We start from the raw sequence: 57,671 nt of genomic DNA, 5'->3' as shown, positions 1-57,671 counted from the left end.
TAAACATTAATAATTCCAATATCATCTGGTCTTTCTTTTAATTTAATACTTAAGTCACCTTCACCAATCTTACGTAATCCCTCTCGTAAATCTTTTAATGGAGCTAACGAGTTACGTACGATAAAGAATTGAGCAATAGTCGCGATTGCTAATGAAATAATAATAAATAGTAAACCCTGTATCAAAAAATTCTTCTTTGTACTAGGAACGATAGAAGCATCTAAATCAGCCGCAACAATTGCAACAATATTGTTTTCTCCATCTTTAATTGGTTCTAATATTGTCACCCACGAACCTAATTCATCTTCATATACTTCTGTCATTTGGGCCTTTTTCGTGTCCATCACTTTATCATATGCATCCATCCAATGAGTCGGTTGTTCATAATAATCTCCCGGCTTTACAGGCACTGCATTTGTTAGCTCTGTAGTCAAACCAACGAGTTGTAATTCTCGTTTTTCATTCGGCTTTGCTCCTGTAACATACGTTTGTCCCACACTTTTTAAACCTTTTGTCACTTCATCTAATTGCTCTGTTAACTTTTCTTTTTTCACTCTTTCGGTTGTAGGATCTTTCGCCATATCTTTAACTAATTCTGTATCCAAGTCATGTACTACTATCTCTCCTGTTTCAATAGACTGCCTTTCAAATAAAGACATCATACTATTTTGAAACAAATTGAAACTTAACGCGCCCATACTTCCAACAAGCGTCAAAATAACTAATACAGTTAATAAGACGTTCTTTTGAAGAAACGATAACTTATGCCAATACTTTTTCATCAATATTCACCTTCCTTAATTATTTAAAACAAAAAAACAAAATATATCAATATTTTGTTTGAAATGATTCTCAATATGTTCGAGAATAAAAAAAGACCAATGTAAAAAGCATTGGTCAAGACCAACCCTATCCGTCCGGTAACTGGCTAGCATAGCCTTTCGACCTTAGCCCCTATAGTTTTGCGCCCTCATGTTTCCATCAGTTTGCCTTTCTCGCTGAACGAGTTGAACGATATGGGAGTTCTATGAGAATTAAATTATTCTCTTTCCAAGGTTACAACATTTAAATTAAAATGTCTACTTATTTAGAGATATAAATATAAAATTCCAATGTATTATTTTTTCGAAATAATTTAACAAAATACGTGAATGTTACTTTTTTTATGTTATATAATAAAAAACGTATATAAATCAAAGATCCCTTCGGATATTTCACTAATTTTCATTTAAATTAAATTATTCGAATATATCTTAACTTATGAATTTCGGAGGTAATTTATCATGTTTTGGCTACAATTTCTTACCTTATTACTCTGCATTTTTATTGGTGCACGCCTAGGCGGAGTTGGCTTAGGAGTAATGGGTGGAGTTGGTATGGCAATACTCGTTTTTGTCTTCCACTTACAACCAACCGCTCCTCCTATCGATGTAATGCTTATGATTTTAGCAGTAATTACTGCCGCTGGTGCTTTGCAAGCCGCTGGAGGAATGGAATATCTTGTTCATCTAGCTGAGAAAGCTTTACGAAAAAATCCAAAGCGCATTACATTTTTCGCTCCAATTGTTACTTATTTGTTCACACTATGTGCTGGCACTGGTCACGTTGCCTATTCTGTACTTCCTGTTATCGCAGAAGTCTCTCGTGAATCAGGAATTAGACCAGAACGACCAATGTCAATTGCCGTAATCGCTTCTCAACAAGCAATTACAGCTAGTCCCATTTCAGCTGCCACAGTTGCCCTTTTAGCAATGTTAGCTGACTATAAAATTACTTTATTAGATATTTTAAAAGTAAGTATCCCTTCTACTTTCATCGCTTGTATGGTAGCTGCATTCGTTGCTAGTAAGATGGGGAAAGAACTAAATGAAGACCCTGAATACTTAAAACGATTAAAAGAAGGTATGATTCCTAAGCTTGAAGAGAAAAAAGAATTTGTAGGTGTAAAAGGCGCTAAATTATCAGTTATTCTTTTCCTAGTAGGAACTTTCCTTGTCGTACTTCTTGGTTCATTTGAAGCACTTCGTCCAGGATGGATGGTTGACGGGAAGCTAGTTCGTCTTTCCATGCCAAACACAATTGAAATGGTTATGTTAACCATCGCAGCTCTTATTATTATTTTCTGTAAACCAAATGTAGAAAGCATTGTGTCTGGTAACGTCTTTAAAGCTGGAGCAACAGCGGTTGTTGCTATTTTCGGTATCGCTTGGATGGGAGATACTTTCTTTAACGGAAACTTAAATATGATTCAAGGATCAATTCAGCACTTAGTTACAAGTGCACCATGGCTATTTGCTATTGCATTATTCATTCTATCTATTTTACTGTACAGCCAAGCAGCAACAGTTCGTGCCTTAATGCCACTTGGACTGTCTCTTGGTATTCCGCCAGCATTACTGATTGCTATGTTCCCTGCAGTAAACGGATACTTCTTCATTCCAAACTATGGAACAATCGTTGCTGCCATTAACTTCGACCGCACTGGTACAACAGGTATCGGTAAATACGTTTTAAATCATAGCTTCATGATTCCCGGCTTAATCGCAACCTTTACTTCTATCGGAATTGGAATGCTCTTAATTTCAATTATGTTTTAAATAAAAAGCACAAACCTATAATTTAAAAGGGTTTGTGCTTTTTTAATTAAACGTTTGTTTAATTTTTTCAATCAATAACTTCTACAACATACCCTTTCTTTTTTAAACCACTCAATATTTCTTCAATATGATTTCTATCTTTCGTTTCTAATGATAAGTGCAATTGCACATATCCTGGAAATACCTTTGTACCAATCCGTTCTAAATGTATATTTAATACATTCGCTTCAAAATTTGTTACAATCTGGAGCAAATGATGCAAATAGCCTGGCTTATCTTTAATCATTGTCGCGATGTGAATGAAGCGTCCTGCTTCAACCATTCCATGCTCAATAATACGCGAAATAAAGTTTACATCGACATTTCCACCACTTAGTACGGATACGACCTTTTTTTCTTTTATTGGGATTTTGCGATAAAGCAAAGAAGCTAATGAGCTCGCACCAGACCCTTCAACCAACAATTTGTTCCGTTCAAGAAGCATTAACATCGTTCGTGCAATTTCCATCTCATCTACACAAAACACATCATCCACATAACGTTGTACAAGTTCAAAAGTCAAATCACCTGGCCTTTTAACCGCGATTCCATCCGCCATAGTTGGCGTCGACTCTACTGTTATTACCTTCTTTTCCTCAAGTGACTGTTTCATTCCCGGACAAGCAAGTGTCTGCACCCCGTATATTTTCACTGATGGCTTTTGTTCTTTAATTGCCATCGCAACTCCTGCAATTAGTCCTCCACCTCCAATAGGACAAATAACAGCCTCTACATCTTCCAGCTGTTGTAATATTTCCAGACCGACTGTACCTTGACCAGCAATTACTGCTTCATCATCAAATGGATGTACAAATTTCGCTCCTGTCTTCTCTTTTAAATCTAGTGCATAAGCTAAGGCATCATCAAATACATCACCTTGTAATTCTACATGTGCACCGTACTTTTTTGTCGCAAGCACCTTACTTAACGGAGCACCTTTTGGCATCACAATCGTACAAGGAATACTAAGCATATTACTAGAATAAGCGACTCCTTGCGCATGATTTCCAGCAGATGCCGCAACAACACCATTTTCTAAATCACCTTTCTCAAGAGAAACCATTTTATTATAAGAACCACGTACTTTAAAAGAGCCTGTCTTTTGTAAATTCTCCAGCTTTAAATACACTTCATTCTGTGATAACTCACTAAATGTACTTGAATAATCTAATGGGGTCATATGTACAATGCCCTTCATTTTCTCATAAGCAGCTATAATATCCTGAAATACAATCATGCCTTCGCCTCCGAAACAATATATGTTTATACATACTAGTTTAGGCGGCATATTTTGTTTTATACGACAAAAGACCACGTAGTATTTTCATACTACGTGGTCTTTTATCTACAAACACTTATTTACTTCCCCAGCTAATCGCTTCGTACTTTCATACGCAGAATCCGCTAGACTAATTGCAGAAATAACTGAAACGCCATCAGCACCCGCTTCTATAACGGCAGCAGTATTTTCAATTGTAATCCCACCGATACCAACAATCGGCACTGTAATTCCTTGTTCTCTAAAATGAGCTAATCCTTTCGTTCCTTGAACCGCTTTCGTATCTTTTTTCGTACTTGTTGGAAAAATAGGCCCAACTCCTAAATAATCTGCTCCGTTTTCAATCGCCCATTTTGCTTCTTCAATTGTATGTGTAGATACACCGATAATTTTATCTCCCATCTTTTCACGAACAGATGTAATCCCTTCATCATCTTGTCCCACATGAACACCATCTGCATCTAATTCAATGGCCAATTCTACATCATCATTTACAATGAAAGGAACACCATATCCCTTGCAAAGCGCCTGCAATTTCTTTGCAAAACGCACTCTATCCTCTCCAGTTAAAGCCCCTTCTCCCTTTTCACGAAATTGAAAAAGTGTCACTCCACCGTCTAACGCTTCTTTCAATATAGCTAACGGATCCTTCTTGCAATTATTGCTTCCCATAATAAAATACACTTGCAATAGGTTAGACATTTTCTTGGTTTCAATGCGCATCATGTGTTTCATCCCCCTTGCTCTAACTCCTCAATTTCCCCATACTTCTCAATATCACCTGAAGTTGTATTCGCTAATTGATTTAAAAATTCAATTTGGAAACTACCAGGCCCTTTTCCTAATGTTGTAGCAGCTGCCAGTTCCGCAGCTACCCCATAAAATGTTAATGCGGCTACCGCTGCTTTTACATAATCTTTTTCAACTGCTACAAATGCTCCTATTACCGAAGTTAGTAAACAACCTGTTCCCGTCACCTTTGTTAAAATGGAGTGACCGTTTCGAATAAGAATCGTTCGCTCTCCATCTGTAACGACATCTTCTTTTCCAGTAATGACCGCAACTGTATTCAATTCCTCTGCTGCCTGTTTTGCAATATTTACAACATTGCCATTTCCAGTACCAGCGTCTACCCCTTTAATTTCCCATCTCTCATTAATAACGTTAGCTACTTCAGCTGCATTCCCACGAATTATCGCTAGCTCTATTTCAGCTGGAATATGTCTCGCAACTTCTGTTCGATATGATGTTGCTCCTGCGCCAACAGGATCAAACAATACTGGTACATCATTCGTATTAGCCGACTTACCAGCAAGTAACATCGCTTCTACTTCCTCGGGACGAAGTGTTCCCATATTTAATACTAACGCTCCCGCAATGCTAGCCATTTCTGCTACTTCTTCTTTTGCATACGCCATTACAGGCGATGCCCCTAGTGCTAACAAACCGTTCGCTGTAAAGTTTGTTACAACAACATTTGTAATATTATGAACGAGCGGATTAGATTCCCTCACTAAATCCACTACTTTACTAATTTCTTTCCTATTCATCCTTTTCATCTCCTAACTATAATGATGGGAGATACACAAAAAGGCACTTTGCGCGTATGCAAAGTGCCTGAACATGTGCTTTTACACTCTCCCTACGCTGGCATTATCCAACAGGTTCAAATGGTCAATGACGGATTAGTCATACTCTCAGTTTGCATCCACAAACTCCCATGTGTTTCTTATTCATCTACTTCAAAGTCTACTCTTATTCTAGTAAAATAACAAGTTCTTTACTTTTCCGTATAAAGTGAAACTTTAATCAGTAGGAGTTTTGTTCATTCCACTAAAACAGCTCAAACCTCGAGCGAAACTGAATCTCAAGAAAATGTATGCTATATTTAACTTATGGAAATTTGAAAGGATGTTTTTAATATGTCAAAAAGCGTTGTAATCGCTGAAAAACCTTCCGTTGCGCGAGATATTGCTCGTGTACTGAAGTGTGATAAAAAAGGAAACGGCTATCTTGAAGGTAGTAAATATATTGTAACTTGGGCTTTAGGTCATCTCGTTACATTAGCAGATCCAGAAAGCTATGATGTGAAATATAAAAAATGGAATTTAGAAGACTTACCGATGCTACCGGAGCGTTTGAAATTAACGGTTATTAAACAAACTGGTAAACAGTTTAATGCTGTGAAAAGCCAGCTACTTAGAAAAGATGTAAATGAAATTATTGTAGCGACAGATGCTGGACGTGAAGGCGAATTAGTCGCACGTTGGATTATCGATAAAGTTAAAATACAGAAGCCTATTAAGCGTTTATGGATTTCATCTGTTACTGATAAAGCAATTAAAGATGGCTTCGCAAATTTAAAACCAGGTAAAGCATATGACAATTTATATGCTTCAGCAGTTGCGCGTTCAGAAGCTGACTGGTACATCGGTCTTAACGCGACTCGAGCTTTAACAACTCGCTTTAATGCTCAACTAAATTGCGGTCGTGTACAAACGCCTACTGTCGCTATGATCGCTAGTCGTGAAGATGAAATAAAAAACTTCAAAGCTCAAACTTACTACGGTATCGAAGCGCAAACAACTGATAAGTTAAAACTAACTTGGCAAGATGCAAACGGTAATAGCCGTAGTTTTAATAAAGAAAAAATTGATGGTATTGTAAAAAATCTAGATAAACAAAATGCCACTGTTGTGGAAATTGATAAAAAACAGAAGAAGTCATTCTCTCCTGGCCTTTACGATTTAACTGAATTACAACGTGATGCAAATAAAAAGTTTGGTTACTCTGCTAAAGAAACATTAAACATTATGCAGAAATTATATGAACAACATAAAGTGTTGACGTATCCTCGTACAGATTCACGCTACATTTCATCTGATATCGTTGGAACACTTCCAGAACGTCTAAAAGCGTGCGGTGTCGGGGAATATCGTCCGTTAGCACATAAAGTACTACAAAAGCCAATTAAGCCTAATAAATCATTTGTTGATGATAGTAAAGTAAGCGATCATCACGCAATTATTCCAACAGAAGGATACGTTAATTTCTCATCCTTTACAGATAAAGAGCGTAAAATTTATGATTTAGTTGTGAAACGTTTCTTAGCTGTTTTATTCCCAGCATTCGAATACGAGCAACTAACGTTACGCACAAAAGTTGGTAATGAAACGTTCATTGCACGCGGAAAAACGGTTTTACACTCTGGTTGGAAAGAAGTATACGAAAATCGCTTTGAAGACGATGATGTAACTGATGACGTAAAAGAGCAGCTTCTACCTCACATTGAAAAAGGTGATACATTAGCTGTAAAGTTAATTATGCAAACATCAGGTCAAACAAAGCCACCTGCACGATTTAATGAAGCGACTTTACTTTCAGCAATGGAGAATCCTACAAAATATATGGATACGCAAAATAAACAACTTGCTGATACGTTAAAATCGACTGGTGGATTAGGCACTGTAGCGACACGTGCAGATATTATCGACAAACTCTTCAATTCATTTTTACTTGAAAAGCGTGGTAAAGATATTCACATTACATCAAAAGGCCGTCAGTTACTTGATTTAGTACCAGAAGAGTTAAAATCTCCTACACTAACTGGTGAATGGGAACAAAAACTTGAGGCTATCGCAAAAGGTAAACTGAAAAAAGAAGTCTTCATTTCTGAAATGAAGAACTATACGAAAGAAATTGTTTCTGAAATTAAATCGAGCGATAAAAAATATAAACATGACAACATTTCAACAAAGTCTTGTCCAGACTGTGGTAAACCGATGCTAGAAGTAAACGGCAAAAAAGGAAAAATGCTCGTATGCCAAGACCGTGAATGTGGTCATCGTAAAAATGTATCTCGCACAACAAACGCTCGTTGTCCACAATGTAAGAAGAAACTAGAACTACGTGGTGAAGGTGAAGGTCAAATCTTTGCATGTAAATGTGGCTATCGCGAAAAATTATCGACATTCCAGGAGAGACGTAAAAAAGAATCTGGAAACAAAGCTGATAAGCGTGACGTTCAAAAATATTTGAAACAACAGAACAAAGAAGAAGAACCATTAAATAACCCGTTCGCAGAAGCATTAAAGAAATTAAAATTTGATTAAACAAAAAAGGTTCCTACCTCTATCGGTAGGAACCTTTTTTTAGTGAATAATTTTACTTCCTTTTGCATTCTCAACGAATTTTTCGCTTGATTTATTAATTGGCGTTTTCAGTAATAATGCAGCAACAATCATAACTACTACGAAAACACTTAGTACAAGTAAATCTCTTGTTACGATATCCCAAAGCATTCCACCCACTGTTTCACGAATTGCACTAATTGCGTATGTGAATGGTAAGAACGGATAAAGTGCTTGGAAGAACGCCGGTGTCATTTGAATTGGGAATGTTCCGCCCGATCCTGCTACTTGCAGTACAAGTAAAATGATCGCCATCGATTTCCCAACGTTTCCGAAAATAGAAACGAGTGAGTATACGATACAAACGAAGACTCCACCAATAAATAAACTAAATAACACAAACCAGAATTTATCGACTACGTACGTACCGAGTAAGAATATATCTCCCATTGATACGATAAACGCTTGTGAAAGACCTATCGTTAAGAATGTTAATAAACGTCCGAAGTAAACTTCATGGCTCTTATAATTTGCGCCCTCTTCATGTACTTCTACTGTTAATAATGAAACCATTAATAATGCGCCTACCCATAATGCAAGCACTGTATAGAATGGTGACATCGCTGAACCGTAGTTCGGCATCGCAAATAATTTATTCTCTTTTAAATTTACTGGATTCGCAAAGTAATCACTTTGCTTTTCAACATCGTTTTTCAATAAGCGTATGATGTCTTTTATATCCTCTTCAGATTCAAAATCACGAATTTTATTTGCTAATTCTTTAACCTTTTTCTCAGTTTCCGGCATGTCAGCTTTAATGTCTGCTAATTTCTTTCTACCGTCTACTAAGCCTTTTGATGAATCTTCTAGTAATTTTTTAACATCTGGAAGCTTTTTGTCTGCTTCGCTTAAAATTTGAGTTGTGTTTTTAGACATACGTTTCGTACGCTCAATTGCTGTGTTAAAGTTTGGAACGATTTCTGAATCATATGTTGCTAAGAAATCTCCTAATTGAGCTGAAGCATTTTTAGTTGCTTCATTAATACTTTCTACAACCTCTTTTGTAGGCTTCTGTCCATTGTTAATTAATGTAGTTGCCTTATTTGTTGCATCTATACCTTTTTGAACAGCATTTTGTGCTTTATTCAATTTTGCAATTCCATTATTAAGGTTTTTGTCACTATTTACATCTGCTAATACCTTATTTGTGCTTTCTAGAACCGGAATCGCATCACCAATTAGATTCTTAGTAGCTTGTAATTGACCATTTAAATCGTTTAAATATACTTTTGTGCTATCTAATCCATTAACACCTCTATTATTTACGTCTGCTATAATACCTTCAAAAGTATTTTTTGCCTTATCATATTCATTTTTCACAGTATCGTATGCTCCATTTGCATCAGCTTTCGCTTGATCAACTGTGCTAACTGCTTTTTTATAATCTGCTACAAATGTTTCATTATAATCTTTTTCCGCTTGATCAATTAATCCATTTGCTGCATCTAATTTTTGATTTGCTGCATCTGTTACATCTTTCTTTACTTCTTGTCCTGTACCAATAACATTTACAATATCTTTAATACCGTTGTTTGCATTTTCCATACCGCTTTTCAGCTTAGTTAAGCGATCCACTCGCCCTTGGAAAAAGCTTTGACCAAAATCAGTCGTAGCCGATTTTTGAAGTTCAGTAAATACATTAATAAGGTATGCAACACTATCTGTACGACCTTGAAGATTTTCAGAAACCGCATTAAGATCTTGCTTTGCCTTTTCTGGATCAAACTGACCATTTTGCAATCCGTTTACAACACTTTTCCCGTATGTTGTTCCTGCACGTGCCGAGTTTAAAACATTATTCACTGTTTGATTAATATTTCTTGCAATATTTTTATAACCTTCATCATTCAACTTTGAAAGATCCGGACGCGCTGGAAACTCAGGTAATCCCTTCATACCAGAAAGGTCTATCCCTGGATTCATTAAAAAGTTCGTAAACGTATTTGCTTTGTCCATTACATCTTTAGCCGTTGTTAAATGATTTCGTATCGTCCCAGGAGCATTTTGCAATGTTTGATCGTTGTTTGCAAAGAACTTATCTAAATTCCCTAACGCTTCTTGCCCATCATTAATAACACTTTCTACAACTGGCAGCTCTTTTTGCGCTACTTTCACAACATCCTCTGCTCGAGTCGCATCATCTAACGCCTTATCCATCAGTGTATTCATTTCTGGGAACTGCGCTTCTAACTTAAAGACAAGATCTTTTACTTTCTCGATACTTGGTAAGTTTGTTTCTAAATCGATTCCAAGGTCATTGAAGATTTTAAAAATCTCACCATTCGCTGTTTTAACAAAGTTTTTACTAATTTCTTCTGTAATACCTGATGCACCTTTTGCTGTAATTTTCGGTGCAATCGCATTTACCTTTTCATTTACATAGTAATCAAGTTCTGGTTTCTGTGGATTTTCATCCAGAACAGTTGCAATTTTTTCAGAGAAGTCTTTCGGAATCGTAATGCTTGCATAATAATCTCCACGCTCAACTCCGTAAATTGCCTGTTTTTCGTCTACAAATTTCCAACCAAGGTTTTTGTTTTTCTTAAGAGAATCTACAATCTCTTTCCCGATATTGATATCTTTCCCTCTTAAATTAGAGCCTGCATCTTGGTTAGAAACTGCAATGGGAACCTCTTTTGTATTTCCATATGGATCCCAAGAAGCTTTAATGTTAAACCATGCATATAACGATGGTAAAATCATTAACCCTAAAACAATAACAATTGCAGCCCAATGTTTAGCTACATTCCGTAAATCTGTCTTATAAATACGCCAAATTTGTTTCATAGAAGTTATCACCTAATTATATATTTTTCCTTCTTTAGAAAATGATACATACATTTTGCAATTATATCACTTTCTACATCGTGGATTAAACGAAAACACACTATTTTTCCCATTAAATATTTCACTTACTTCATTATATAACGAAGTAAAAAAAGTATGCATACAAAATGACCAAATTAGTTTTACATTCAATAATAACAAATATATAGGAAATGTCATAAAAAATACAAGTATTTTCTCTTGGAAATACTTGTATTCCTAAAAAAAATCCTCACAGCTTTTCATCATCTGTGAGGATTTCTTCTATTATATATCTAATTGAACCTCTACACCGAAATGATCTGAAATTACATTTCGATTTGTACCATTAAAAATAACTTTTGAAGAACGAACTCTTTTACTTTGGTTACACACTATTAAATCGATTCGCAAATTATGTTTATTTTCATCCCAACCAGCAATCTCGCCTTGGACAGTTGTTCCTTCATCCTTCTCTATCGCTAGTTCGTATGTGTCGTACAAACCTTTTTGCATCAAATATTCATAACCCTCACCCTGCAAACGAGCATTATTATTAAAATCCCCCATTAAGAAGGAAAGTTCATTGCTATCTACACGCTCCATCAAACGATCGACTTGACCTTGGAATGATTCTTCTTCATCATTCCACCAACCTAGATGACAAGAATAAAACGTTATATCCTTACCATTATAAGCAATTGTTGCACTTACAATTTTGCGTGTTTTCCAATACGTTGTATCCTTATTTTCTGATACAAAAAACATATCTTCTTTTATAACATTATGTTTCGTTAGAATCGCTAATCCTTCTTCATACACATCATAACCAATATGAGAGAAATCCCAAGTAATATTGTAATCTTTTACATTTAACACTTTTAACTCTTCTAATAGTAAAAGTCCAAAATTATCTTTTTTCTTGTTACCGCATACATTTTCAGCTTGTATCGACTGACTGACTTCTTGCAATGCGATGACATCGTATTCTTCTTCTTGAATGACTTTAGCAAGATATTTTATCTTTTCCATTTGATTCTCTTCTTGCCAAGAGTGACAGTTTAAAGTTAGCAATTTCATATTATTACGCACCTAACATATCTTGAATGTCTGACTTTAATACGTCAGCTTTCGGACCATATACTGCTTGTACACCTTTATCTTTTACGATTAGCCCTAAAGCACCATTTTGTTTCCACTGCGCTTCTGGTGCAACAACATCTAAATCTTTTACTGTTACACGTAAACGCGTCATACAAGCATCTACGTCAGCAATATTTTCTTTTCCACCTAATAAATCAATAACTTTTGTTGCTAATGAACCATCTTGTACATTTCCTGTTCCTTCTGATGACTCATCTTCATTATCAATATAGTTACCTGCACGTCCTGGTGTTGGTAAATTGAACTTTTTAATTAAGAAATTGAATAATGTAAAGTTAAGACCGAAGAATACTAATGAAACGATAACGAAATTGATTAAATCTCTTGTTAGTCCTGCATTAACCATCATCGGTGTACGAGTAATTAACTCAATAAATCCAAATGCGTGAACACGTAAGTTGATTAAATCTGCTAATGCAAATGCAAGTCCTGTTGTAATAGCATATACAACATATAGTACTGGTGCAATAAACATGAACATGAATTCAATTGGTTCTGTTACACCTGTTAAAAATACTGCTAATGCTGCTGATAAGAACATTGGTTTATATTTTGCACGTTTTTCTTTATCAACATTACGGAACATCGCAAAAGCAATCCCCATTAACGCTGCTGTTGAGCCGATAACTTGTCCAGCTTTGAAACGAGCTGGTACAACGTTATTTAATAAATCGTTATACGCTTTCGTATCTCCACTTGCTAATAAATTATTTAAGTCTGTAATCCATGCAAGCCATAATGGATCTTGTCCTGCTACAATTTGCCCAACTTTTGAGCCAGTTAACATCGTATATGTTCCGCCTAGCTCTGTGTAATTCATCGGAATCGTTAACATATGATGTAATCCGAATGGTAATAATAAACGTTCTAACGTTCCATATACAAATGGCGCAACAACTGGCGCACTATCTTTAGATGCTGCAATCCAGCGACCAAATTCATTTAATCCACTTTGGATAAATGGCCATAAAAGTGATAATACAATCGCAGTGACTGTAGACCAAACAATTACAACGAATGGTACGAATCGTTTTCCATTAAAAAATGCTAATGCCTGTGGCAGTTTATTATAGTTATAGTATTTGTTATATAAAGTAGCTCCTAAGAAACCTGTGATAATACCTACGAAAACTCCCATGTTTAATGCTGGTGCACCAAGTACAGAAGTAAAGTAATCTTTTACAACTAAATCTCCTGCTAATACTGAAGAAACTGTCGCTTTTGAATCCGCTAACATTTGAGCGTTTACGCCAAATATTGCTCCTGTAATTCGATTTGTTAAGACGAATGCTAATAGTGCTGCAAATGCACCACCTGCGCGATCCTTCGCCCAAGATCCCCCAATTGCTACTGCAAATAAAATGTGTAAATTTGTAATAATTGCCCAACCGATGTCTTCCATTACACGAGCAATAGTATGAACTGCGTTAATATCCCCAGCAGACATTCCAATTAGCTTACCGATGGAAATCATTAAACCAGCTGCTGGCATTACAGCTACAACAACTAATAATGCTTTCCCGAACTTTTGCCAAAAATCAAAAGACGTAATTTTCATCTGTTCTTCCTCCCCTTTATTTATAACAACATAATGATTTAAATTATAATTTCTGTTTCTCTTATGAAAACGATTCCTCATATTGCTTTATCTTTTTTGTTACGCAACCGTTTTCATAAATCTATTTTAATAAAAGCGTTTTCACATTGCAATAGAAATTTATTTTTTTTCATAAAAAAAGATGCTCAAGGAGCATCCTTTTGTATTATGAAATGCGATAAACCCTTGTTTCATAAGGTTTTAACGTGATTGTAGTTAATTGTTCATGTTCCGCAACTTCATAGTTATTTAAAAGCAAACGTTTGCGTTCTAGTGCGAATAAAGGCTCATTATACACAGCTTCCTCTTTTGAGATATTACTAATTACAATGACTTTTTCATCCTGTAACGTACGTGTATATGCATAAATTTGTGGATCGTCCTCTAAAAGTAAATCGTACGTACCATAATTCAATACATCATGCTCTTTTTTCAAGGCAATCATTGTCTTATAGAAATTGAAAATAGACTTTTCGTCATTTTTTTGCTTTTCAACATTAATTTCTTTGTAATTTGGATTCATGCCAAACCAAGGTGCACTTGTTGTGAAACCAGCATTCATCTCATCGTTCCATTGCATAGGTGTACGTGAATTATCACGGCAAGAAGCCCATATAATTTCCATCATATCTTGATGTGATACGCCTTCTGCAATTTTCTCTCGATATAAATTTTTAATTGCTACATCATCGTAATCTTCAATATTTGGTAACTGAACATTTGTCATACCAATTTCTTGTCCTTGATAAATAAACGGTGTACCGTGCATAAAGAAATACATCGCTCCTAGAGCTGTTGCACTTTCACGCCAATATTGTTTATCATCTCCCCACGTTGAAACGATACGTGGCTTATCGTGATTCTCGATATATAAAGCATTCCATCCTTTATTCTCTAATCCTTTTTGCCATTTCGTTAATACCTTTTTCAATCCTACAACATCAAGGTCTTTCTTCTTTTCTGCATCCCATAAGCTTAAATGTTCAAACTGGAATACCATATTGAATTTACCTTGCTCTTCTCCAACCCAAAGCTCAGCATCTTCAATCTTAACGCCATTCGCTTCACCAACAGTCATAATATCGTACTTAGAAAATGTATTTTCTTTTAACTCTTCTAATAAAGGTTGAATACCATCCACATTCATATGTTTATCAAAAGATGGTACATACTTTAATTCTTTTGGATTTGGCATATCGTTGAAGCCATCTTCTTTTTTAATATGGCTAATTGCATCAACACGGAAACCATCAATTCCCTTATCAAGCCACCAATTAACTGTATCGTATAACACTTCACGAACTTCTTTATTCTCCCAGTTTAAATCTGGTTGTTTACGTGAGAATAAATGTAAATAATATTGTTCTGTTACTTCATCATATTCCCATGCCGAACCATTAAAAATACTTTCCCAGTTGTTTGGTTCCGCACCATCTTTACCATCATGCCAAATGTACCAATCACGCTTCGGATTGTCTTTAGATGAACGAGATTCAATAAACCATGGATGTTCATCACTCGTATGATTAATAACTAAATCAATAATAAGCTTCATGTCACGCTTATGAACTTCATCTAATAAAGCATCAAAATCCGCCATTGTACCAAACTCATCCATAATATCTTGATAATCACTAATATCATAACCATTATCATCATTGGGAGACTTATACATTGGACAAATCCAAATTACATCTATACCTAAATCTTTTAAATAATCCAGCTTTGCAATAATACCTTGTAAATCTCCAATACCATCACCATTTGAATCCATAAAGCTTCGTGGATAAATTTGATAAGCAACTGCTTCTTTCCACCATGTCTTATTCATAGTCATTCTCTCCTTTTGCATCCCATCGGAAATTTTATGCAAACGTTTTCGTAACACTATCATAACAAAATATGAATAGTTTGCAACTGTTTTCATTGAACTCTATGTAGATTCCTTATTCTTATGCTTTATCCCGCTATTGGCCGGGCAGTAAGAACCCCACCTCAAAATTCAGCGAAAGCAAAGAAGTTCGGTGGGGATCGGGCTGCCCGTTAAAGTCCGATTGGTGAAGGCTAATAATCAGTGGGGGAGGAACAAAACTCCCACTGATTATTAGCCTTCACTTTATTTATTTCTCACAAAGGTAAATCTCATTCTTACCTGCTCTTGTCCACGCACGTTACATACGCTTTTCATATATTAATAAAAAGCACTGCTTATTTTAGAAAGGAGTGATAAATTGAAACAAACAAAATTAACAGGTCGTATCGTTGTTCCCTCAGATCCTGACTATGACGTAGCCCGATTGAATTTAAATTTAAGTATTCCAAAACTCCCTTGTATTATTGTTTTTTGCCAAAATAAAAATGATGTGTGTAATGCCTTAAAATGGGCACGTGAACGTCATATACCATTTCGCTTAAGAAGCGGACGTCATAGCTATGAAAATTTTTCTCTTTTAAATAGAGGACTTATTATTGATGTGAGTGAAATGCATCGCATTACTGTTAATACAAATAAATTAACAGCAACAATTGAAGCTGGTGCAAATCTTGGTACGGTTTATAAAGAACTTTGGAATTATGGTGTTACAATACCGGCTGGTACAAGTGCAAGTGTTGGAATTGTTGGATTAACACTTGGTGGTGGTATCGGTATGCTTTCACGCTTATTTGGATTAACATGTGATCAATTAGTAGAAGTTGAAATGGTACAAGCATGCGGTAAATTGGGCGCAAAAATCATTCGTGCAAACGAACAAGAAAACCCTAACTTGTTTTGGGCGTGCCGCGGCGGTGGTGGTGGAAACTTCGGAATTGTTACTTCTTTAACTTTTCGAGTACATCCTATAAAAAATGTATCAATCTTCTCCATCACATGGGAATGGGAAGATTTTATCGCTGCATTTCAAGCTTGGCAAAACTGGGCGCCTTATATAGATGAACGTCTCACTTCATCAATTGAATTATTCGCAAAGCAACAAAATAAAATTGAAGCACAAGGTGAGTTTGTTGGCTCTCCCTCTGAACTCCATTCCTTATTATCACCACTTCTTGAAACCGGTACCCCCTCTCTCTTTATAGATGAAGTTCCTTATATAAAGGCTGTTGAATTTTTTAACAGTGGTAACATCCCTGAAAACTTCAAGCGCTCCGGTTCCTACGTATATAAACCTATCCCTCTTAAAGGCATTCAGATTATGCAATATTTTCTTTCTCATGCACCAAATAAAGATGCGAGTATTTGGCACCAATCGCTCGTAGGTGCTGTGGAAAATATTTCGCCTACTGAAACAGCTTATTTCCATCGCAAAGCAATTATTGCGCAAGAATACATTACCTCTTGGAAATGCGATGATGAAGAAAATCGAAATATACGCTGGGTTAAAGATTTAAGAGAAAGCTTAGATCCTTATACACTAGGTGATTATGTCAATTGGCCCGATATCGACATTAAAAATTGGCAAACTAGTTACTATGGCTCTAACTTTCACAGATTACGTAAAGTGAAAACTATATATGATCCTTGCAATGTTTTTCGTTTTCAACAAAGTATCCCACCCTTTCATACGTAAAAAAGGGGATAAAATAAAAAAGCATCCAATATGCCGTTACCTCGCAGCATGTTGGATGATTCAAGTTGATTTTCTATATCTTTTCAAATTATTGCTCCTACTCATAAACTTTCAATTACGGATTAATTGTATTTCTCATCATTTTTATGCAATGAATGTAATTTAATATTTGGTACTTTATCTTTTTCAATACCGCTATTATAAGCAACAGGAATTTGAAATTCCAATTGTTTTGTCTCATGTTTTTGTAAATAGACTGGTTTCGGTACTGGATAACTTTTGGAAGTTTCTGTTGCATTATCATATAAAACAATTTTTAATGCTTGTGAATGATTACGATAATTTTTTAAAGTAACAATGCACTTTTGTTCAATATCCCCTCCATTCTTCTCCATTCTACATTGACTATCTTCTTTTTTATATTCTATCGCCTCTACCCCTGTTTTTCCTGCGTAGTACCATGTTTTATTCAATGTCTGGAGGATGTTATTTAGCATAAACGGCATCATTAAAATCAAAATACTAATGCCTACTACTTTTATCTTATTCATTGTTCTAAATGTACTAGATTTCTTTTTTACTAACCATTTTACAAATAATATAAATGCGATTACATGTAGTATGAAAGAAACGATTACTATATTTGAGACTTTATAATCCATATAAGTATATGTATATACCGGAACATTAAAGAAATTGAATAGTTTTTCCCCAATTAATTCATTATCGTTTGGAATTTTTAATAATAACAAAACCCCTATACTGTAACAAATAGCTACTAATCGATCATACTCAATTCGGACCATTCTTTCTCTCCTTCCCCTTACTTTTTTATTATCGATTTTAGCTATTATTACCATGCTATACAATCTTTTTATAGAGGATAACGTAAAAAAGCTCCTTATAAATATATAAAGAACTTTATTAATATACAGTATGAATTAGAAAATCCATATGCAATTTTCACATAGAGACTTCCTCAAAATATGTTGGATTATGTATTGTAATTTTCTTATCCAGAATCGTAACAATACTATCGTTTTTTAATTGTTTTAATACGCCGCTAACCGTCTCTCGAGACGTACCAGATATTTTCGATATTTCAATTGTTGTAAGTGGGCAGGAAATTACAATCGTTTCGCCACTCTGTTCTCCTAAATCTTGCATTAAATAATTTAATGTTTGAATGACTCGATCTTGTGCATTAGGAATTGTAATGTTTTGCACTCGATTTTCGTTTAGTTTTAATATTGATGATAATTGCTGAACAACGTACATTAATTGCGTCCTACTAGATTTCACCATATCTTCAAAAATTACTGTCGGAATATAATATACCTCTACATCTGTCATCGCTTCTGCCGTATAGTTATATCCCCTGTCTGTAAACATACCACCATAAGGAAAAATAGAATACCGCTTTACATAGTCATCATATAATAAATTTCCACTTTGATTTACCCGCTCTAACTTTACAAAACCATCTAACATGAAGTAAATTCTTTCTCTTGAATCCCCTTCTAAAAATAAAAATTGACCCTTTTTATAAGTTCGCCAATAGACAAACTCCGTCAAACCTTTCAATTTCTTTTCTGTTAAATGAGCAAATAATTCAAATTGCTTTAAATCTTTAACTACGTTCCGTCTATTCATAAAATTCCCTCTCTCTTGCTGTATGTTGGAGCGAAAAATCAAGAAAGCGTATTCAAATTAAATTTTATCATAACTAACTTATATATTCAGATTTCATCATGAAAACTTTATGAACAATGAGTACAAAAAATATTAATACATAAAAAGAATGAAGTTACTAACTCCATTCTTTTTTACTAATAAATAGCGTACATAATTATTTAAACATACATGCATACATTCTGTTTAGAAATAATAGTACCAGCTTTTTCTTCTAGTGCTTCATATACTTTTTCTAAAGACGTAATAATTGTTTTTCTTTTTGGATTTATATTAACAAAATTAATAGCAGCTTCAATTTTTGGAAGCATACTTCCCGCAGCAAATTGTTGTTCTTCCATGTATTCTTCTAATTGATTCACTGTGACATGCTCTAATTTCTTTTGATTCAGTTGATTATAATTTACATACACATGATCAACTGCAGTTAAAATTACGAGCGTATCGGCATCTACTAATTCAGCTAATTTCTGCGCAGCGAAATCTTTATCGATAACCGCTTCAGTTCCTTTTAACCCTTCTTCAGAATCAATTACTGGAATTCCACCACCACCAACAGCTATCACTATATTTCCATCCTCAACTAAAGAATTAATTACTTTATGTTCATGAATACTTACAGGCTTCGGTGATGGAACAACACGTCTCCACCCTCTGCCAGCATCTTCTTTAAACACTGCTTTTGTTTCTTCCATTAATCTTCTGGCCTCTTCTTCTGTATAAAAAGGACCAATTGGTTTAGTTGGATTTTTAAATGCCTCATCTTTTTCATCCACGACAACGCGTGTTATAACCGTTGCTACGTCTTTTTTTATATTCCTTTTTTTCAATGCCTTTTCAATCGCATTTTCCATCCAATATCCAATCATCCCTTGGCTCATTGCACCGCAAGTATCTAATGGCATTGCAGGTGTCTTTTCCGTTTCTGCAGCTTTTTGCTGTAATAAAATATTTCCCACTTGTGGACCATTTCCATGCGCAATTACTATATCTACATCATTTTCCATTATTTTCACAAGTTGTTCCGCTGTTTTTTCTAACGCTTCTTGCTGTGCTCCCGCAGTAGCTTTTCCAGACTGTATCGCATTTCCCCCTAGTGCAACTACAATTTTTCTTCGTGCCATATTTCAGCCCTCCAGTTGATTTTGATTTCATAACGCTTTATAAAGTAATACTGCCTGTAATTAATCCATAAATCGCAAAGAATGCTAAAGCACCAATTGCTACCGATGATGCTAATTCCACTCGAGTAAATATTTGCTTCGAACTCTTTTGCCTTTGAACATTGTAAAAAATAAAAATACCTGGCGCATATAAAGTCATTGTTAATAATAAATACTCTAAACCAGCTGCATAAACTAACCACACACCGTACATACTTGCTATCAAACCAATTATTATATTTTTATTTCGATCCGCTTCTTCAGACTTTAAGCTATGCTTCAGTTGATAAAATGCTGAAAAAGCATATGGGATTAAAATAGCTGAAGATGCTAATGAGAATGCAAAGTTATACGCCTGATCGGAAACGACGAATGTTAATAAGAACATTTGAATTAAGCCATTTGTTATCCATAATGAATTTATTGGAGCTTTATTTTTATTTTCTTTTGCAAACCATTTTGGAAATACTCCATCTTTAGCCGCCAAATACGGAATTTCAGATGCGAGTAAAGTCCAACCTAACCAAGCACCTAATACAGAGATAACTAAACCTAAATTAATAAAGATAGCACCCCATTTTCCAACAACACTTTCAAATAAATAAGCCATAGACGGATTTTTTAAATTAGCAATATCTGCTTGCTGCATAAGTCCAAGAGACAGTAATGTAATTAAAATGTAAATGATGAGTGTACCAATTAAGCCAATAACCGTTGCTTTCCCTACATCACTTCTATTTTTTGCTCGACTTGATAAAACAACAGCCCCTTCTACCCCAATGAACACCCATAAAGTTACAAGCATTGTACTTTTAACTTGGCTGCCAACTGCTCCCCATGAAAAAGAACCAGTTTGTCCCCAAAATCCATCTAGGAACGTATCAATATGAAACGCGAAGATTCCTATAACAATAAATACAAATACAGGTACTAATTTTGCGATTGTAGTTACTAAATTCACAAGTGCTGCTGATTGAACTCCACGTAAAATTAACATGTGAACACACCATAATAATACGCTTGCACCAATAATAGATGCTACATTTTGACCGCCCTCAAAGATCGGGAAGAAATACCCTAATGAAGAAAACAATAATGTGCCGTAAGCTACATTACCAAGCCAGGCAGATAGCCAATATCCCCACGCACTATTAAATCCCATAAAATTCCCAAATCCTGCTTTTGCATAACTAAAAATACCACCATCTAAATCTGGCCGTTTTACAGTTAGATTTTGAAAAGATAATCCAAGCGCAATCATCCCAATTCCTGTTATAACCCAACCAATAATAATGGCGCCAGCACCAGCACCTTTTGCCATATCACTTGCTAAATTAAATGCTCCACCGCCAATCATAGACCCCACTACAAGCGCCGTTAATGTAAACAACCCTAATTTCTTATCTTCACCCATTCCACTCACCTCTCTTTAATTGCAATAACAATACGAAAGCAATAGTGAATGATAGTGTCTAAAGGAGGAGAAAGAAGAAAGGAAGACTCCCTTTCTTCTTTACTCCATGTTTCCTAAAGTAGCTGCCATAACCGCTTTAATTGTATGCATTCTATTTTCAGCCTGATCAAATACTTTTGAATGTTTACTGCGGAATACTTCGTCAGTTACCTCCATTTCTCTCAGTCCATATTTCTCATAAACTTCCTCACCATACATCGTTTCAACATCATGGAATGCGGGTAAACAATGCAAGAAAATCACGTTTTCATTCCCTGTTTCTTTAATCATTTTCATATTTACTTGATAAGGTTTCAATAACTCGACACGTTCAGCAAATTTTTCTTCTTCTCCCATAGACACCCATACATCTGTATAAATTACATCTGCATTCGCAACAGCTTCTTCCACATTACTTGTTATCATTACCTGTTCATTATATTTTTTTGCTAAATCAATTACTTCTTGTTCTGGCCATAAAGATTCCGGTGTACAAATACGTACATCCATTCCAACAATCGCTCCACCAACTAGTAAACTATTAGCAACATTATTTCGTCCATCTCCAACGTAAACAAGCTTCACATTTTTTAATTTCCCTACATGTTCTCTAATTGTTAATAAATCTGCAAGTGTTTGTGTTGGATGCCACATATCTGTTAATCCATTCCAAACCGGTACACCAGAATTTTGTGCTAAAGATTCTACAGTTTCATGATTAAATCCACGAAATTCAATTCCGTCAAACATACGTCCTAACACTTTTGCTGTATCCTCTACGGATTCTTTTTTTCCAAGCTGAATATCACCTTTCCCTAAATATTCAGGGTTCGCACCTAAATCTGTACATGCTACTGTAAATGCACATCGCGTGCGAGTAGAGGTTTTTTCAAATAATAGCGCTACATTTTTACCTTCTAAATAATGATGTGGGACACCGTTTTTCTTTTTCTCTTTTAATTCTGCTGCTAAATCTAGAAAATATAATAATTCTTCTTGTGTAAAATCTTTTTCAGCTAGAAAACTTCTTCCTTTTAAATTTGGTCTAGTCATTAACATACTTCATCCCTACTTTCTCCGTTATTTATACTAAATATCTTTACGAACAATTGGCATACTCATGCAACGTGGACCCCCACGCCCACGAGATAATTCCGAACTTAGCACCTCAATGACTTCTATACCGTGTTCCCGTAATAACGTATTGGATACATAGTTGCGATCATATGTAACAACTACACCTGGCGCAATTGCTAATGTATTAGAACCATCATTCCATTGTTCACGAGCGGAAGCAATTGCATCTCCTCCTCCACAAGGAATAAGAACTAATTCACTTAAACCTAATACCTCTTTTAATGCTTCCATTAAAGAAGTGCGATGTGTAATTTTAAGAGTTTCCACATCTGGACCTTTTTCTAAAATATAAATATTCATATTTCCTTTTGGCCCTTGAATGGCTGGGTGAATTGTAAACTTGTCATAATCAACCATTGTAAACACTGTATCTAAATGCATAAATGCTCGGCATTTTGGAATTTCTATTGCTAACACTTTCTTAATTTTATTTTGTCGACTAAAAAGATTTTTAGCTAAACGTTCAATTGCTTTAGCTGACGTACGGGCAGATACTCCAATTGCAATTGTTTCTTCATTTAAAATTAGCTCATCGCCACCTTCAATTGGAAACTTATAATCACGATCTAGCCAAATTGGTACATTGTGATTTGCAAATCTTGGATGATATTTAATGATGTACTCCATGAATAATGATTCACGTCTACGCGCCGGTTCTCTCATCTTATTTATCGTTAATCCATCACCCACGCTAGCTGCTGGATCACGAGTAAAATATAAATTAGGCATTGGGTCTAAGTAAAACGGATAATGATCTTCCATTAATTCATATAAATGTGTCTTCTTACTTGTTTCAATCTCGTTTTTCCGTACACCACCCATAATTTTTTGAATTAATTCTTCATTTGAAAAGGAAAGTAAATATTCTTTTAAAGTTTGATGTGCAACATTTACGTCAGCCTGTCCTTCTTCTAAAATACGATCAACAAATTCTTCTCGAAGTTTTTTATCTACTAATGCCTCAGCAGCTAGTTTTTCTAAATAAAGAACTTCAACACCCCGATTGCGTAATGTTTGTGCAAAATAATCATGCTCTTTTTGAATAATTGGTAAGTATGGAATATCGTCAAATAATAATTGTTGCAAATAATCTGGCGTTAAGTTTTCCACTTCTTTACCAGGTCGTTTTAATAAAACTGTTTGTAATTCCCCAATCTCTGAAGTAACATGTATCGGATGCTTCATTTGTTGTACCTCCTTTTAAATATGTTTGATGTCTTACAAGTACATAATAAATGCTACGCGCCTTCATCTTTGTGAAAGCATCCACATTATCATTGTGAAATATTAAACAAGTTATTTTTTTAAAATCATATGAATTTGTATTTTTATAACACTTCATCCCGATTTTTCAATAAAAAAACACATATATTACGCATATATGTTGAATATTTAACTTCCGTATTTAAACAAAAATCCTGTTTTTAATTTTTATTAAAAACAGGATTTTGCATCTAAATAATTAAATTTAACCTTTCTTCTAAAATCTCCCTATCTGATTTTGACTGAGAAATGATAAGGCATGTATCATTTCCACATACACATCCTATTTTTTCTTTCCAATCTAGCTCATCAAACAAAACACCAATAACATGTGCATTACCGGGTAATGTTTTAATAACCATTAATTGATCTACACAATCAATTTTTACAACAACCTCTCGTAATTTTTTCTTTAACTTTATATCAGTTTGTAAATGCTCTTCTGAGAAAAATTTATATATCATTAATCCTTCTTGAGAAGGTACCTTCGTTAAATTTAACTCACGAATATCTCGAGAAACTGTAGCTTGTGTTACTAATACATCTTTTTTTGCTAACAATTCTACTAATCTTTCTTGCTTCTCTATTTCATACTCCTTTACAAATTGTTTAATTAATCGTTGTCTTTTTTCTTTTTTCATAAAAGACACCCCTTTTAATATTATAGCTCGCTATAATTTTCATCCGAAAGGGACAGAAAAGAATGTTGCGGAAACGTTCATAGTTTATACTTTTTAACTGTAGATATTAAATCTAGCTAAAAAAAGAGAAGAACAGCATTCTGTTCTTCTCTTTTACATTGAAAACCGTTCAATTGTTTGTTTTAAATCCGCTGATTGCTTCTCTAAGTCTTTTAATAATTGATCGATTGCTATCATATTTTTAGACTGCTGCAACGTCACACGTGCCACTTCTTGTGAACCAGCTGACGTTTCTTCCGCAATTGCTGCTACAGCCTTTGTTTGTGCTCCTGTTTGATGAATGTGATTCACTTGTTCATTCATATAACTACTAATTTGCTTAGTTGCATCGGCTACTTCCATAACACTTGATGACATTTCTTTTAAAATTAATTCTGTAGCTTCTCCGCGTTTCGCCTCTTCTTTAGCTGTCTTCACCTGCTCTGTCATTTTCAATGCGACTTGCTGTACTTCATCTTGCATATTCCGTAATAACTGCGATATGTTTCTTGCGGAATGATCACTTTCATCAGCAAGTTTACGTACTTCTTCTGCTACAACCGCAAAGCCCCTTCCATGCTCCCCTGCACGAGCTGCCTCAATAGAAGCGTTGAGTGCTAATAAATTTGTTTGGCTAGCAATCTCACTCACAACAGAAACAATGTGTTCAACTTGTTTCATTCGCTCTTCTAATTTCTGTACATTTTCCATCGAATCTTCATTTTCTCTCGCCAATGTTTGAATACCTTGAATTAAAGAAGTAAAGACACGTGTACTTTGTCCTAAAGCTTGAACCATTTCTGAAGACAACTCGTCAGACTGTTTTGCTTTTCCTTCTACTTCATTTGCAATAGAAGTCGTTGTATCAACAGTAGAAACAATCGCTTGAATCGATGCTGCTGATTGCTCGGCACCGGAAGAAATCTCCGCAAGGGTTTCAGACACACCTTGTGCTTGCTTTGTCGCTTCACCTGTTTGTTTTCTAATTTGCTGAACTTGATTATTTGTATACGAAAATGTAGTATCGATATTTTTTACCATGCCCCTTAAGTTCCCTAGCATCATATTAAATGCAACACTTAAAGATTTAATCTCATCATCGGTCTTTGGCAATGGGACATCTTCACGAATATCACCTTCAGCCGCTTTCCTTGCTGCTTCTTCCAACTTTCGAAGTGGTTTAATTAAAAATATTGCTGCCCCATACGCTAAAATTCCAGACCATACTACACCTAATAACATAACGATAATATTATAAACAGTTTGACTTACATAACTTTGAAAATAATCATATATAACGTAAATGAAAATTAAACTTGTTGAATATGTAATGAAAGCTAAAATTGTAGTAAATAACATAAGCTGTATACGCAAGCCAAAGGAAAATGTTTTTCTTTCTTTTCCCATCTCTTCTTTCCCCCTTCTTATAAGCAATATAAGTACTACCTATATATTATTATCCATATTTTCGTTATAGAAAGATATAGGGATTTTAAAAATCATTATTTCTTTGAATATTAAATCCCCCTGAAAAAAATAAAGGATTCTGACAATTTATGACTAATAACAGAAATAAGGGGCAACATTTGTAAAATATATTTTTGACTGGGGGTTTTGTATGATTCAAGTTCGAAATCTAGTAAAATCATTTGGCTCACTTGATGTTTTAAAAGGAATTGATTTAGAAGTAAAAGAAAAAGAAGTTGTTGTTTTAATCGGTGCCAGTGGTTCCGGCAAAAGTACATTACTTCGTTGTCTTAACTTTTTAGAAATGTACGATGAAGGTGAAATTCACTTACAAGGTGAACGAATTGATCCAAAGCATTCAAATTTAAACAAAGTCCGTGAAAATGTCGGTATGGTTTTTCAACACTTTAACCTCTTTCCTCATATGACCTCACTAGAAAACATCATAGAAGCACCTATTCACGTAAAAAAATTGGAAACAGCAGACGCGAAGGATGTTGGGAATCAACTCCTACAAAAAGTCGGCCTACAAGATAAGGCGGATGTAACTCCTCACCTACTTTCAGGTGGTCAAAAACAACGCGTTGCGATTGCACGAGCTCTTGCTATGAATCCTAAAATTATGCTATTTGATGAACCTACCTCAGCCTTAGACCCTGAACTCGTTGGAGAAGTATTGCAAGTTATGAAAGAACTTGCTGAAGAAGGAATGACAATGGTTATTGTTACTCATGAAATGAATTTCGCAAGAGATGTAGCTGATCGCGTCATCTTTATGGATGACGGAAAAATTGTAGAGGATGCTCCGCCAGCGCAATTCTTTTCAGCTCCATCACATGAACGAGCAAAACAGTTTTTACGTAACGTTTTATAATGTAACTTCTATTTCAAACGTAAAGAAATACATTTATACGGTGCACAACTAATTGTCCAAATAAAATATCTCGATAACATACTTAAAACCATCCGTATGATCAATATATAGGAGGGGTCTTATGAAAAGAAAACTATTAACCATTGTTGCGAGTATTACACTATGTACATCATTCATACTGGGAGCCTGTAGTAAGGAAAGCTCGACTACTTCATCAAATGGTGAAAAGGAATTTCGTTATGCGATGAGTGGATTATACAAACCTTTTAACTATAAAGAAAATGACGGAAAACTTGCCGGATTTGATGTAGAAATAGGTGAGGCGCTCGCGAAAAAGATGGGAATGAAACCCGCTCCTATTACAAATCCGTGGGAAACGCTAATTCAAGGTCTACAATCAAAAAAATATGATGCAATCTTAGGAAGTATGGCCATTACAGAAGAACGATTAAAAGCTGTTAGTTTCTCAAACCCATATTATCGCTCTGGTGCCCAGATTTTCGTAGCTAAAAAGAATACATCTATCTCTTCTCCAGAAGATTTGAAAGGAAAGAAAATTGGTGTTGTAAAAGCTAGTACCTTTAAAACTCTTGTTTCAAAACATACAGATCAAATTACAGAATACGATAGTGATATTACCGCTCTTATGGACTTAGAGCCTGGGCGTGTGGACGCAGTAATCACTGATCAAATGGTTGGTCTTCGAATGATTAAAGAAGGTAAATCAAATATAAAAGAAGCTGGAAAACCATTAAATCTTGATGAAATGGGAATTGCTATTCGCAAAGATGATAAAGAAATGGTTAAGAAAGTAAATAAGGCTTTAGATGAAATCATTAAAGATGGTACGTACGAAAAGATTAGTAAAAAATGGTTTGGTCGTAATATTCTTGGAGAAGAGGCAAAAACGAAGTAAGTTAACTATTCAAAGATTCCATAAATCATGCCCCACTTTTTATGTGGGGTATTTCATTCCCTACTAAAATCTATACACTATGAGGTGAAACGCATGTTTGAAATTTTTATCTCTACCTACCCCACACTCTTAAAAGCTACTATTGTCACATTACAATTAACATTAACTTCCCTAGTACTCGGCTCATTAATTGGATTACTATTCGCTTTCTTTCGAATCTCTAACAATAAAGTTCTAAATAGTATCGCTCATGTCTACATCGCCATTATTCGTGGTACACCTTTAATTGTTCAAATCGCAATTCTCTATTTTGGTATTACATCTGTTGTTGTGTTCACCCCTTTTTGGGCAGGAGCAATTGCTTTAGCAATTCATAACGGTGCATATATTACCGAAATTTTCCGTGGATCCATTCAATCCGTTGACCGTGGACAATTAGAAGCTGCTCGATCTTTAGGCATGCCTTACCCTTTGGCGATGCGCCGAATTATATTACCACAAGCATTTCGTCTATCTCTTCCTCCTCTAGGTAATCAATTTATTATTGGATTGAAAGATTCCTCACTTGTTGCTTACGTAGGACTGTCCGAATTATGGGGATCGGGTTTATCAATTGCCGCAAGTAACTTCCAACAATTAGATACATATGTAATCGTTGGTTTATATTATCTCGTACTCGTTCTCCTATTTACTTATTTTGTTAACCTTTTAGAAAAACGATTACAGCGCAAAGAGACAAACTCTATCCAAGTCCATACAAAGAATAAAAAAGAAGTTTCTTTATAAAAAAAAGCAAGCCTGAGATGGCTTGCTTTTTCACTGCAAAATATATCAACTTTTACTGATTTACTTTTTTAATACTCTCTTTTTCTTCTATATGTTCCTCACGATATGAAATATTATGAGGGTCTAATCCATTTCCTAAAGAACCGTAGAAATGTTCTCTATGCGGATCAACTAATTCACTTCCGTGATAATACACACGTGGTGTATTCCAAAGTGCTGCCAATGCTTTTGTCATCGGCATTTCGTGATAGCGTTCCGGCCACATTTCTTTAATCTTCTCTTTTACTAACGGATAGTATTTAGAGCTCATAGCAGGGAACAGATGATGTTCTGTATGATACGAGAAATTGAAATGTAAAACGTCTACCCAGCGCGGCACTGTTACTGACAAACAGTTTGCTAACGGATCATTTACTGGAACAATTGGATTTAAGCGGTGATTTGTTGCGATATATGCCATTACAATAAAGTTAGCAATTAACAACGGAATTACATATGCAAATAACCATTTTCCAGGTCCCATAATAAATAATAAACTAATCCAAACTGTCCAAGGCAAAAGAAGTTGAAGCCATACAGATTTTTGATTCGATGACTTAAATTCTTTTATAAAATGAAAGAACATTCGAGTTGAATGCAATGTAAATTGAATTGTTAGTGACAGAAAACTAAAGAATGAACGTACATGTAAAGGCATACGATATACCCAACTCAAAAACTTACTCTTCTTAAGTTTCTCAAGTGTCGGCCATGCATCCGGATCATTCTCTTCATGCTGTGTATGAACATGATGCGTTGCATTATGCCACTTTCTCCAAAGCTTTGGTCCTGTTGATAATGGCATAAATGCAATCGCGCCTAAGAAGTCACGAAGCCATGCCTTTCTTACAACAGTTCCATGTAAAATTTCATGCCCTAAAAATCCTAGTGAAGCAAAACATAATCCAAGAACAATCGCAATTCCTAGATTCGCCCACACATTCAATTCAAATACACCAATCGATATTAACCCCGCCAATGCCACAAGCAAATAAGCCAGTCCACCAAATAAACGAGTAGGCACTGGTTTAAATGCTTTTTTCGGCAAATGTGGTGATACACGTGCTGCATACCACCCAAACGTATGAAGCTCCTTCATCCTTTTGCCCCTTTCTTATGCCGCGCCTTGCGCAACTTACATATATCAATTCTTGCTTCCAGATTGATTTTACTAGATGATCCAAAAAGCATCTATTATAAGGAAAATATACTCACTCTATCGTCACTTATTTTTCGCTTTTATTATCAATGAAAAACATTTCTCTTTTTACTCTCTATCAACCTTTCCACATGATGAATCATAACAATAGAATTTCTATATTGTCAACAACTTTTATGACCTAGTAATAAAAGTTGGTTATATTTTTATAATCATACTTTATTTCACTAAAGAAAATGTATAGATTCCATAAGGATTCACCTACTATATATAGACATTTTCTTAAACGCCATAGACTCTATCTCATTCAATAACTCTCTATGTAATCAACAAACAGAATCACTTAAATTTAGTTTTATATAAATCCTACTTCTTCATAATGCCCCACCTAATTAATTATATTAAAATAATTTATAACCTCTTTTAATAAAGATAGACTACTTCTAAAACAATACACATGAATTTCATATAATATGGAAATATTAAAAGGAAAATTGTTCTAAAATTAGGAGGTTTCCGCAATGACAAGTGATACATTTCCACAACTGCCGCTATCTTATTGGATTGAATCTACTCAGTTTCCTACTTTCTCTCGTTTATCCGAAAATATAAAGACGAAAGTTGCTATTATCGGTGCTGGTATTACAGGTATTACTACTGCCTATTTACTTGCAAAAGAAGGCATAGACGTTGTTTTAATTGATTCTGGTCGTATTTTAAACGGAACGACTGGGCATACAACAGCAAAAGTAACAGCACAACATGATCTTATTTATGATGAATTAATAAATCATTTCGGTGTAGAAAAGGCCGGGCTTTACTATGAATCAAATAATAAGGCTCTACAATTCATAAATGAAACTGTTCAAACATATAAAATCGACTGTAATTTCTCAAATGAAAATTCATATTTATATACAACTACTGATAACGGATTAAGAAATTTATCGAAAGAATATGAAGCTTATCAAAAATTAAATATACCTTGTGACTATGTTCAATCTCTATCGATTCCTATTCCAGTACAATCTGCACTTGTAATGAAAAATCAAGCGCAATTCCACCCCCTCCTTTATTTGAAAACACTTTTAGAAAAGTTTGTGGAGATGGGAGGAAAGGTCTATGAACAAACAACAGCTATGGATGTGGAAAAAGGAGATTATCCACAAGTAATTACAAAGGAGGGGCATCGCATCACTTGTGAATATGTCGTCTCTTGTTCTCACTTTCCTTTTTATGATGCGAATAGCTTTTTCTTTACGCGAATGTACGCAGAACGCTCCTATGCTCTTGCAATAAAAGCAAAAACAGATTATCCAGGTGGCATGTATTTAAGTATTGATGATCCAAAACGCTCCTTACGCTATATAACAAACAATGGAGAAAAATTAATTTTGATTGGCGGAGAGAGTCATAAAACGGGACAGGGAATAAATACAATGCTTCATTATGAAGCACTCTATTCTTTTGCTGAAGCAACTTTTGGAGTAGATGAAGTTCCCTATAGATGGTCAGCGCAAGATTTGATTACGCTAGACAAGCTCCCTTATATCGGACATATTAACGAAAGCAATCCAAATATATTTGTTGCAACTGGATATCGCAAATGGGGAATGACAACTGGAACTGCTGCAGCTCATTTACTGAAGGATTCCATACTAAAAGTCCACAGCCCATATAAAGAGCTGTTTGCACCATCACGCTTTCATGCAAATCCAGATATAAAAACATTCCTTTCTCAAAACATTGATGTTGCTAAACATTTAATTGAAGGGAAACTTGAAACTGCATTACGTAAACCAGAGGATCTTGAAGTTGGCGAAGGATCCGTTGTACATGTCAACGGTAAACGAGCAGGTGCTTATAAAGATAAAGAAGGAAAACTACATATCGTCGATACGACTTGTACACACCTCGGCTGTGAAGTTGAATGGAATAACGGTGATTGTACTTGGGATTGTCCTTGCCACGGTTCTCGTTTTTCAATTGATGGCGATGTTATGGAAGGGCCAGCAGATCAACCATTAAAACGAGTTGATAACGAATAAAAAAACAAAGAAGTTCAACAAGAATCCTGTTGAACTTCTTTGTTTTTCATGACACCTTTTCATATAAATTTCGACATAAGAAGGGAAATATTAACAGGGAATAAAATAATATATTCATCTACAAATAAAAGGGGGGAATACTATGCAACCTTCTGCTCCACCTCATCTAGAATCTACAGAAACTATCTTTTCAAGCTCCATTACAAAACTTGTTGTTTTTATTTGTTGGCTCGCCATTCTAGCTGACGGATATGATTTAGGTATTTACGGTGCCGTTCTGCCAAAGCTTTTAGAAGACAACAGCTGGGCACTATCACCAGCTCAAGCTGGAACAATTGCCAGCTATGCTCTATTTGGGATGTTTATTGGCGCTATTCTAGTCGGAACCATTACAGATTTAATTGGACGAAAGTGGACACTTATATGCTGTTTAGTTCTTTTTTCTATCACAATGGGCTTAGCTGCAATTGCTCCTTCTCCTGAATTATTTGGGCTATCTCGATTTATCGGAGGAATCGGATTAGGCGGTGTTATCCCAACAGCTTCCGCACTTACTGTTGAATATTCACCAAAAAAACGACAATCTTTTATTTATGCTCTTATGTTTACCGGCTATCCTTTAGGTATCGTGTTAGGTGCTATTTTATCCATGTTTATGTTAGAAGATTTCGGATGGAGAATTATGTTTGGCATCGGCATGATTCCGCTACTCCTCATTCCTTTCATTATTCGTTATTTACCTGAGTCCATTCAATTTTTATTGTCGCGGAATCGACAAGAAGAAGTGAACAAAATTCTTAATCGCTTTCAAATTGAATTCCATGTAAAAGATGAAATTTCCGAAGCACCATCTAATATACAAAAGAAAAATGGATTTCTTACGTTATTCTCAAAAGAATACATAAAAGCAACGCTACTTTTTTGGATCACTTATATAATGGGAATGTTTTTAATATACGGTTTAAATACTTGGTTACCACAGATGATGCGTCAGGCAGGATATCCTCTTGGATCTAGTTTATCATTTCTACTTATGCTAAATATTACTGCAGCTATCGGCGCATTATTTGCCGGGGCGATTGCCGATCGTATAGGGGCAAAAATTGTTATTAGCGTCTCCTATCTTATGGCAGCCATATGTATTGGACTACTAACAATTAAACCATCTGTTACAATCATTTATCTTTTAATTGGTCTTGCTGGAATTGGATCAGTTGGTATTACTCAAATATTAAATGCTTATGTAACACAATACTTCCCATCACATATACGAGCTACCTCCTTAGGCTGGGGACTTGGACTTGGCCGAGTTGGTGCAATTGCTGGACCTATTCTTGTCGGTATTATTATGACAATGCAATATGACTTAGCATGGAATTTTTACTTATTCTCTTTTGCAGGTCTTATCGCAGCTATATCTGTTTTCTTTATTCCTACAAAATAAAGTGAAACTTTAATCAGTGTTGAGGTGCATCCCCAGCTGATTATTAGTCCACACCAATCAGGCGTTTACGGGCAGTAAGGCTCCCACAAATAGCGGGATAAAAAAAGAGCACAAATTTACTTGTGCTCTTTTTTATTTACTTCAAACAACATGTTTCTAAATAGTGTATTCAAACTCTCAATATCAATCCCTAATCCCTTTTCAATCCCTTTCACGTATTGCTGATAATAACCAATTTGTTCTTCTAAAAATTGATTTAACACTTGAATTTTCAATCCAACATCTAATTCCGTACCCGCTTTTTTCTTTATTAACAACTTCTCAATCTCATTCAATACACTACGTTCTATAGATAGTTCTGTAATCAATCGATTAAATTCTACTGGAGGTAATGTCCCTTTCTCTTCTAGCCACTGACAAGCTAAAATAGGACGTAATACATAAAAGTACTTTTTCAATTTTATATTCTCGCCTTGCAAAAATTCACGATAATTTTTTGAAGCCATATGTAAGTAATGATATATCGTTGCTTTTGGATCAAAATTCTTTTCACTCATTTGCTGAAGGTGCTCTGGAAAGTTAGAGTTTTTCGAATAAAAAATTGGTGATCGAATCCACTCAAGTAAAGCTGGGTTTGACTTTCCAAACAGTTGTAATGCCTTTTTAATATCCCAGCCACTTATATCTAAATCATCACTAATCGGATACTCAATTACATCTCGTTTATCATGAATTGATAAATACCACTCTACCGGATGCATATAAACAAATCTAACATCATAATCACTATCTTTCGATGGAAATCCCCAAGCACGACTCCCTGATTCCACTGCAAATAAGATTTTCACATCATTCTCTTTTTCAATTCTTGCTAATTCCGCTTTAATTTTCTCTCTCATTTCATACCCTCTCCATTTTTTGATTATTTCCTTGGAAATTCGACAAATATATTACTAAGCTTACTACATACTAAAATAGCTGTCAGAAAATTCCCGACAGCCTACCAAAATCCCTTATTTTTTACTTGTTCTTTTCTGTTACACTAACCGCAATTCGTTCAAACTCTTTTTGAATTTCCTCTTTATATGCATCCACTTTTGAAAAATCCATAGCAGCAATATAAATTCGTTCTAATTTATCACGAACTGATTTTGCTTTTGCTAAGAAAGACATCGCCTCATTCATTTTTGCTTTATATTGAATGGAAACGTCACGAATTTCTGTAGCATACTTCTCATCCGTCCCCGGTTTAACAATAAGAGCATACATATCTATAATCTCATCACCCACGCGACTTGGAAAATATTCATGTGGTGCGGTACTATCAAAAATTGCAAATCCTAATTCTCTTACAATAACCATATCAAGACTATTCGGGTCAAATCCGCAATGATATACTTCAACGTCAAAACCTTTTTCTTCTGCTGCCTTCGATAACTTTTTGAGCATTGTTGATTTTCCAGAGCCCGGGCGTCCTTTTATAAAATAACGATGTGGCAATCCTTCTGTTAAATTAGGAACAAAATCAACTGCTCCTTTCGGTGTAGCTGCTCCTAAAAAGCGATGTTTCACAAGCGATTGTTTCCCTCCTTTATCTGTAAATAGCTTCTGAATCAGCTGATCTGTTAGTTCATTTGCTTTATTAAAATCAATGTTATTAATATATATTTTCTCCCACTCATCATGTATAATTAGCGCCTCGTGAAAACAAGCGTAAGCAGTTTGAAAAGCTTTGCTTGCTTCTGAAACAAATCGTTCAATTTCCACCTTCTGCTTTCTTAATTTATCTGAGTCCCAAGCAACCCCTAAATTGATATACTCCTCAACAACTCCTGGCATTTTTGGCTCGATAACATGCGGAGATGTTCCATCAACAATTCCTACTTTTAGCTTCGGGATAATTACACCATCAACCGATTTATTATCGGAAGAACAATGCAAAAGCTCAATATCATATCCTTTTTCAACCCATTCACGACCTATTGCCTTAATTAAAGAAGATTTTCCCGTTCCTGGACCACCCTTTAAAATAAACAACCTATCTAGCCCTTTTAAATTCTCTTCGTATAAATTATGAAATCCTCTAGCTGTATTACCACCAGCATAATAATTTAACACATTCCCTGTCACTGCACTCACTCCTTCGCAACAGTCTACTTACATAAGCTACAATATGCGAGCAACTTTATTTGGGTGAACACCTAATTTGTATTGCATGAAAAAGGAAATTAATTACAATTTAAATATCATGAATATTTCGAATTCCGAAACTGAATAAACCTTTATCAAGAGAGGCAGAGGGACCGGCCCTTTGAAGCCCAGCAACCTCAGTTTATAAGAACTGAATAGGTGCTAATTCCTGCAAAATGCATTGCATTTTGGAAGATAAAACGCAACTAGTATGTAAAGCCCATCTTTCTTGATCATGAAAGATGGGCTTTTTATTATTTGAAAAACATATATTGGAGGTATTTAAAATGAAAGTAATTGATCTATCACAAACGTTTGAAAATAATATGTCTCAATTTCCCGGAACACCAACAATCCAACTAGAAGCCATTACAAGCGTTGAAGAAACGGGATATCAAGTTACAGATTTCCATTCGGTCGTTCATGTCGGTACACATTGCGACGCTCCTGCGCATTTTATTTCTGGTGCAACAACGATTGATCAATTGCCCCTTGATCAGTTTGTAGGTGAAGCAGTTCTCATCGATGTCACTCATGTTCAAGAGAGAAAACTCCCTAAAGAAGTATTGCATAATGCCGACATAAAAAAAGACGATATTGTCATTTTCCATTCTAATCTATCTAATAAATGGAATACAGAAGCTTATGAGAAAGAAGCATTTTATCTTTCCGAAGAATTAGCTGAAGAACTAGTTGAATTAAAAGTAAAATCAGTCGGTTTAGATTTTATTTCTCCCGATGAGGTAACGACAGAAACATCACCCATTCATCACATACTGTTAGGCAATAATATTTTCTTAATTGAAAACTTAACAAATCTAGATGCTATTAAAGCGAAACGTTTCTTTTTCTCAGCAGCACCTTTAAAAATTAAAAATAGTGACGGTGCTTTCGCAAGGGCATTCGCTGTTATTTTTTAAAATATGGACTACAAAAAAGCAAAGATCATCACTGACCTTTGCTTCTATATTTTTTATTTACATTAAGGAAAAATTGTTCCAACCGGGGACGTACCCAAGCTAAATAATCTTTCTCTTTCTTCTTTGTACAAGCTATCTCTTCCCCATCTACCATTCCAACAAGTTCTAGCTCTAACAGTTGCCTCGTGAATGCTAGTATATTTACTTCTTCTGCTGGATACTCTTCTTTTAATTTCTCCTCAATTTCTCCCAATAAAAAACCGTCACGCATCATTGCCAATGCATCAATCCAAAGTGGCGGCATTTCATATTTTTCTCCTGTAATTGTATCTTTTACAATATAATTCTTTTGCTCTTTTCGAAATTGAATCGTGTGTAAACATACAGTCGAATTTAATGTTAATTCCATCATACCACCTCTTTCATCATATCTGCATAGAAAAAAGGATGCGTGTGCACCCCTTCTTATCTTTTCATAACACTACTGAACCGCTACATGAGCAATCAATCTCATGTCGATATTTTCCTCCATTATAAACGAAGTATTTTATAAAAAAAACCCTTCTTGAAACATTTTATAAAATGTTTATATTTACACAACAAGAACACTTTTCTGAAAAATCTTTTCTCCCAATACATTAAAAGGTCGGCAAAAAAATTTCTACTTTCGTTCCTACTCCTACACTACTTTGGATCGTGATACTCCCTTGATGTTCCTTAATAATTTTATATGTAATCATTAACCCAAGTCCTGTACCAGTCTCCTTTGTTGTGTAAAACGCCTTGCCGATTTTTTCTAACTTCTCATTCTCTATACCAAATCCTTGGTCTTCAACAGAAATACACAAATGTCCTTGCGTTTTTTGATATGCACGAATATGGATTTCTCCACCCTCTGGCATTGATTCTATTCCATTTTTAATGATATTTAATAACACTTGTTTTAATTGCTTGTCATCACCGTTTATAGCCGGTAAATTCCCATCTACTTGTAAATGACATTTAACTCTATATTGCGTTGCATAACTTTCCATTAGATGCACAACATATAGAAGGATGTCTCGTATATTACACCTTTCATAATTTGTTGGCTTTGGTTTTCCTAACAACATCAATTCACTAACAAATCCATTGACTCTTTCAATTTCTTGTAGCATAATGTCGTAGCTCATCGTATCAGTTGGATTTCTTTCTTTTTGCATTTGCGTAAACCCCTTCAAAGCCGTTAATGGATTTCGGATTTCATGCGCAATTGTTGTAGACATAGTCCCAATTACAGCTAAATTTTCCGTCTCTTTCATATTGTTCATCATTTCAACAACCGTTCTTACATAAGATTGAAATCGTTTCAACAAAGAATGTGAAATAATGAAATAGAATACACATAAGACAAGCGGAATCACAACTTTTAGATCTTGTAGTATCAATGTAAAAAGTACGTACTTTCCAATTACACTAAAGGAAACTAAATAAAAATATTTTCTGTTCACGAAAACCGGTGCAAATAAAATTAATAACATTTCTACCATACTACCATGTTCAAAAGCTCTATCCGTTCGCAAATAAATCATTAAATTATTTATAAGATTGATAAACATGTAGCCAAATAAAAATAAATATTTTATAGAATATACATAACCTCTTTTTTGAAGATACATTGAAATAGGGAATAATGCTATTACAAATATATATACGCCTATCCCAAGGCTTCCTTCTGGCCATCCTACCGTTGTTCCATTAATATTCATAGCAGGATATACAAAATAATATATAGCGTCATATGAAAAAAATATAATATAGAATAATAATATAAATACCTTTAAAGCTTTTCTTTCTTCATAAATCAAGCTCTTGTATTTGTTCATATAAAAACTCCCCTTGATCGATACGAAAAAAAATCCCCACCGTTATCTCCTTAAATTATAAGTATGAAATTGCTTTCAGGGCAATACGTAACCTTATAATACTAAAAAGGAAGGAGACTTCTCCTTCCTTTCTAGTCACAACTTATATCCATCTGACCCTATCATGTAGCAGTCCATCCGTAAAATCATTATGCCCTATTACAAAATCCTTCATATATAAATTTAAATATTCACCGTACTTACTTTCTGTATTTAATAATAATTCCTCGACATAATAAGCACCTTGTCCAAAGTGATCTAAAAGTAAACTACACAAACCTGCATAAATTCCGCACCCTACTTGGAAGTAAGTTGCATTCGTTTTATATTTATGAAAAACTTGGCTACTATTCATTACGTTATACATATACGTCTCGCCATTTTCATAAACGAGTAATACACCTACTAGATCCTCTCCTGCAACCTCTTCTTCCGCTGGATTGAATACTTTACGATTCCAGTTCCATAAATCTTCTACCTTATCTAAGTTCTGTCTAATTACATTTGTTGTATATTCATTAATTCGGTAAAGAAAACCAACTTCCATGTTGAAATTTTTCCCTAAAATTAAAACTTCCTCATGTGGCATTAAGCAACCATAAAACTCTCTTTTTCCTAACTTCACTTTATACTCTGAAGCATATACATCCTCATAAAAATAAAGAGGACGATGATGACTCATATACATCGGATAACTCCATATCGCTTCGTCTAGAAATCGCTCTACTGCCCATGACGTATAAAGTGTATACGGCTTTATAAGTGCCGTATCATTCAAAAACGACGTATCATGTTCTACAATATAGCATGCTTGTGGCTGTTCATTCGGCCGTTCTTTCATAAGTTCAACAACCATCCATTGAACAACACCTGGATTCATACCTGAACCTATAATCGCTTTTGTATTTGTAAATTTTTCTTTCTCTTTCTCAAACCTCGTATATCGTTCCGTAAGCTGAAATCCAAGTAAACTATCGTCCTGATCTACTGCCTCATTTTCCAAAGCTGAATTAATATAAAAGATTCCAAGTTCATTACAACAGCTCAGTACCCTGATCGTATCTGCACCCGAAACATCAATAACAACACTCGTACTTTTTTCTGTTAAATGCTGTTTAAATTTCACTACATCTTGAAGGTCTATTTCATATAATGACAAATGACCTTTCAAATTTGGAAACAACTCATCATAATAAGCCCTATCTTTTTGTTTTATATCAACCAAATGAAATGTAACATTCTTTATCACTTCATAAATTGGATCTTTTTCATTTGCTATCGCTTGATTTAAAATTGCTAAAACTGCCTTCGCTGCTCCACCAGCACTACCAAGTAATGTAATCGATAACGAATTTGGAAACGGCTCCACAAATAAAACCCCTTTAGTAAATTAGTTGAGCAGTTCTTCCTCAAAAAATAAATTGAATACATCAAAAGGTGGCTCGTACATATTTTTTATAATTTAGCACAAGATTGCCTCTTCAAAAATCATACTAACATAATTTATATTCAATTCATTTTTCCCCTCATATCCAAATCGAACTAAACAAACAGGCCCGACCTTTCCTTCTGCATATAAAAGAAAAAGCCAGCCCTTTCAACTAGCCTACGGACAATGGACAGATTTTACATGTTGAATATTCACATACATTTTTGCATCACGCGCTTTTAATATTTCAATATGTCCTTCATCGATCTTCGCCATTTTTCCAATTTTATTGGATTCCTCACCTAAATCGAACACCATAATCTTTCCATACATTTTAATAAGTTGCTCCTCAAACGTTCGAGCTAACGTAATATTTAATGGATTTACGGGGAGTTCATTTTTATTGAGGGAATAAGGCACTTGGTTTTCTTTATACGGAATTAACCATTTTAAGTGCTTTAAAGATATATATACAGTTTTATAGACTGGACTATAAAAAACAATATAATCGTTCATTACACTTGTAACATATCCATGTATTGGAGCATTACCTGCTACATAAATTTCTGTGAAAATCCCTTTAGATGTGCTTAATACTTTCCTCAAAGAAATTGAAGGAGATTCCCTTTTAATTACAGAATCTACATCAGGTTTTAATATTTCTTCATCATATGGTCTTAAAAACTTATAATATTGGATATGATATAAAGATATATATACGTAGTCTTGTCCATTGTAAAGAACAACAATATCATTTCCTACATCGATTAATACGCCTTTAAATCTCTTTTCACCAATTAATTTAACATATATATTTTCTCCAATACTTTTGTGTAACTCATTCATCTATATCCTCCTTCCTATGAAATTACAATTTCCCTTTCTTTTATTCTAAAAATAATCAGGGGCAATGTTCTGTTTTTTAATAGTAAGAAACCCTTTTTCATATATCCAAAAATAATTACAGAGAAATATGAAATCATTCTTCATTTTCAATCATAATGCCCCTTTTATTTATTAAACATTATTCTTCTTCATTCTTTTTGTTTTTAACTATTTGACTCACACTCTTAATATGGGAATTAATCACATAAATGACCTCATCACCATTAACTAGTGTAATATTTCCATCATGTATATCACTTAATAAACCTTCCACACACTCTGGTCCACCACGATTAATCTTTATCCATTTATACTTCAAGTCATTTAATGCATCTAAAAAAGTATCTTCTTCCGCATAAAAACATGAACCATATTCTCCTTGTGCCTCTTTCACTTTTCTGACTAGACTCTTCACATGTTTCAGTTGATAATACACTAATTCTCCATGAGGTAATTGTAGTGTAAGGTAATCTTTTCCTAACAATGACAGTACACCTACTCGACTTTCCGGTCCACGAAGATTTACTTTTACATTCTCACCAACTAAACCTTTGATTTGATCACAGCATAATACACTCTCCAATTTTGTACCCTCCTTTCTTATTATCTTCCTCTACTTGATTGTCTTTGTGCACGAGCGCGACCTGAATTATTGCTGTTTTCATTACTTTTCTCATCGCTACTCTCATCACTACTCTCTCCACTTACTGGTGCATTATAATTAACACTCTTAATATGAGATAGTGCAATTAATACAACTTCTTCTTTAATAATCAATGTTACATAACCGCCAGAAACATCTTGTAAAATACCTTCAATTTTCTCTGGTCCACCACGGTTAATTTTCACCCAGCGGTATTTGAAGCTTTGAAGTAGCGTTTCAAAGTCTTCTGCAATGTCTTCTTCCACCCATTCTAAATCACCTACTCCACCATCTTTCGTATTTTGGGTAATGCTTTTCAGATGGCGAAGCTGGTAGTAATGGCTCTCTCCTTTTTCATTCTCTAATCCGAAGTAGTCCGCACCTAATGATACTATTGTTCCTTTTTGAGATTCTGGTCCACCTCTGTTCACTCTTACATAAGATCCAATTAAGTCTTTCAAAAAATCCCAATGAAATAAACTCACGAGAAAACCCCTTCCATTAATTTATAAGCTTTTGCACTGATAGTATATGTATCTGTACAGGTTACGTTCTCTATGTTTGTCCTAGCTCGAAAAAAATATGCTTTTAACATGGTAGACTACTACCTATCAAAATTCTAAGAAATCCTGAGGGCTCCTTAGGATTTTGATGTCTTTAGATAAAAAAATCCCGTATGAAGATACATTTCTGCATATCTTCATACGGGATTTCCTAAAGTTTAGTCTTCGTCTTTAACGTCCATATCTTCTGGAATTGGTTCGTTTAATATTTCTTCCACTAATTGTTTATATTTCTCCATTTGTTCTAAATGCGTGTTGAATTGTTCTTTATTTAATAAATATTGCTCTCCATCGAATAGCGCACGAACTTTCTTTTGCTGAATTAGCTCTTCAATATACGATTTTGGTAAATTCAAATACTCCGCAGCTTCTTCTATTGTTATATACAATGCGTTCATTCCTTTATTGTTTTTTCATATATACTGTATCTTACTTTATTTTTGTAAACAAATAAAAAAGATTTTGTAAATGCAGTTTAAAAAGCAGGTAGAACCATTCCATATATTGTATAATAATATAGTAAGTATTTTTTTAAATATAGAATGGTATCACCCATTTACACAAAGGAGAGTTAACATATGGCTACTCGTCACATCATTACAATGTTAGAAAAAACATTACAAGTTGAAACAGAAAATACAACTTCTCATTTAACTACATCTTTATCTGATCGTATTCTTTCTCAAGGCGTAGCAATACACGAAAACAATTGTTATCATACAATTGGTGAATGGTACAAAAATCATTTCTTATTCCAACAAGATGATTTTCTATGGGCTAAATATGCTTTCTACGACGCATATTGTGAAGCGATAAAAAAACAAGGGCATCTTACAAAACGCGTTCGTCAAATATTAGAATCATTGGCTCGAAAACATGGAAAACAATACATTGCTTCTATACTAAATATGCCATTTCCTAATGAACGAGCAAAAGGAACAGCGTAAACAAAACATAGATTCATTGTTTTCTAGACTGATTTACAAATAAAATGTTCATGTCATATGAACTGATGAAACCGGTGTCATAATAATGATTGAAAATATAGTAAACAGGAAAACCCCCATTTACATCTCTCGTCTATTTGAATAGAGAAGTAAATGGGGGTATACTTGTACCTTTATCCGGCTATTTGTGGGTAGTAAAAGCCCGATTGGTGAAGGTTAATAATCAGTGCAGGATAGCCCCCACTGATTAAAGTTTCACTTTATTATTTCATCATTTGCTTTATCAATTCTCGATTTCGTTTTTTAAATACTTCATTATGCGAAGAAACCATTCCGTACTCACTTGCATCTGGCTGAATAAATTGTTTCGCTTTATTCACAGCATTTCCAGCATCTTGGAATGCTCCCGCAATTAAATGCAATTTCCCATCATGTTTCAAAATATCTCCCGCAGCATATAATCCATCTACAGAAGACTCACTATTTGCATTACCTGCAATATAAAAATTATCTATAATCGCAACGTCCAACTCACTATTTTCTAATAATGTAATGTCACGTTCATATCCATGATTAATAATAACTTCATCAATAGGTAAATGAGAAACTTCACCTGTCTCATGATTCGTTAATTCTACATATTCAATCGCTTCATGATTATCACCAGCAATTAATTTTGTAATCGATGTATTCAGAAAACACTTCGCTGAGCTGTTCATTAGCTGTTTTACTTGTGCTTCATGACCAGATAATTCTTCTTTTCTATATGTTACATACACTTTTTTCGCGATTGGTTCTAATTCGTTCGCCCAATCAACGGCAGAATTTCCTCCACCAGAAATAATGATCGTTTTATCTTTGAAACGCATTAAAGATTTAACTGTATAATTTAAATTCGATACTTCAAATCGCTCCGCACCTTCAATCGATAACTTTTGCGGTTTCAATATACCGCTTCCAGTTGCGACGATAATTGTTTTTGAAAAATGTTCTTCGCCAGTACTTGTTTTTAACGTAAAAGTTCCATCTTCATTACGAATAATTGATTCTACTTTTGTATTTAATACAACTTCCGGCTTAAATGTTAGCCCTTGCTGTACAAGTTGTTCAATTAATTTATCACCTGTAACTGGCAATAGCCCTCCTACATCCCAAATCATCTTCTCCGGATAAACATGTATTTTTCCACCTAACTGTGGTTGAAATTCTATTATTTTCGTTTTCATCTCTCTAAGTCCACTATAAAAAGCTGAATAAAGCCCTGCAGGTCCTCCGCCTATTACAGTTACATCAAACAATTCTTCTCGATTCATTCGTGCTCACTCCTCAGCTATCAATCATTGATTATCATTCTCAATAAAATATAACCTGTTTCCGCAAAATTTACAATCAAAATTACTATTGACAATACACCTATATAAAATTATATTATTTAAAGAATCAATAGTGATAATCATTATCATTTTGTTAATAATTAGCAAATTGAGATTACATCTTCTTTCATTAATATGGTTAATACTATATTGTGAAATCTCACATTCAAGATTTTTAATAAATTATTTTGCATTACCACTACTCTTTCAAAAAGATTGCAGTTAAACAAATTATTGTATACACATACATCTACGTTAAAGGAGAAAGACGATGAAAAAGTTATTTATTTCACTAACAGTTCTTTTCGTTCTTGTTATGAGTGCTTGTAGCAACGGCTCTACAGACAAAAAGAACGATGCAAAAGGTAGTAAATCAGAAACAATTACATACCAATCTGAAAATGGTAAAGTAGAAGTTCCTGCAAATCCAAAACGCGTTGTTGTTTTATCAGCATTCGCTGGTAACGTAATGTCATTAGGAGTAAATGTTGTTGGGGTAGATTCATGGTCGAAACAAAACCCACGTTTTGATAGTAAACTTAAAGATGCTGCTGAAGTATCAGATGAAAATGTTGAAAAAATCGCTGAACTAAACCCTGATTTAATCATTGGTTTATCAAATATTAAAAATGTCGATAAGTTAAAGAAAATTGCTCCTACTGTAACATACACTTACGGAAAAGTTGATTACTTAACACAACATTTAGAAATCGGTAAGTTATTAAACAAAGAAAAAGAAGCAAAAACTTGGATTGATGATTTCAAGAAACGTGCACAAGAAGCTGGTAAAGAAATTAAAGCAAAAATTGGTGAAGATGCAACAGTATCTGTTGTTGAAAACTTCAATAAACAGCTTTATGTATACGGCGAGAACTGGGGCCGCGGAACAGAAATTCTGTACCAAGAAATGAAATTAAAAATGCCTGAAAAAGTAAAAGAAAAAGCTTTAAAAGAAGGTTACTACGCATTATCTACTGAGGTATTACCTGAGTTTGCTGGTGATTACTTAATCGTAAGTAAAAACAAAGATACTGATAACTCCTTCCAAGAGACAGAATCATACAAAAACATTCCAGCAGTAAAAAATAATCGCGTATACGAAGCAAACATGATGGAATTCTATTTCAATGATCCACTTACATTAGATTTCCAACTAGACTTCTTCAAGAAAAGCTTTCTTGGTAAATAATACAAACATGAGGAATTCTTAATTTAAGAATTCCTCTTCCTTTATTCTATGAACAGAAAAGATGTGAAACGAATGACAAAAGATCATGACAATCCACGTTCTATAGCTTTTACATACAAACTAATTTTGAGCATAATTGCATTCTTTCTAATTTTTATGGTTGCAATGGTATTAGGGGCTGCAGATACTTCTATAAAAGACGTATGGTTAGCACTCACTTCCTCGGCTCAAGGAGACAAAATATCTATTATTCGTGAAATACGTTTACCACGTGAAGTTGCTGCTATTTTTGTAGGGGCTGGACTAGCCGTTTCTGGGGCAATTATGCAAGGTTTAACACGAAACCCCCTTGCAGACCCTGGCTTACTTGGGCTAACGGGTGGCGCAAATGCTGCACTTGCACTAACACTTGCTTTCAACCCTTCCATAAGCTATCTGTACTTAACATTAGCTTGCTTTATCGGGGCTTCGGTAGGGGCAATTATGGTATTTGGAATTGGTATGGTGAAAAAAGGCGGACTTTCTCCTCTTCGAATTGTATTAGCAGGTGCTGCAGTTTCAGCATTTCTACTCGCAATTTCAGAAGGAGTCGGCATTTACTTCAAAATTTCACAAGATGTATCACTTTGGACTGCTGGAGGGGTGATTGGAACTACTTGGAGTCAATTGAAAATTATTATTCCAGTCATTTCAATAAGTATCTTTATCGCTATCTTATTTGCAAGAAAATTGACAGTCCTTAGTTTCAGTGAAGAAGTTGCTGTTGGACTCGGTCAAAAAATCATTGTTATTAAAACAATTTTGTTTATCATTATTATCTTACTTGCTGGTGCTTCTGTGGCGCTTGTCGGAAATATGGCATTTATCGGTTTAATGATACCTCATATGGTGCGTCCTATTGTTGGTCCAGATTACCGATTTATTATTCCGATGTCAGCAATTGCTGGTGCTTCCTTTATGTTACTTGCAGACACAATCGGACGTACAATTAATGCTCCGTATGAAACACCCGTTGCTGCTATCGTCGCAATTGTAGGATTACCATTCTTCCTATTCATTGTTCGTAAAGGAGGAAAAACATTCTCATGATGCCATCTATTTTAAGAAAACAACGTCTTATTATACTCGCATTACTTATACTAACTATTACAACCATTGTAATTGGAATGGGACTCGGTTCAGCATCTTTATCTTATGATCGACTACTCCCAACGCTAATGGGACAAGGTTCATTTAAAGAAGAATTCGTTTTATATTCTTTAAGACTACCTAGAATTATCATTACAGTATTAGCTGGTATGGCACTCGCTTTATCAGGTGCTATCCTTCAAGGCATTACACGTAACGATTTAGCTGAACCTGGTATTCTCGGGATTAACTCTGGTGCTGGTGTTGCTGTTTCTATTTTCTTTTTATACTTTCCAATAGATGTAGGTTCATTTCTTTATTTACTACCAGTCGTTGGATTTATCGGGGCTTTTCTTACAGCTGTTTTAATTTACGTATTTTCATATAGTCAATCAACAGGGCTTCAGCCAATACGATTAACATTAACCGGTATCGGTTTTTCATTTGCACTATCTGGAGCAATGATTGTCCTTATTTCATCTGCTGATCGTATGAAAGTCGACTTTATCGCCAAATGGATTGCCGGAAACATTTGGGGAGATGATTGGATCTTCATTTTCGCAATGCTCCCATGGTTAATCGTATTAATTCCATTTGTTTTCTATAAAGCAAATCGATTAAACATTTTAGCATTAAACGAACCAGTCGCAATCGGCGTTGGAATTGAAATTGAAAAAGAACGCAGATACTTATTAATTGCAGCCGTTGCACTTGCAGCTGCAGCAGTTTCCGTAACAGGAGGAATTAGCTTTATCGGGCTGATGGCTCCTCATATCGCAAAATCTTTAGTAGGCCCAAGACATCAAATCTTCATGCCTATCGCCCTTTTAATCGGCGGATGGCTATTACTATTAGCAGACACAATCGGACGAAACATCGTTGAACCTAACGGTATTCCGGCAGGTATTGTCGTTGCTTTAATTGGTGCTCCTTACTTTATGTATTTATTGCTTAAGAAAGCATAAAAAACACCCTCAAGAGTGCAATCTTGAGGGTGTTTTCGTTTCATTCTACTGCTGCCCATATCCTTCAAACTTCTTCGCTAAATTCTCCATCTCATCTTCTGGCAATAACTTCGGTTCTCCGACGCTTTTCGTTTGATAATAAATTTGCGCACAAAACTCAATTTCTTCCGCAACAGTAAATGCCATTTTTATATTATTTGCACCTGCAATTAAACCGTGGTTCGCAAGTAATACTGCACGGCGATTAATCATGCCTTCAAAAGCAGCCTCTGCTAATTGCTTCGTACCAAATGTTTCATACGGTGCACAGCGTACATTCGGGCCTGCGAAAGTAATTAAATATGAAACAGCAGGAAGCTCCCACCCTAATGATGCAATCGTCTTCGCATAAGGTGAATGTGTATGCACGAGCGCATTTATATCTTCACGATTCCTATAATAAATAAGATGCATATCTAGTTCACTTGACGGTTTTCTCTCACCTTCTACTACTTCACCATCTAAGTTTAATATAACTACATCCACGGGCGTTGTTTCATAATAATCTAAACCACTTGGGCTAATTGCAACTAGGCCTTGTTCACGATTGAAAATACTAATATTTCCGCCGGTCCCCTTTGTTAAACCGCTAGAAATCATTTTCCTTCCGTACGCTACAATTTCTTCTCTTTCTTTTTGTAATAACATATACATCCCCCTAAGTATGAAGCTTATGATGACTGACTATATACCTATTTACTAAAATAGATTTTTTAAATTCTCCGTAAACGGTGCCTTTACAATCCCTTTTTCCGTAATAATTGCTGTTATATTTGCATGTGGCGTAACATCAAATGCTGGATTGTATACTTTACTTCCTTTCGGAGCTGAATATTGTCCGAAACGATTGATTACTTCAGAAGCATCTCTTTCTTCGATCGGAATTTCGTTTCCTGTCGGTGTGTTTAAATCAATTGTCGGTGTTGGTGCTGTTACATAAAACGGAATGTTATAGTATTTAGCTAAAATAGATACGCCTAATGTTCCAATTTTATTTGCTACATCACCATTTGCTGCTACTCGGTCACAGCCGACGATTACCGCATCAATCTTCCCTTGTGACATGACCATAGCTGCCATATTATCGGTAATGACTGTTACATCAATTCCCGCTCGCTGTAGTTCTAATGCTGTTAACGTTGAACCTTGTAATCTAGGTCGTGTTTCATCAGAGTAGATTTTAAGGTCCCATCCTTTTTCTTTCGCTAAATACATTGGAGCTGTCGCAGTACCATACTTAGTCGTTGCTAACGCACCTGCATTACAATGAGTTAATAATCCCATGCCATCATGGAATAATGTTAATGCATGTTCTCCAATTTGACGGTTAATTTCTTCATCTTCTCTATGAATCTCTTTTGCCTCTTCTAACAATCTATCTTTCAACCGTGCAATCGATAAGTGAACATTATCTATCGCTACACTTTCCATTCTTTCCAGCGCCCAAAATAAATTTACTGCCGTCGGTCTTGATGTTGCTAAATATGCACATACCTTTTTTACTTCTTCAATACATCCTTCTACCGTACTTTCAGCAAATTCCTTTACCCCTAAATACACACCATACGCTGCTGAAACCCCAATCGCTGGTGCACCTCGCACTTTCATGACTTGAATTGCATCCCACACACTTTCAGCTGTTTTGAAAGATTCATAGACAACTTCGTTCGGTAATAACGTTTGATCTAATAAAACTAAAGCATCATCTTTCCATTGAATTGGTATTAATTGCTCTTTCATCATTTTCTCTCCTTACTTCGCGCTATGAATGGACTGTTTTTTTAACGTTTCTACAAAACTCGTACCTGTTTTATATTGATTCGCTCGTAAAATAAACTTCTTCGCTACTTGAAGACAAATTCGCTCTGCTCTAGCACGTGCTTCATCATTCTCAATACAAGTAATATCCATTACTTTCGCTAATCCAACAATACGACGAATTAACTCAAGACCCGTCACTGCAGCTGTATCCTCTAACACAGATTGTAAATATACGCCATTAAAGCCTTCTTCCTTCGCCATAATTTCTGTCACATGAATATCCCAAGCAACTAAAAACTTCTTCTTAAATAAATCAATTACCTCTACCATCGTCGTTTTTAGCCAATCCATATACGTATCTTTCTCAGCTCCAGGTAGCATCGTTGCATCTGCATTCACCCAAGCAAATATTAAATTCGCCATTACATTCCCAATGTCATATCCCATAGGTCCATAAAAAGCAAACTCAGGATCAATAACTTTTGTAGAATCACTTTTTACGAAAACAGAACCAGTATGTAAATCACCGTGAAGCAACGCCTGCGCATTCGTCATAAAAGAAAACTTAAGTTTCGCTACTTCCATACGAAGCTCTTTATCACTATAAATATGCTCTCTAATCCATCCTTCATTTAATTGAAATAACTCATTACGTTTATTATGATTTGTAAATGGTTCAGAGTATACGAGGTCCTCTGTAATCTCACATAACTCTGGATTTATATAATTCTTCACAAGTTCCTTCTTCTCTTTATGATTCATTACAACATCTGATGTTAATAGAAGAGTATTTACCATAAAAGTAGTTAAATCTTCAGCAAGCCTCGGAAATATTTGATGATTTATAAGTGCTGTACGTAATATTGTGTGATCTGATAAGTCCTCCATCACGCAACAATTCATCACACTATCAAACAAATATACTTTTGGAACAAGCCCAGGTGCTAACTCCTCCTCTAACTGCAAAACATCTGATTCTATACGAATACGATTCGTCGACAACTTAAACTCATCTGAAATACGTGCTGTATTCCCGGCCTGCTTTACGATGACAGACATGGTCTCTTTTTCATCCCAAACGCGGAACACATAATTTAAATTACCATCACCTATTTCTTTACACTGTAACCCCTTTGCATGTTCAAACTTAGATAATTTCTCTTTCACATATGCAATCACATCTTTATCTTCCATTAAAAAATACTTTGTGAACTTAGACATGGTTTCCCCTCCCACACTAATTGTAAGCGTTTTCTAAAGGCTATAAAAAAATAATAGGTTGAATGTTTTTCATCCTATATTATATATTCTTCTTTTTGAAAGATATATCTAGATTTTATTATATCTTGTTAGCACTTTGAGTCAATGTTTCTAATTATCATTGCAATATACTTCCTAATTATATATTTGAGCGGACAAAAATTGTTCAAAAAGATTCCGATTCATTTTATTTTATTTATCGCACAATTCTTTGTAAAATAGAAATAAGCAGTTCCTTTTCAAATCTACAACTTCTAAGAAATATCTCCTTCCTAAGAATTTATACTTACACCATGTCTCTAACATACACACTACTCTTTCAAACACTCATTGAAAATTTATGACATGAAAATTACCTTTTCATTCCCTAATAACCTTAATTGAGAATAAATATTAATTAAATTGGTATAAAGTTGGTTTATTCTCTTGACAAAATAACCACTTCTATATGATAATTAATATCGAATTAGAATTATTATAGTTAATTAAAAAATATATTTTATGAGCAAACTATTTTTTGATGCTCAAAACCAACATTTAGGAGGAAATTTAATATGTTATTAATCGGCACAGAAGTAAAACCGTTTAAAGCTAATGCTTACCATAATGGAGAATTTATCCAAGTTACTGACGAAAGTTTAAAAGGAAAATGGAGTGTAGTTTGTTTCTACCCAGCTGACTTCACATTCGTTTGCCCAACTGAACTTGAAGACTTACAAAACCAATATGCAACTCTAAAAGACTTAGGCGTTGAAGTATACTCTGTATCTACAGACACTCACTTCACTCACAAAGCATGGCATGATAGCTCAGAAACTATCGGCAAAATCGAATACATTATGATTGGTGACCCAACTCGCACAATCACTACAAACTTCAACGTTTTAATGGAAGAAGAAGGTCTTGCTGCTCGTGGTACATTCATCATCGATCCAGACGGCGTTATCCAATCTATGGAAATCAACGCTGACGGTATCGGCCGTGATGCAAGCATTCTTGTTAACAAAATTAAAGCAGCTCAATACGTACGTAACAACCCAGGTGAAGTTTGCCCAGCTAAATGGCAAGAGGGTTCTGCAACACTTAAACCAAGCCTTGACCTTGTAGGCAAAATCTAAGGAGTTCGATCAAAATGATACTAGATGCAGATATAAAAACACAACTATCCCAATACCTTCAGTTAATGGAGAACGATATTTTACTTAAAGTTAGCTCAGGAGACGATAATGTATCTAAAGATATGTTATCTCTAGTAGATGAATTAGCTACTATGTCATCAAAGATTACAGTAGAAAAAGTTGAACTAGAGAGAACACCAAGCTTTAGTGTAAATCGCCCTGATGAAGACACTGGTGTAGTATTCGCTGGTATTCCATTAGGACACGAATTTACTTCATTAGTGTTAGCTTTACTACAAGTTAGTGGACGTGCTCCAAAAGTTGAACAAAAATTAATCGATCAAATTAAAAACATTCAAGGCGAATATCATTTTGAATCTTATATCAGCCTAAGTTGTCATAACTGTCCTGATGTTGTACAAGCTCTTAACGTAATGAGCGTTCTTAACTCTGGTATTACACATACTATGATTGATGGCGCTGCATTCAAAGAGGAAGTAGAAAGCAAAGACATCATGGCAGTACCAACAGTTTTCCTAAATGGCGAATCTTTCGGAAGCGGTCGTATGACACTTGAAGAAATTTTAGCTAAAATGGGTAACGGTCCAGATGCATCAGAGCTTTCTGATAAAGATCCATACGATGTTCTTGTTGTTGGTGGCGGCCCAGCTGGTGCAAGTGCAGCAATTTATGCAGCACGTAAAGGCATCCGCACTGGTATCGTTGCTGAGCGCTTCGGTGGTCAAGTAATGGATACTATGGGTATTGAGAACTTCATCAGCGTAAAACGCACTGAAGGTCCTAAGCTAGTAGCAAGCCTTGAAGAGCACGTAAAAGAATACGACATCGATGTAATGAATCTACAACGTGCGAAACGTTTAGAGAAAAAAGAACTTATTGAAGTGGAACTTGAAAACGGCGCTATTCTGAAAAGTAAGAGCGTAATCGTTTCTACAGGTGCTCGCTGGCGTAATGTTGGCGTACCAGGTGAAGCTGAGTTCAAAAATAAAGGTGTAGCATACTGCCCACACTGTGACGGTCCATTATTCATCGGAAAAGATGTAGCAGTTATTGGCGGAGGTAACTCTGGTATTGAAGCAGCTATCGACTTAGCAGGTATTGTTAAGCACGTAACTGTTCTTGAATTCATGCCAGAATTAAAAGCTGATGCTGTATTACAAGAGCGTCTTAACAGCTTACCAAACGTAACTGTTCTGAAAAATGTTCAAACGAAAGAAATCACTGGTACTGACAAAGTAAACGGTATTTCTTACATCGATCGTGAAACTGAAGAAGTTCATCACGTTGAATTACAAGGTGTATTCGTTCAAATCGGTCTTGTGCCAAACACAGACTGGTTAGGCGAAACAGTTGAACGCGCTCGCGGTGAAATCGTAACAGACAAGCACGGCGCTACAAACGTACCAGGAGTGTTTGCTGCAGGTGACTGTACAAATAATCCGTACAAACAAATCATCATCTCTATGGGTTCAGGTGCAAACGCTGCTTTAGGCGCATTTGATTACTTAATCCGTAACTAATAAAAAAAGCAGGTGCCTTAGCATCTGCTTTTTTTATTATCCTAACGTATACACTAAAAACCTCTCATTCCCATTCTTCTCATAAGCACCTGGCAATCTAACTTCTTTCTTTAGCTCAAACGCAGTCTGATTTTCTAAGAAGAAAATATAGTCCTCAGAAGGATAATATAAAATAATATCCACTTCTCTCCCCGTTTCTTCTACTGAAAGCAAAATGTTATTGACTACATTCATAAACACTTGCACAGAAAACGGATTAAAGAAATAAAACCTATTATCATGTGGATCAATCTCATATTCCTGCGCTAAACAACATTGGAATTGAATTTTCCCCTTACTGTTTCGTGCCTTTCGTGCATAACGATCTCTATTATCCATCGCTTCTTTATAAAACTCTTCATTCATTTCAATTCCAACTGCTGAAGCACCACATTTATGATGCATATAAAAGTTTAATCGCCCTTTTCCGCACCCAAAGTCTACAATTCGGTCGCTACTTCGTATTTCATATTGATTCAATAACTCATCTAACCCGCTATACGGCGTCGGTTCATAGCGGTGATAATGCATAGACTTGTTAAACCCTTTTTGCTCACCGACTGTTTTTATATGTAAAACTGCATCATAATATTGTTCGTTCATTCGTTTTCTCCTATTAAAAAATGGTACTTATTATTATACACCATGTACTGGAGGCTCATTTTTCATCAAATTAATAGGTCCGTGAAATTATACCAACGATTTTCTTAATATATCTATCGTAACTTCAAATATATCAACGATTTTCTCAATATATCTATCATAACTCAAAATATATCAACGGTTTTTCAAATATATCGATTTACCGTCAATTCACGATAAAAAAACAGGAGCTCTCTAGCCCCTGTCTTCTAACACTTTCAATACAGTTTGCTTCAATATTTCTACCCCATCCATAATACAACTATGATCAAACCTCATATGCGGATGGTGTAATCCAGGTTGTAGATCTGCTCCTAGTCCAAGCATGACAGCTTTTAAATGTGGTCTCTTCACTGTGTAGTAATGGAAGTCATCGCTTCCTGTCGTATAAAGCGGCCCTGTGCATTGCTCTTCTCCATACACTTCGAGAATGCCTTTACGCATGTAACGCTCCGCTTCTTCTGACACCTCTGCTCCTGGAGCAAGATCAATCCATTCGTATGAAGTTTTCGATCCCATTGATGCGGCTGATTCTATTACATGCTCTATCTTTTTCTTTAATTCTTCTAATAATGTATTATTCTCCGCTCTTACATCTAAGCTAAAATGGCCGTTACCTGGAATGATATTTAGATTATCTCCACCAGCTTGGCACCGCGTCATCTTCACTGAATATGAACTTTGTGGCGGCAACCATATATTTTTCAAACCGATATTAATCATGGAAATGACATCAATTGCATTCACACCTTGGTGTGGTCTTGCCCCATGTGCATCCTCCCCATGAATCATACCCTCTAGAAATCTTGCTGCTCCGTGACGAATAGATGGGGCTGCTTGTTTCAAAGATAATTCTTCGATTGGTCGTAAATGGACACCGAATAAGAAATCAGCATCATCTACAGCACCTTTCTCTACCATCTTTAAAGCACCATTTCCCTTCTCTTCTGCCGGTTGAAAAATAAATCTAACCGTTCCACTATCCCATCTCATATTTTTCAATTGTAAAATAAGCCCCATTACAATCGTCATATGAGCATCATGACCACACGAATGATTCGCTTTAAATTCTCCATCTACTTCTTGCCAAAGTGCATCCATATCAGCACGAATCGCAATAACCGGGTTCCCATTCCCAATCTCAGCGATTACGCCTGGGCAATCATCAAATGTTTTATATGAAATTCCTTCTTCTTTTAAAAAGTTAGTAATATAAGCTGTCGTTTCATACTCTTTCCAACTTACTTCAGGGTTTTCATGTAAATGCTGAAAAATTTCCGTTAAACGCTCTTGTAGTTCTAATGTTTTCAAAGCTCCATTCTCCTTCCCAAATTACAAACCATTCAGGTTAATTATACTTATGAAAAACAGATGTTTTTATGAACATATTGAATTTTAAGAAAAAAGTCAATTGTTTATTTTTAAACTTTTTAAAAGCTTACTCTGTATCTATATTACAAACTGAATAAACAACTAGAACATTCCTTATTTTCTGTTTTTTGTTGACGCTTACATATATTTTTAGTTATCATAACCTAATAACCGTCTATTTTACGACAATTCTAAAAAATACAAACAAACATACGTAACAAGGAGGAAATTTATGAAAAAAGAAATACCTTTTGGAATAGCAATTATCCCTATTATCATTACCGTTGCAGTTATGATGGTTACAATTGTTGTATTAAAACAAAGCCCTCACGTTCCACTTATTATCGGTACGACCGTTGCTTCTATCGTCGCTTGGCATTACGGTTACAAATGGAATGATCTTGAAGAAGCAATGTATAAAGGGATTCGTCTTGCATTACCCGCTATCGTCATTATTATTCTTGTTGGCTTAACAATCGGTGCTTGGATTGGCGGTGGAATCGTCGCAACAATGATTTATTACGGTTTAAAACTTTTAACTCCATCACTATTTTTAGTATCCATTACCATTATCTGTTCTATCGTTGCATTAGCGATTGGTAGCTCTTGGTCTACAATGGGAACAATTGGTGTTGCCGGAATGGGCATTGGTCTAAGTATGGGTATTCCAGCTCCAATGGTTGCTGGTGCCATTATTTCAGGCTCTTATTTTGGCGATAAAATGTCACCGCTTTCAGACACAACAAACTTAGCCGCAGGATTAACAAATACAGATTTATTCGCACATATTCGTCATATGTTATTTACTACAATTCCAGGTTTAATTATTACTCTTATCGTCTATGCTTTCTTAGGAAGAAGCTTCGGTGATAACAATATTGATGCGCAAAGCATCGATCAAACATTACAAGTCTTACAACAAAACTTTGTTATTTCACCTTTCCTATTAATCATACCCGTAGCCGTTATGGTATTGGTCGCTAAAAAGGTTCCTGCCATACCAGCCATTCTCGTCGGTATTATTTTAGGATTCTTATCTCAAGTCTTTATTCAAGGTGGTTCTGTCTCAGCATCTGTCGGTGCACTCCAAGCTGGATTTGTTATAGACACTGGAAACAAGCTAGTAGACGAACTATTTAACCGCGGTGGCTTAGATTCGATGATGAATACAGTCTCTATGACAATTGTCGCTATGACTTTCGGAGGAGTATTAGAACATACAGGTATTCTTCGCTCAATTGTAAATCAAATTTTAAAGTTAGCAAAATCAGCAAAAGGGCTTATCGCTTCTACTATCGCATCTTGTTTTGCAACAAACCTTACTTGCTCTGAACAATATATTTCAATTGTTGTTCCTTCAAGAATGTACGCAAATGCATACACAGAAAAAGGACTACATTCAAAAAATTTATCCAGAGCATTAGAAGATGGCGGAACATTAACTTCTGTCTTCGTTCCTTGGAATACGTGCGGTGTATTTATTCTCGCTACACTTGGCGTAGGTGCATTTGAATATGCCCCTTATGCTATTTTGAATTTCATCGTACCTATTATCTCAATCATTTATGGTATAACAGGCTTCACAATTGTAAAACTATCAGACATTGAAAAAGCAGAACTACTAAAGAAACAAAAAGCGCAACTAGAAGCTTAAAAATAGCGGTAAATTCAGTTCATATAGTGCGCGAGGTCGCCCTTGTTGATAGGGCATTTCCTCGCCGCAAATATGAGCATACCCGTAATCAACTAATTTTTTTAACAATCTTTCTGTCGATCGCCGGGTCACTTGTAAGTACTCAGAAAGGTCAGCTGCTGTAAACTTCAATGACGGATGCGATTGACTAAATTGAATGATTTTTGACAAGTTGGCCGGACTAAGCTTCGTTTCTTTCGCTATTTTCATTAGTTCCGGATTATCATTTTTCAAACTTTGTACTCTCTGTTCTTTCGGGAACGGACCAAATAAATCTTTATCACTTGTTAGTATATAAAAACAACGATCTATTGGATTATTCTTTGCAAAACTTTGAGCAATTTTTGCATTTTGCTCCGCCTCTTTCACGGTTTTTCCATAACCAAATCCAATAGCTATCGTTCCTTCTACGCTCGCAAACAAGTTATGTATCGCATTTGTCTTAATAATCGATTCGATATCACCACGAGTTGTATACAAAATGCATGTCATTTCATCCACTTGTTTAAATGAACCACGTAGTTCTTTTGAAATGACATCTAGTTTTTCAAGCAAACTCGTTCGTAATTCTAAGGAAGAAATAATACAAGCACCAACAGTAGCTGAATAGCTTTTTGCTAACTCAGCTTTTATTTTTGCATCTTTTAGCCCATGTATAATGGACTGTGTTGGATCAATCATACGCTCTGAAGGAACACCTATTTTTTGAAGCT

General features: G+C 35.2%; 49 protein-coding genes, 1 pseudogene and 3 riboswitches (2 of these 53 cut by a window edge). Of the genes and pseudogenes, 16 read left to right on the top strand and 34 right to left on the bottom strand.

The window, feature by feature from the left end:
• Window positions 1-782, bottom strand: partial view of a methyl-accepting chemotaxis protein gene (locus tag JDS81_RS19980; protein WP_000761069.1) — the start only. Its footprint begins 961 nt before the window's first position; the window shows 782 of its 1,743 coding nt (coding positions 1-782); it begins with the start codon at window positions 780-782; its stop codon lies off the left edge, out of view.
• A 134-nt stretch (window positions 783-916) separates the two neighbouring features.
• Window positions 917-1,001, bottom strand: a riboswitch (cyclic di-GMP riboswitch).
• Window positions 1,002-1,283: 282 nt separating this feature from the next.
• Here JDS81_RS19980 and JDS81_RS19975 point away from each other — a divergent pair.
• The gene (locus JDS81_RS19975) at window positions 1,284-2,597 is read left to right on the top strand and encodes an anaerobic C4-dicarboxylate transporter family protein (RefSeq protein WP_087968992.1); all 1,314 of its coding nucleotides are present in this window, start codon (window positions 1,284-1,286) and stop codon (window positions 2,595-2,597) included.
• Window positions 2,598-2,664: 67 nt separating this feature from the next.
• Here JDS81_RS19975 and ilvA read toward each other — a convergent pair whose 3' ends face one another.
• The 3 genes from ilvA to thiM all read right to left on the bottom strand — a co-directional run bounded on the left by ilvA (window position 2,665) and on the right by thiM (window position 5,465).
• The gene (gene ilvA / locus JDS81_RS19970; RefSeq protein WP_097953940.1) at window positions 2,665-3,873 is read right to left on the bottom strand and encodes a threonine ammonia-lyase; all 1,209 of its coding nucleotides are present in this window, start codon (window positions 3,871-3,873) and stop codon (window positions 2,665-2,667) included.
• A gap of 108 nt (window positions 3,874-3,981) precedes the next feature.
• Window positions 3,982-4,641, bottom strand: a complete 660-nt coding sequence (gene thiE / locus JDS81_RS19965; protein ID WP_000984527.1) for a thiamine phosphate synthase — start codon at window positions 4,639-4,641, stop codon at window positions 3,982-3,984.
• Window positions 4,642-4,646: 5 nt separating this feature from the next.
• Entirely contained in the window at window positions 4,647-5,465 is an 819-nt protein-coding gene (thiM, locus tag JDS81_RS19960) for a hydroxyethylthiazole kinase (RefSeq protein WP_033663216.1), read from the bottom strand.
• Between the two features lie 72 nt (window positions 5,466-5,537).
• Window positions 5,538-5,647, bottom strand: a riboswitch (TPP riboswitch).
• 190 nt (window positions 5,648-5,837) lie between these two features.
• Here thiM and topB point away from each other — a divergent pair.
• Entirely contained in the window at window positions 5,838-8,027 is a 2,190-nt protein-coding gene (gene topB / locus JDS81_RS19955; protein ID WP_097953939.1) for a DNA topoisomerase III, read from the top strand.
• 39 nt (window positions 8,028-8,066) lie between these two features.
• On the opposite strand, the gene JDS81_RS19950 is transcribed toward topB, so the two are convergent.
• From JDS81_RS19950 to JDS81_RS19935, 4 genes are all read right to left on the bottom strand, one after another.
• Entirely contained in the window at window positions 8,067-10,892 is a 2,826-nt protein-coding gene (locus JDS81_RS19950) for a YhgE/Pip domain-containing protein (RefSeq protein ID WP_097953938.1), read from the bottom strand.
• A gap of 306 nt (window positions 10,893-11,198) precedes the next feature.
• Window positions 11,199-11,990: an endonuclease/exonuclease/phosphatase family protein gene (locus JDS81_RS19945; protein ID WP_097953937.1), complete on the bottom strand. Its 792-nt coding sequence runs from the start codon at window positions 11,988-11,990 to the stop codon at window positions 11,199-11,201.
• 4 nt (window positions 11,991-11,994) lie between these two features.
• Window positions 11,995-13,632: a PTS transporter subunit IIBC gene (locus JDS81_RS19940; protein WP_000705554.1), complete on the bottom strand. Its 1,638-nt coding sequence runs from the start codon at window positions 13,630-13,632 to the stop codon at window positions 11,995-11,997.
• 205 nt (window positions 13,633-13,837) lie between these two features.
• The gene (locus JDS81_RS19935) at window positions 13,838-15,502 is read right to left on the bottom strand and encodes a glycoside hydrolase family 13 protein (protein ID WP_016107445.1); all 1,665 of its coding nucleotides are present in this window, start codon (window positions 15,500-15,502) and stop codon (window positions 13,838-13,840) included.
• A gap of 400 nt (window positions 15,503-15,902) precedes the next feature.
• Here JDS81_RS19935 and JDS81_RS19930 point away from each other — a divergent pair, with 400 nt between their 5' ends.
• Window positions 15,903-17,237, top strand: coding sequence for an FAD-binding oxidoreductase (locus JDS81_RS19930; protein WP_097953936.1), 1,335 nt, complete (start codon window positions 15,903-15,905; stop codon window positions 17,235-17,237).
• Between the two features lie 122 nt (window positions 17,238-17,359).
• Here JDS81_RS19930 and JDS81_RS19925 read toward each other — a convergent pair whose 3' ends face one another.
• The 9 genes and pseudogenes from JDS81_RS19925 to JDS81_RS31190 form a co-directional block, all read right to left on the bottom strand.
• Window positions 17,360-18,043, bottom strand: coding sequence for a hypothetical protein (locus JDS81_RS19925; RefSeq protein WP_016513787.1), 684 nt, complete (start codon window positions 18,041-18,043; stop codon window positions 17,360-17,362).
• Window positions 18,044-18,200: 157 nt separating this feature from the next.
• A complete protein-coding gene (locus JDS81_RS19920; protein WP_001081910.1) occupies window positions 18,201-18,890 on the bottom strand; it encodes a Crp/Fnr family transcriptional regulator in 690 nt (229 codons plus the stop codon).
• A gap of 200 nt (window positions 18,891-19,090) precedes the next feature.
• The gene (gene arcC, locus JDS81_RS19915; RefSeq protein ID WP_097953935.1) at window positions 19,091-20,053 is read right to left on the bottom strand and encodes a carbamate kinase; all 963 of its coding nucleotides are present in this window, start codon (window positions 20,051-20,053) and stop codon (window positions 19,091-19,093) included.
• 37 nt (window positions 20,054-20,090) lie between these two features.
• Window positions 20,091-21,506 carry an arginine-ornithine antiporter gene (gene arcD, locus JDS81_RS19910; RefSeq protein ID WP_000503405.1) on the bottom strand — a complete coding sequence of 472 codons (1,416 nt, stop codon included), beginning with the start codon at window positions 21,504-21,506 and terminating at the stop codon, window positions 20,091-20,093.
• Window positions 21,507-21,605: 99 nt separating this feature from the next.
• Window positions 21,606-22,604, bottom strand: coding sequence for an ornithine carbamoyltransferase (gene argF / locus JDS81_RS19905; RefSeq protein WP_000930304.1), 999 nt, complete (start codon window positions 22,602-22,604; stop codon window positions 21,606-21,608).
• 30 nt (window positions 22,605-22,634) lie between these two features.
• On the bottom strand, window positions 22,635-23,867 hold the full coding sequence (gene arcA / locus JDS81_RS19900; protein ID WP_000682324.1) for an arginine deiminase: 1,233 nt from the start codon (window positions 23,865-23,867) through the stop codon (window positions 22,635-22,637).
• A 269-nt stretch (window positions 23,868-24,136) separates the two neighbouring features.
• Window positions 24,137-24,586, bottom strand: coding sequence for an arginine repressor (argR, locus tag JDS81_RS19895; protein WP_000711836.1), 450 nt, complete (start codon window positions 24,584-24,586; stop codon window positions 24,137-24,139).
• 153 nt (window positions 24,587-24,739) lie between these two features.
• Window positions 24,740-25,666, bottom strand: coding sequence for a methyl-accepting chemotaxis protein (locus JDS81_RS19890; protein WP_434088068.1), 927 nt, complete (start codon window positions 25,664-25,666; stop codon window positions 24,740-24,742).
• A gap of 15 nt (window positions 25,667-25,681) precedes the next feature.
• Window positions 25,682-25,867: pseudogene (locus JDS81_RS31190) on the bottom strand (HAMP domain-containing protein); the annotation flags it as partial.
• Window positions 25,868-26,243: 376 nt separating this feature from the next.
• On the opposite strand from JDS81_RS31190, the gene JDS81_RS19885 reads away from it, so the two are divergent.
• The 3 genes from JDS81_RS19885 (at window position 26,244) to JDS81_RS19875 (ending at window position 28,668) form a co-directional block, all read left to right on the top strand.
• Window positions 26,244-26,966 carry an amino acid ABC transporter ATP-binding protein gene (locus tag JDS81_RS19885; protein ID WP_000616929.1) on the top strand — a complete coding sequence of 241 codons (723 nt, stop codon included), beginning with the start codon at window positions 26,244-26,246 and terminating at the stop codon, window positions 26,964-26,966.
• Between the two features lie 121 nt (window positions 26,967-27,087).
• Entirely contained in the window at window positions 27,088-27,882 is a 795-nt protein-coding gene (locus tag JDS81_RS19880; RefSeq protein ID WP_000823745.1) for an ABC transporter substrate-binding protein, read from the top strand.
• Between the two features lie 93 nt (window positions 27,883-27,975).
• Window positions 27,976-28,668: an amino acid ABC transporter permease gene (locus JDS81_RS19875; protein ID WP_000461553.1), complete on the top strand. Its 693-nt coding sequence runs from the start codon at window positions 27,976-27,978 to the stop codon at window positions 28,666-28,668.
• Window positions 28,669-28,720: 52 nt separating this feature from the next.
• Here the strand turns inward: JDS81_RS19875 and desB are convergent, their stop codons facing one another.
• Window positions 28,721-29,806 (bottom strand): Delta(10) desaturase DesB, encoded by a 1,086-nt coding sequence (gene desB, locus JDS81_RS19870; RefSeq protein WP_000661221.1) that lies wholly within the window; start codon window positions 29,804-29,806, stop codon window positions 28,721-28,723.
• A gap of 581 nt (window positions 29,807-30,387) precedes the next feature.
• Between desB and JDS81_RS19865 the strand changes: the two genes are divergently transcribed.
• On the top strand, window positions 30,388-31,914 hold the full coding sequence (locus JDS81_RS19865; protein WP_097895658.1) for an FAD-dependent oxidoreductase: 1,527 nt from the start codon (window positions 30,388-30,390) through the stop codon (window positions 31,912-31,914).
• Window positions 31,915-32,056: 142 nt separating this feature from the next.
• Window positions 32,057-33,358 carry an MFS transporter gene (locus tag JDS81_RS19860; protein WP_097953934.1) on the top strand — a complete coding sequence of 434 codons (1,302 nt, stop codon included), beginning with the start codon at window positions 32,057-32,059 and terminating at the stop codon, window positions 33,356-33,358.
• Between the two features lie 116 nt (window positions 33,359-33,474).
• On the opposite strand, the gene JDS81_RS19855 is transcribed toward JDS81_RS19860, so the two are convergent.
• Window positions 33,475-34,257 (bottom strand): nucleotidyltransferase domain-containing protein, encoded by a 783-nt coding sequence (locus JDS81_RS19855; protein WP_097953933.1) that lies wholly within the window; start codon window positions 34,255-34,257, stop codon window positions 33,475-33,477.
• 121 nt (window positions 34,258-34,378) lie between these two features.
• Window positions 34,379-35,488, bottom strand: coding sequence for a PRK06851 family protein (locus JDS81_RS19850; RefSeq protein WP_000147482.1), 1,110 nt, complete (start codon window positions 35,486-35,488; stop codon window positions 34,379-34,381).
• Between the two features lie 149 nt (window positions 35,489-35,637).
• Window positions 35,638-35,750, top strand: a riboswitch (SAM riboswitch).
• An 85-nt stretch (window positions 35,751-35,835) separates the two neighbouring features.
• On the opposite strand from JDS81_RS19850, the gene JDS81_RS19845 reads away from it, so the two are divergent.
• On the top strand, window positions 35,836-36,468 hold the full coding sequence (locus JDS81_RS19845) for a cyclase family protein (protein ID WP_000862990.1): 633 nt from the start codon (window positions 35,836-35,838) through the stop codon (window positions 36,466-36,468).
• A 28-nt stretch (window positions 36,469-36,496) separates the two neighbouring features.
• Here JDS81_RS19845 and JDS81_RS19840 read toward each other — a convergent pair whose 3' ends face one another.
• From JDS81_RS19840 to JDS81_RS19810, 7 genes are all read right to left on the bottom strand, one after another.
• Window positions 36,497-36,877, bottom strand: a complete 381-nt coding sequence (locus tag JDS81_RS19840) for a hypothetical protein (protein WP_000424106.1) — start codon at window positions 36,875-36,877, stop codon at window positions 36,497-36,499.
• Between the two features lie 229 nt (window positions 36,878-37,106).
• Complete coding sequence (locus JDS81_RS19835; RefSeq protein WP_097953932.1) at window positions 37,107-38,333, bottom strand: ATP-binding protein; 1,227 nt, start codon at window positions 38,331-38,333, stop codon at window positions 37,107-37,109.
• Between the two features lie 142 nt (window positions 38,334-38,475).
• Window positions 38,476-39,741 (bottom strand): hypothetical protein, encoded by a 1,266-nt coding sequence (locus JDS81_RS19830; RefSeq protein WP_000433167.1) that lies wholly within the window; start codon window positions 39,739-39,741, stop codon window positions 38,476-38,478.
• A gap of 237 nt (window positions 39,742-39,978) precedes the next feature.
• Window positions 39,979-40,647 carry an LSm family protein gene (locus JDS81_RS19825; protein ID WP_001003899.1) on the bottom strand — a complete coding sequence of 223 codons (669 nt, stop codon included), beginning with the start codon at window positions 40,645-40,647 and terminating at the stop codon, window positions 39,979-39,981.
• Window positions 40,648-40,825: 178 nt separating this feature from the next.
• Window positions 40,826-41,269: a hypothetical protein gene (locus JDS81_RS19820; RefSeq protein ID WP_000446700.1), complete on the bottom strand. Its 444-nt coding sequence runs from the start codon at window positions 41,267-41,269 to the stop codon at window positions 40,826-40,828.
• Between the two features lie 20 nt (window positions 41,270-41,289).
• Window positions 41,290-41,814, bottom strand: a complete 525-nt coding sequence (locus tag JDS81_RS19815) for an LSm family protein (RefSeq protein ID WP_000051642.1) — start codon at window positions 41,812-41,814, stop codon at window positions 41,290-41,292.
• Between the two features lie 236 nt (window positions 41,815-42,050).
• On the bottom strand, window positions 42,051-42,290 hold the full coding sequence (locus tag JDS81_RS19810; protein WP_002037874.1) for a helix-turn-helix domain-containing protein: 240 nt from the start codon (window positions 42,288-42,290) through the stop codon (window positions 42,051-42,053).
• Between the two features lie 180 nt (window positions 42,291-42,470).
• Between JDS81_RS19810 and JDS81_RS19805 the strand changes: the two genes are divergently transcribed.
• Window positions 42,471-42,839 (top strand): hypothetical protein, encoded by a 369-nt coding sequence (locus tag JDS81_RS19805; RefSeq protein WP_000235486.1) that lies wholly within the window; start codon window positions 42,471-42,473, stop codon window positions 42,837-42,839.
• A gap of 263 nt (window positions 42,840-43,102) precedes the next feature.
• Here the strand turns inward: JDS81_RS19805 and JDS81_RS19800 are convergent, their stop codons facing one another.
• Window positions 43,103-44,152, bottom strand: coding sequence for an NAD(P)/FAD-dependent oxidoreductase (locus tag JDS81_RS19800; protein ID WP_001078288.1), 1,050 nt, complete (start codon window positions 44,150-44,152; stop codon window positions 43,103-43,105).
• A 331-nt stretch (window positions 44,153-44,483) separates the two neighbouring features.
• Here JDS81_RS19800 and JDS81_RS19795 point away from each other — a divergent pair, with 331 nt between their 5' ends.
• The 3 genes from JDS81_RS19795 to JDS81_RS19785 are packed head-to-tail and all read left to right on the top strand — an operon-like array spanning window position 44,484 to window position 47,494.
• The gene (locus JDS81_RS19795; RefSeq protein WP_000732566.1) at window positions 44,484-45,401 is read left to right on the top strand and encodes an iron-hydroxamate ABC transporter substrate-binding protein; all 918 of its coding nucleotides are present in this window, start codon (window positions 44,484-44,486) and stop codon (window positions 45,399-45,401) included.
• A 48-nt stretch (window positions 45,402-45,449) separates the two neighbouring features.
• Window positions 45,450-46,490, top strand: a complete 1,041-nt coding sequence (locus tag JDS81_RS19790) for a FecCD family ABC transporter permease (RefSeq protein ID WP_142311437.1) — start codon at window positions 45,450-45,452, stop codon at window positions 46,488-46,490.
• A complete protein-coding gene (locus JDS81_RS19785) occupies window positions 46,487-47,494 on the top strand; it encodes a FecCD family ABC transporter permease (RefSeq protein WP_000982878.1) in 1,008 nt (335 codons plus the stop codon). The genes JDS81_RS19790 and JDS81_RS19785 overlap by 4 nt, the downstream gene beginning before the upstream one ends.
• A gap of 45 nt (window positions 47,495-47,539) precedes the next feature.
• Here the strand turns inward: JDS81_RS19785 and JDS81_RS19780 are convergent, their stop codons facing one another.
• From JDS81_RS19780 to mtnK, 3 genes are read right to left on the bottom strand one after another with little or no spacing between them, the layout of a single operon-like run.
• Entirely contained in the window at window positions 47,540-48,181 is a 642-nt protein-coding gene (locus JDS81_RS19780) for an L-fuculose-phosphate aldolase (protein ID WP_097953930.1), read from the bottom strand.
• Window positions 48,182-48,232: 51 nt separating this feature from the next.
• Entirely contained in the window at window positions 48,233-49,276 is a 1,044-nt protein-coding gene (gene mtnA, locus JDS81_RS19775; RefSeq protein WP_097953929.1) for an S-methyl-5-thioribose-1-phosphate isomerase, read from the bottom strand.
• Between the two features lie 9 nt (window positions 49,277-49,285).
• Entirely contained in the window at window positions 49,286-50,515 is a 1,230-nt protein-coding gene (gene mtnK / locus JDS81_RS19770) for an S-methyl-5-thioribose kinase (RefSeq protein WP_070174073.1), read from the bottom strand.
• A 593-nt stretch (window positions 50,516-51,108) separates the two neighbouring features.
• On the opposite strand from mtnK, the gene ahpC reads away from it, so the two are divergent.
• Together ahpC and ahpF are read left to right on the top strand one after the other, a co-directional pair.
• Window positions 51,109-51,672 carry an alkyl hydroperoxide reductase subunit C gene (ahpC, locus tag JDS81_RS19765; RefSeq protein ID WP_000924420.1) on the top strand — a complete coding sequence of 188 codons (564 nt, stop codon included), beginning with the start codon at window positions 51,109-51,111 and terminating at the stop codon, window positions 51,670-51,672.
• A 14-nt stretch (window positions 51,673-51,686) separates the two neighbouring features.
• The gene (gene ahpF / locus JDS81_RS19760; RefSeq protein WP_000599520.1) at window positions 51,687-53,213 is read left to right on the top strand and encodes an alkyl hydroperoxide reductase subunit F; all 1,527 of its coding nucleotides are present in this window, start codon (window positions 51,687-51,689) and stop codon (window positions 53,211-53,213) included.
• 36 nt (window positions 53,214-53,249) lie between these two features.
• On the opposite strand, the gene JDS81_RS19755 is transcribed toward ahpF, so the two are convergent.
• Together JDS81_RS19755 and JDS81_RS19750 are read right to left on the bottom strand one after the other, a co-directional pair.
• Complete coding sequence (locus tag JDS81_RS19755; protein WP_001005626.1) at window positions 53,250-53,855, bottom strand: SAM-dependent methyltransferase; 606 nt, start codon at window positions 53,853-53,855, stop codon at window positions 53,250-53,252.
• Window positions 53,856-54,089: 234 nt separating this feature from the next.
• Window positions 54,090-55,205 carry a M20 peptidase aminoacylase family protein gene (locus tag JDS81_RS19750; protein ID WP_000853538.1) on the bottom strand — a complete coding sequence of 372 codons (1,116 nt, stop codon included), beginning with the start codon at window positions 55,203-55,205 and terminating at the stop codon, window positions 54,090-54,092.
• Window positions 55,206-55,497: 292 nt separating this feature from the next.
• Between JDS81_RS19750 and nhaC the strand changes: the two genes are divergently transcribed.
• Complete coding sequence (nhaC, locus tag JDS81_RS19745) at window positions 55,498-56,919, top strand: Na+/H+ antiporter NhaC (RefSeq protein WP_097953928.1); 1,422 nt, start codon at window positions 55,498-55,500, stop codon at window positions 56,917-56,919.
• Here the strand turns inward: nhaC and JDS81_RS19740 are convergent.
• Window positions 56,908-57,671: the 3' portion of a transcriptional regulator gene (locus JDS81_RS19740; protein WP_097953927.1), read on the bottom strand. The gene runs 508 nt beyond the window's last position; 764 of the gene's 1,272 nt are visible here — the last part of the coding sequence; the start codon falls outside the window, past its right edge; the stop codon is at window positions 56,908-56,910. The genes nhaC and JDS81_RS19740 overlap by 12 nt on opposite strands.

Origin of the sequence: Bacillus cereus group sp. N31 (assembly GCF_016483245.1) — a bacterium.
Taxonomy (GTDB): Bacteria; Bacillota; Bacilli; order Bacillales; family Bacillaceae_G; genus Bacillus_A; species Bacillus_A toyonensis.
This window is presented reverse-complemented; position numbering and strand designations above follow the sequence as displayed.

Coding starts and splice junctions, on each gene's coding strand:
- JDS81_RS19975 (WP_087968992.1), top strand. CDS start 1,284: ATGTTTTGGCTACAATTTCTTACCTTATTACTCTGCATTTTTATTGGT.
- ilvA (WP_097953940.1), bottom strand. CDS start 3,873: ATGATTGTATTTCAGGATATTATAGCTGCTTATGAGAAAATGAAGGGC.
- thiE (WP_000984527.1), bottom strand. CDS start 4,641: ATGATGCGCATTGAAACCAAGAAAATGTCTAACCTATTGCAAGTGTAT.
- thiM (WP_033663216.1), bottom strand. CDS start 5,465: ATGAATAGGAAAGAAATTAGTAAAGTAGTGGATTTAGTGAGGGAATCT.
- topB (WP_097953939.1), top strand. CDS start 5,838: ATGTCAAAAAGCGTTGTAATCGCTGAAAAACCTTCCGTTGCGCGAGAT.
- JDS81_RS19950 (WP_097953938.1), bottom strand. CDS start 10,892: ATGAAACAAATTTGGCGTATTTATAAGACAGATTTACGGAATGTAGCT.
- JDS81_RS19945 (WP_097953937.1), bottom strand. CDS start 11,990: ATGAAATTGCTAACTTTAAACTGTCACTCTTGGCAAGAAGAGAATCAA.
- JDS81_RS19940 (WP_000705554.1), bottom strand. CDS start 13,632: ATGAAAATTACGTCTTTTGATTTTTGGCAAAAGTTCGGGAAAGCATTA.
- JDS81_RS19935 (WP_016107445.1), bottom strand. CDS start 15,502: ATGAATAAGACATGGTGGAAAGAAGCAGTTGCTTATCAAATTTATCCA.
- JDS81_RS19925 (WP_016513787.1), bottom strand. CDS start 18,043: ATGGTCCGAATTGAGTATGATCGATTAGTAGCTATTTGTTACAGTATA.
- JDS81_RS19920 (WP_001081910.1), bottom strand. CDS start 18,890: ATGAATAGACGGAACGTAGTTAAAGATTTAAAGCAATTTGAATTATTT.
- arcC (WP_097953935.1), bottom strand. CDS start 20,053: ATGGCACGAAGAAAAATTGTAGTTGCACTAGGGGGAAATGCGATACAG.
- arcD (WP_000503405.1), bottom strand. CDS start 21,506: ATGGGTGAAGATAAGAAATTAGGGTTGTTTACATTAACGGCGCTTGTA.
- argF (WP_000930304.1), bottom strand. CDS start 22,604: ATGTTAATGACTAGACCAAATTTAAAAGGAAGAAGTTTTCTAGCTGAA.
- arcA (WP_000682324.1), bottom strand. CDS start 23,867: ATGAAGCATCCGATACATGTTACTTCAGAGATTGGGGAATTACAAACA.
- argR (WP_000711836.1), bottom strand. CDS start 24,586: ATGAAAAAAGAAAAAAGACAACGATTAATTAAACAATTTGTAAAGGAG.
- JDS81_RS19890 (WP_434088068.1), bottom strand. CDS start 25,666: ATGGTAAAAAATATCGATACTACATTTTCGTATACAAATAATCAAGTT.
- JDS81_RS19885 (WP_000616929.1), top strand. CDS start 26,244: ATGATTCAAGTTCGAAATCTAGTAAAATCATTTGGCTCACTTGATGTT.
- JDS81_RS19880 (WP_000823745.1), top strand. CDS start 27,088: ATGAAAAGAAAACTATTAACCATTGTTGCGAGTATTACACTATGTACA.
- JDS81_RS19875 (WP_000461553.1), top strand. CDS start 27,976: ATGTTTGAAATTTTTATCTCTACCTACCCCACACTCTTAAAAGCTACT.
- desB (WP_000661221.1), bottom strand. CDS start 29,806: ATGAAGGAGCTTCATACGTTTGGGTGGTATGCAGCACGTGTATCACCA.
- JDS81_RS19865 (WP_097895658.1), top strand. CDS start 30,388: ATGACAAGTGATACATTTCCACAACTGCCGCTATCTTATTGGATTGAA.
- JDS81_RS19860 (WP_097953934.1), top strand. CDS start 32,057: ATGCAACCTTCTGCTCCACCTCATCTAGAATCTACAGAAACTATCTTT.
- JDS81_RS19855 (WP_097953933.1), bottom strand. CDS start 34,257: ATGAGAGAGAAAATTAAAGCGGAATTAGCAAGAATTGAAAAAGAGAAT.
- JDS81_RS19845 (WP_000862990.1), top strand. CDS start 35,836: ATGAAAGTAATTGATCTATCACAAACGTTTGAAAATAATATGTCTCAA.
- JDS81_RS19840 (WP_000424106.1), bottom strand. CDS start 36,877: ATGGAATTAACATTAAATTCGACTGTATGTTTACACACGATTCAATTT.
- JDS81_RS19835 (WP_097953932.1), bottom strand. CDS start 38,333: ATGAACAAATACAAGAGCTTGATTTATGAAGAAAGAAAAGCTTTAAAG.
- JDS81_RS19825 (WP_001003899.1), bottom strand. CDS start 40,647: ATGAATGAGTTACACAAAAGTATTGGAGAAAATATATATGTTAAATTA.
- JDS81_RS19810 (WP_002037874.1), bottom strand. CDS start 42,290: ATGAACGCATTGTATATAACAATAGAAGAAGCTGCGGAGTATTTGAAT.
- JDS81_RS19805 (WP_000235486.1), top strand. CDS start 42,471: ATGGCTACTCGTCACATCATTACAATGTTAGAAAAAACATTACAAGTT.
- JDS81_RS19800 (WP_001078288.1), bottom strand. CDS start 44,152: ATGAATCGAGAAGAATTGTTTGATGTAACTGTAATAGGCGGAGGACCT.
- JDS81_RS19795 (WP_000732566.1), top strand. CDS start 44,484: ATGAAAAAGTTATTTATTTCACTAACAGTTCTTTTCGTTCTTGTTATG.
- JDS81_RS19790 (WP_142311437.1), top strand. CDS start 45,450: ATGAACAGAAAAGATGTGAAACGAATGACAAAAGATCATGACAATCCA.
- JDS81_RS19785 (WP_000982878.1), top strand. CDS start 46,487: ATGATGCCATCTATTTTAAGAAAACAACGTCTTATTATACTCGCATTA.
- JDS81_RS19780 (WP_097953930.1), bottom strand. CDS start 48,181: ATGTTATTACAAAAAGAAAGAGAAGAAATTGTAGCGTACGGAAGGAAA.
- mtnA (WP_097953929.1), bottom strand. CDS start 49,276: ATGATGAAAGAGCAATTAATACCAATTCAATGGAAAGATGATGCTTTA.
- mtnK (WP_070174073.1), bottom strand. CDS start 50,515: ATGTCTAAGTTCACAAAGTATTTTTTAATGGAAGATAAAGATGTGATT.
- ahpC (WP_000924420.1), top strand. CDS start 51,109: ATGTTATTAATCGGCACAGAAGTAAAACCGTTTAAAGCTAATGCTTAC.
- ahpF (WP_000599520.1), top strand. CDS start 51,687: ATGATACTAGATGCAGATATAAAAACACAACTATCCCAATACCTTCAG.
- JDS81_RS19755 (WP_001005626.1), bottom strand. CDS start 53,855: ATGAACGAACAATATTATGATGCAGTTTTACATATAAAAACAGTCGGT.
- nhaC (WP_097953928.1), top strand. CDS start 55,498: ATGAAAAAAGAAATACCTTTTGGAATAGCAATTATCCCTATTATCATT.